The organism is Gilliamella sp. B3801, from assembly GCF_026536645.1.
Lineage (GTDB): Bacteria > Pseudomonadota > Gammaproteobacteria > Enterobacterales > Orbaceae > Gilliamella > Gilliamella apicola_I.
In genome coordinates, this window is the sequence record NZ_JAFNNR010000013.1 from 1 (window position 1) to 57671 (window position 57671).

The 57671-nt window shown below is 36.3% G+C and carries 51 protein-coding genes and 2 pseudogenes (1 of these 53 running past the window's edge); 21 read left to right on the forward strand and 32 right to left on the reverse strand.

From position 1 onward, the window contains the following. The 10 genes and pseudogenes from J3U14_RS11750 to J3U14_RS10565 form a co-directional block, all read left to right on the forward strand. Positions 1-125, forward strand: a pseudogene (locus J3U14_RS11750) (phage baseplate assembly protein V); the annotation flags it as partial. Positions 126-137: 12 nt separating this feature from the next. After that, positions 138-1220: a DUF2345 domain-containing protein gene (locus tag J3U14_RS10530; RefSeq protein ID WP_267369672.1), complete on the forward strand. Its 1083-nt coding sequence runs from the start codon at positions 138-140 to the stop codon at positions 1218-1220. A gap of 7 nt (positions 1221-1227) precedes the next feature. Beyond that, positions 1228-2241, forward strand: coding sequence for a hypothetical protein (locus J3U14_RS10535; RefSeq protein WP_267351024.1), 1014 nt, complete (start codon positions 1228-1230; stop codon positions 2239-2241). Further along, positions 2241-3398 carry a hypothetical protein gene (locus tag J3U14_RS10540; protein ID WP_267369674.1) on the forward strand — a complete coding sequence of 386 codons (1158 nt, stop codon included), beginning with the start codon at positions 2241-2243 and terminating at the stop codon, positions 3396-3398. The genes J3U14_RS10535 and J3U14_RS10540 overlap by 1 nt, the downstream gene beginning before the upstream one ends. Before the next feature lie 90 nt (positions 3399-3488). Then, entirely contained in the window at positions 3489-4646 is a 1158-nt protein-coding gene (locus tag J3U14_RS10545) for a hypothetical protein (protein ID WP_267369676.1), read from the forward strand. A 148-nt stretch (positions 4647-4794) separates the two neighbouring features. Next, on the forward strand, positions 4795-4992 hold the full coding sequence (locus J3U14_RS11755) for a helix-turn-helix domain-containing protein (protein ID WP_416380146.1): 198 nt from the start codon (positions 4795-4797) through the stop codon (positions 4990-4992). 150 nt (positions 4993-5142) lie between these two features. Next, on the forward strand, positions 5143-5292 hold the full coding sequence (locus J3U14_RS10550) for a hypothetical protein (protein ID WP_267351027.1): 150 nt from the start codon (positions 5143-5145) through the stop codon (positions 5290-5292). A 101-nt stretch (positions 5293-5393) separates the two neighbouring features. After that, positions 5394-6257, forward strand: a complete 864-nt coding sequence (locus tag J3U14_RS10555) for a hypothetical protein (RefSeq protein ID WP_267351029.1) — start codon at positions 5394-5396, stop codon at positions 6255-6257. 11 nt (positions 6258-6268) lie between these two features. Continuing rightward, positions 6269-6754: a hypothetical protein gene (locus tag J3U14_RS10560; RefSeq protein ID WP_267351031.1), complete on the forward strand. Its 486-nt coding sequence runs from the start codon at positions 6269-6271 to the stop codon at positions 6752-6754. A gap of 853 nt (positions 6755-7607) precedes the next feature. Then, positions 7608-8528: an L-lactate dehydrogenase gene (locus J3U14_RS10565; RefSeq protein WP_267351032.1), complete on the forward strand. Its 921-nt coding sequence runs from the start codon at positions 7608-7610 to the stop codon at positions 8526-8528. 128 nt (positions 8529-8656) lie between these two features. On the opposite strand, the gene J3U14_RS10570 is transcribed toward J3U14_RS10565, so the two are convergent. The 6 genes from J3U14_RS10570 to ilvG form a co-directional block, all read right to left on the reverse strand. Beyond that, the gene (locus J3U14_RS10570) at positions 8657-9637 is read right to left on the reverse strand and encodes a Gfo/Idh/MocA family protein (protein ID WP_267351033.1); all 981 of its coding nucleotides are present in this window, start codon (positions 9635-9637) and stop codon (positions 8657-8659) included. Between the two features lie 101 nt (positions 9638-9738). Next, positions 9739-11277: a threonine ammonia-lyase, biosynthetic gene (ilvA, locus tag J3U14_RS10575; protein WP_267351034.1), complete on the reverse strand. Its 1539-nt coding sequence runs from the start codon at positions 11275-11277 to the stop codon at positions 9739-9741. A 2-nt stretch (positions 11278-11279) separates the two neighbouring features. After that, positions 11280-13130 (reverse strand): dihydroxy-acid dehydratase, encoded by a 1851-nt coding sequence (ilvD, locus tag J3U14_RS10580; protein WP_267351036.1) that lies wholly within the window; start codon positions 13128-13130, stop codon positions 11280-11282. Between the two features lie 137 nt (positions 13131-13267). Next, entirely contained in the window at positions 13268-14197 is a 930-nt protein-coding gene (locus tag J3U14_RS10585) for a branched-chain amino acid transaminase (RefSeq protein ID WP_267351037.1), read from the reverse strand. Between the two features lie 167 nt (positions 14198-14364). Next, entirely contained in the window at positions 14365-14598 is a 234-nt protein-coding gene (gene ilvM / locus J3U14_RS10590; RefSeq protein ID WP_267351038.1) for an acetolactate synthase 2 small subunit, read from the reverse strand. 3 nt (positions 14599-14601) lie between these two features. Beyond that, positions 14602-16278, reverse strand: coding sequence for an acetolactate synthase 2 catalytic subunit (ilvG, locus tag J3U14_RS10595; protein WP_267351040.1), 1677 nt, complete (start codon positions 16276-16278; stop codon positions 14602-14604). 470 nt (positions 16279-16748) lie between these two features. On the opposite strand from ilvG, the gene J3U14_RS10600 reads away from it, so the two are divergent. The 4 genes from J3U14_RS10600 (at position 16749) to J3U14_RS10615 (ending at position 19936) form a co-directional block, all read left to right on the forward strand. After that, positions 16749-17201: a hypothetical protein gene (locus J3U14_RS10600; RefSeq protein WP_267351042.1), complete on the forward strand. Its 453-nt coding sequence runs from the start codon at positions 16749-16751 to the stop codon at positions 17199-17201. Between the two features lie 405 nt (positions 17202-17606). Next, positions 17607-18494, forward strand: a complete 888-nt coding sequence (locus tag J3U14_RS10605; RefSeq protein WP_267351044.1) for an SDR family oxidoreductase — start codon at positions 17607-17609, stop codon at positions 18492-18494. A 139-nt stretch (positions 18495-18633) separates the two neighbouring features. Then, positions 18634-19164, forward strand: coding sequence for a hypothetical protein (locus J3U14_RS10610; RefSeq protein ID WP_267351045.1), 531 nt, complete (start codon positions 18634-18636; stop codon positions 19162-19164). Between the two features lie 373 nt (positions 19165-19537). Further along, positions 19538-19936 carry a hypothetical protein gene (locus tag J3U14_RS10615; protein ID WP_267351047.1) on the forward strand — a complete coding sequence of 133 codons (399 nt, stop codon included), beginning with the start codon at positions 19538-19540 and terminating at the stop codon, positions 19934-19936. Positions 19937-20033: 97 nt separating this feature from the next. On the opposite strand, the gene J3U14_RS10620 is transcribed toward J3U14_RS10615, so the two are convergent. The 6 genes from J3U14_RS10620 to J3U14_RS10645 form a co-directional block, all read right to left on the reverse strand. Beyond that, the gene (locus J3U14_RS10620; protein WP_267351048.1) at positions 20034-21275 is read right to left on the reverse strand and encodes an MFS transporter; all 1242 of its coding nucleotides are present in this window, start codon (positions 21273-21275) and stop codon (positions 20034-20036) included. 350 nt (positions 21276-21625) lie between these two features. Beyond that, positions 21626-22735 (reverse strand): cupin domain-containing protein, encoded by a 1110-nt coding sequence (locus tag J3U14_RS10625; RefSeq protein ID WP_267351050.1) that lies wholly within the window; start codon positions 22733-22735, stop codon positions 21626-21628. Continuing rightward, positions 22728-23510 (reverse strand): YchF/TatD family DNA exonuclease, encoded by a 783-nt coding sequence (locus J3U14_RS10630; protein WP_267351052.1) that lies wholly within the window; start codon positions 23508-23510, stop codon positions 22728-22730. Before J3U14_RS10630 ends, J3U14_RS10625 begins: the two co-directional genes overlap by 8 nt. A gap of 12 nt (positions 23511-23522) precedes the next feature. Further along, complete coding sequence (gene lapB, locus J3U14_RS10635; RefSeq protein ID WP_267351054.1) at positions 23523-24701, reverse strand: lipopolysaccharide assembly protein LapB; 1179 nt, start codon at positions 24699-24701, stop codon at positions 23523-23525. Between the two features lie 12 nt (positions 24702-24713). Beyond that, the gene (locus J3U14_RS10640; protein ID WP_267351055.1) at positions 24714-25019 is read right to left on the reverse strand and encodes a LapA family protein; all 306 of its coding nucleotides are present in this window, start codon (positions 25017-25019) and stop codon (positions 24714-24716) included. Between the two features lie 127 nt (positions 25020-25146). Then, a complete protein-coding gene (locus tag J3U14_RS10645; RefSeq protein WP_267351056.1) occupies positions 25147-25872 on the reverse strand; it encodes a phosphatase PAP2 family protein in 726 nt (241 codons plus the stop codon). 102 nt (positions 25873-25974) lie between these two features. Between J3U14_RS10645 and ribA the strand changes: the two genes are divergently transcribed. Continuing rightward, complete coding sequence (gene ribA / locus J3U14_RS10650) at positions 25975-26580, forward strand: GTP cyclohydrolase II (protein ID WP_267351058.1); 606 nt, start codon at positions 25975-25977, stop codon at positions 26578-26580. A gap of 208 nt (positions 26581-26788) precedes the next feature. Here ribA and J3U14_RS10655 read toward each other — a convergent pair whose 3' ends face one another. The 4 genes from J3U14_RS10655 to zipA form a co-directional block, all read right to left on the reverse strand. Further along, positions 26789-26977 (reverse strand): 2-hydroxymuconate tautomerase, encoded by a 189-nt coding sequence (locus J3U14_RS10655; RefSeq protein WP_267351059.1) that lies wholly within the window; start codon positions 26975-26977, stop codon positions 26789-26791. 9 nt (positions 26978-26986) lie between these two features. Further along, the gene (luxS, locus tag J3U14_RS10660; RefSeq protein ID WP_267351060.1) at positions 26987-27502 is read right to left on the reverse strand and encodes an S-ribosylhomocysteine lyase; all 516 of its coding nucleotides are present in this window, start codon (positions 27500-27502) and stop codon (positions 26987-26989) included. A gap of 63 nt (positions 27503-27565) precedes the next feature. After that, on the reverse strand, positions 27566-29638 hold the full coding sequence (ligA, locus tag J3U14_RS10665; RefSeq protein ID WP_267351062.1) for an NAD-dependent DNA ligase LigA: 2073 nt from the start codon (positions 29636-29638) through the stop codon (positions 27566-27568). A 192-nt stretch (positions 29639-29830) separates the two neighbouring features. Further along, entirely contained in the window at positions 29831-30790 is a 960-nt protein-coding gene (zipA, locus tag J3U14_RS10670) for a cell division protein ZipA (protein ID WP_267351064.1), read from the reverse strand. A 410-nt stretch (positions 30791-31200) separates the two neighbouring features. Here zipA and J3U14_RS10675 point away from each other — a divergent pair, with 410 nt between their 5' ends. Both J3U14_RS10675 and J3U14_RS10680 read left to right on the forward strand, forming a co-directional pair. Next, positions 31201-32397, forward strand: a complete 1197-nt coding sequence (locus J3U14_RS10675) for an efflux RND transporter periplasmic adaptor subunit (RefSeq protein ID WP_267351066.1) — start codon at positions 31201-31203, stop codon at positions 32395-32397. Between the two features lie 19 nt (positions 32398-32416). Continuing rightward, positions 32417-35629 (forward strand): efflux RND transporter permease subunit, encoded by a 3213-nt coding sequence (locus J3U14_RS10680; RefSeq protein WP_267351068.1) that lies wholly within the window; start codon positions 32417-32419, stop codon positions 35627-35629. Positions 35630-35917: 288 nt separating this feature from the next. On the opposite strand, the gene ruvC is transcribed toward J3U14_RS10680, so the two are convergent. From ruvC to J3U14_RS10715, 7 genes are all read right to left on the reverse strand, one after another. Continuing rightward, entirely contained in the window at positions 35918-36406 is a 489-nt protein-coding gene (gene ruvC, locus J3U14_RS10685) for a crossover junction endodeoxyribonuclease RuvC (protein ID WP_267351070.1), read from the reverse strand. Then, the gene (locus J3U14_RS10690; protein WP_065557873.1) at positions 36406-37149 is read right to left on the reverse strand and encodes a YebC/PmpR family DNA-binding transcriptional regulator; all 744 of its coding nucleotides are present in this window, start codon (positions 37147-37149) and stop codon (positions 36406-36408) included. The genes ruvC and J3U14_RS10690 overlap by 1 nt, the downstream gene beginning before the upstream one ends. Before the next feature lie 182 nt (positions 37150-37331). Continuing rightward, positions 37332-37628 (reverse strand): DNA-binding transcriptional regulator Fis, encoded by a 297-nt coding sequence (fis, locus tag J3U14_RS10695; RefSeq protein ID WP_025315996.1) that lies wholly within the window; start codon positions 37626-37628, stop codon positions 37332-37334. A gap of 7 nt (positions 37629-37635) precedes the next feature. After that, positions 37636-38643 (reverse strand): tRNA dihydrouridine synthase DusB, encoded by a 1008-nt coding sequence (dusB, locus tag J3U14_RS10700; protein WP_267351076.1) that lies wholly within the window; start codon positions 38641-38643, stop codon positions 37636-37638. A 36-nt stretch (positions 38644-38679) separates the two neighbouring features. Beyond that, positions 38680-39546 carry a 50S ribosomal protein L11 methyltransferase gene (prmA, locus tag J3U14_RS10705; RefSeq protein ID WP_267351078.1) on the reverse strand — a complete coding sequence of 289 codons (867 nt, stop codon included), beginning with the start codon at positions 39544-39546 and terminating at the stop codon, positions 38680-38682. Next, positions 39521-40972 carry a sodium/pantothenate symporter gene (panF, locus tag J3U14_RS10710; RefSeq protein WP_267351080.1) on the reverse strand — a complete coding sequence of 484 codons (1452 nt, stop codon included), beginning with the start codon at positions 40970-40972 and terminating at the stop codon, positions 39521-39523. Before panF ends, prmA begins: the two co-directional genes overlap by 26 nt. A gap of 7 nt (positions 40973-40979) precedes the next feature. Continuing rightward, positions 40980-41216, reverse strand: coding sequence for a YhdT family protein (locus tag J3U14_RS10715; protein WP_267351082.1), 237 nt, complete (start codon positions 41214-41216; stop codon positions 40980-40982). A 177-nt stretch (positions 41217-41393) separates the two neighbouring features. On the opposite strand from J3U14_RS10715, the gene ilvC reads away from it, so the two are divergent. Both ilvC and J3U14_RS10725 read left to right on the forward strand, forming a co-directional pair. Beyond that, on the forward strand, positions 41394-42872 hold the full coding sequence (ilvC, locus tag J3U14_RS10720; RefSeq protein WP_267351084.1) for a ketol-acid reductoisomerase: 1479 nt from the start codon (positions 41394-41396) through the stop codon (positions 42870-42872). Positions 42873-43182: 310 nt separating this feature from the next. Continuing rightward, positions 43183-43752, forward strand: a complete 570-nt coding sequence (locus J3U14_RS10725) for a cell division protein ZapC (protein WP_267351085.1) — start codon at positions 43183-43185, stop codon at positions 43750-43752. A 373-nt stretch (positions 43753-44125) separates the two neighbouring features. Here the strand turns inward: J3U14_RS10725 and J3U14_RS10730 are convergent, their stop codons facing one another. From J3U14_RS10730 to greB, 3 genes are all read right to left on the reverse strand, one after another. Further along, entirely contained in the window at positions 44126-45232 is a 1107-nt protein-coding gene (locus J3U14_RS10730) for a YcbX family protein (RefSeq protein WP_267351087.1), read from the reverse strand. Positions 45233-45328: 96 nt separating this feature from the next. Further along, the gene (locus J3U14_RS10735; RefSeq protein WP_267351089.1) at positions 45329-45901 is read right to left on the reverse strand and encodes a hypothetical protein; all 573 of its coding nucleotides are present in this window, start codon (positions 45899-45901) and stop codon (positions 45329-45331) included. A 40-nt stretch (positions 45902-45941) separates the two neighbouring features. Beyond that, positions 45942-46424 carry a transcription elongation factor GreB gene (gene greB / locus J3U14_RS10740; RefSeq protein ID WP_267351091.1) on the reverse strand — a complete coding sequence of 161 codons (483 nt, stop codon included), beginning with the start codon at positions 46422-46424 and terminating at the stop codon, positions 45942-45944. Positions 46425-46468: 44 nt separating this feature from the next. Here greB and J3U14_RS10745 point away from each other — a divergent pair. Beyond that, positions 46469-48637, forward strand: a pseudogene (locus J3U14_RS10745) (Tex family protein); the annotation flags it as partial. A 769-nt stretch (positions 48638-49406) separates the two neighbouring features. Beyond that, positions 49407-50858, forward strand: a complete 1452-nt coding sequence (locus tag J3U14_RS10750) for a hypothetical protein (protein ID WP_267351093.1) — start codon at positions 49407-49409, stop codon at positions 50856-50858. A gap of 231 nt (positions 50859-51089) precedes the next feature. On the opposite strand, the gene J3U14_RS10755 is transcribed toward J3U14_RS10750, so the two are convergent. The 6 genes from J3U14_RS10755 to J3U14_RS10780 form a co-directional block, all read right to left on the reverse strand. After that, complete coding sequence (locus tag J3U14_RS10755) at positions 51090-51959, reverse strand: YjjW family glycine radical enzyme activase (protein ID WP_267351095.1); 870 nt, start codon at positions 51957-51959, stop codon at positions 51090-51092. Then, the gene (locus J3U14_RS10760) at positions 51934-53481 is read right to left on the reverse strand and encodes a YjjI family glycine radical enzyme (RefSeq protein WP_416380147.1); all 1548 of its coding nucleotides are present in this window, start codon (positions 53479-53481) and stop codon (positions 51934-51936) included. Before J3U14_RS10760 ends, J3U14_RS10755 begins: the two co-directional genes overlap by 26 nt. Before the next feature lie 55 nt (positions 53482-53536). Continuing rightward, complete coding sequence (gene ushA, locus J3U14_RS10765) at positions 53537-55222, reverse strand: bifunctional UDP-sugar hydrolase/5'-nucleotidase UshA (protein WP_267351099.1); 1686 nt, start codon at positions 55220-55222, stop codon at positions 53537-53539. Between the two features lie 29 nt (positions 55223-55251). Beyond that, positions 55252-56553, reverse strand: a complete 1302-nt coding sequence (locus J3U14_RS10770) for a pyrimidine-nucleoside phosphorylase (RefSeq protein WP_267351101.1) — start codon at positions 56551-56553, stop codon at positions 55252-55254. 176 nt (positions 56554-56729) lie between these two features. Continuing rightward, entirely contained in the window at positions 56730-57125 is a 396-nt protein-coding gene (locus J3U14_RS10775; RefSeq protein ID WP_267351102.1) for a cytidine deaminase, read from the reverse strand. 29 nt (positions 57126-57154) lie between these two features. Next, on the reverse strand, positions 57155-57671 hold the 3' end of the coding sequence (locus J3U14_RS10780) for a bifunctional 2',3'-cyclic-nucleotide 2'-phosphodiesterase/3'-nucleotidase (RefSeq protein WP_267351104.1). 1460 nt of this gene lie beyond the right edge of the window; 517 of the gene's 1977 nt are visible here — the last part of the coding sequence; the start codon falls outside the window, past its right edge — the gene reads right to left on this strand; its stop codon occupies positions 57155-57157.

A 57671-nucleotide genomic window follows, 5' to 3' on the forward strand; every position in this document is an offset into this window, starting at 1 on the left:
ATGAAAGTTTATGGGTAAGACTGGCAAAACCGTATGCCGGAGGCACTTATGGCTTTCATTTTCCGCTAATAGACGGCACGGAAGTCGCCATGGCCTTTATGGACGGCAATCCTGACCGCCCGTATATCGCCCATGCCATGCACGACAGTGCCCACCCCGACCATGTCACCACCATAAACAAACACCGTAATGTGATTCGCACCCCCACCAATAACAAATTGCGCATGGATGACAAACGGGGACAAGAGCATATCAAGCTGGCAACCGAATACGGCAAAACGCAACTTAATCTGGGTCACTTAGTCAACCAAAAAAAAGAATTACGGGGCGAAGGGTTTGAACTGCGCACAGATGAATGGGGGGCGATAGCGGCTGAAAAAGGTTTATACCTGACCAGCCAGACCGAGCCGAAAGCGCAGGGTAAACAGTTGGATATGCAGGGCGCAATTAGCCAGATAGAAAACGCCTTATCGATTGCCAAATCACTACAAAATGCCGCCAATCAAGCCGAAGCCCACGGCGCTGACACCGACAGCCAAGACCAGCTCAAGGCAAACTTAACTGGTCTGGCGCAAAGTGGCATATTAGCTTACGCTCAGCAAGGCATTGCGTTAACCAGTCCCGAAAACATCCAGCTATCAACCGGTAACAGCGTGAGTGTCACCGCTGAAAACCAGACTGACATCACGGCATTAAAAAACATCACGCTGGCATCGGGCGATGCGATAGGGTTATTTGCTCACCAATCGGGGATGAAGGTCTTTGCCAACCAAGGGGATATTGACATACAAGCCCAAAATGCCAACCTCAATATGGCAGCGAAACAAAATGTCAACATTGACAGTGTAGACGGCAAAATGACATTAACCGCCAGCAAAAAAATCACCTTAATGTGTGGCGGTTCGTATATTGAAATTAGCGAAAAAGGCATTGTTCTGGGCACACCGAATAATGTGTACATGAAGTGTAATGTCCTACAAAAAATGGGGGCAACAACGATAAATAGCGCCTTGTTAGCGTTGCCCGATATGATAGGTGATTATGCCGTGAAATTTATTTGCAAAGATGAAACCGGAAAAATCTATGCCAACGAGCCTTACATTGCCACGCTGCCTGACGGTAGAAAAGTGCAAGGTAAAACAGATGAAAAAGGATATACAAAAGCCTTTCATACTATAAATGAAAACGAAACAATAACCATAGAAATGATAAGCAGGTAAGTTAATTATGGCTAATGACAAGGGAAAATCAGAAAGTGGATCTGTATTTACAGCCCAAACAACAAAACCTGAAGGTGGAAATATTGCTGTTCAAGAAGTCGTGCTAAAAAATGTACCAACGCCTTTATTTGTATTATTTTCTTATGGTGGTGGGGGAGCTGCAAGCTTTTTAAGAGCTGCCGAATTTAAAAAAGAACGATTAGAGTTTAAATATCCCGATGCTGAAGTTAGAATTATAAAAGGTTTCGAACATCCACCACAATTTAAAGCGGAATGGACAAAGTTATATAACGAACTTATCAACCCTGAAACAGCAAATAAATACGCATTATGGCAAGTCCATTATTTTGGTCATGGTGGCGAAGAATATTTGACTTTTAGGGAAGACAATAAAATTTACTTTGACGAAAATGATAACATGGAGCGTTTACCCTGGCACCCGAATGAGGGCATTTTTGTTTTACACTCCTGTCGGGGTGCCGCTTATGAAGATACGAAAAATAAAGAAAAAATAGAAAATCAAATTTGTTTAGCGAAAACCATTTCAGAATTACAAGAAACTCGTTGTTTAGGACAAGTGACTTATGCGAGTTTTACAAGGGTTGAACTGCCTTCTTATTGTGGCAGTGATATTTGTTATGACGTAGATCAGTTCGATGGTAGCTATACAGAAATTTCAAAAAAAGAAGTTTATAATTCAATTAATGAGCAAATAAAATATAAATCTAATTCTTTAAAAAATTGGGTTGATAATTTCAGACATAAACCGTCAGTTTTATGGGGGTATGCTGATCTAGGAATTTGGAGCGGACATAGAATAAAAGATTTAAAGGAAAAATATGAAAATTTTGTCAAAGAAAATAATTTAGATCTACCAAGGTTATATCCAATTTATGAAGAAATAGAGAAGCTTGGAAATAATAGTCAAATTCTTCCATGCCGAGTATTTAATCATGGCGAATTAGAAGATCGTATTGTCGAAGTGGACGTCTTTAATCAAAATGATTTGGAGTATAATTAATGAATGATTTAAATAGAATAACAAAATTGATACCGAAAAATGTTATAGCATTTGTAATTGGAATTTGTTTTGTTATTGGTTCAATTTGTTTTTATAAAAACAATATGCAAAATCTAAACAGTGAACATAATCAACCGGAAAATGTACCTATGGACTTTACAATTTACTCTTCAACCATTCCTGAAAATCAATTATTACGTATAGACGAAGCTAAAAAGCTGTATGAATCAGCATTTGACGATGGCGTATTTTATGGTGTGGTTAATCCTGACCAATTGATAAAATTTCTAAAACATGCCTGGCAATGGGATAAAAATGCCATGCCATATTATTACTCTCTCCTTACTTGGCAGAAACATTTTGATGAAGATAACAAAGAAGAAGGGATGATCTCATTTACAGAATTTATGCGCAAATATCGGGATAAGTTAGTAGATAGTGCTGGTAACCCGTTAGTAGAACCAGAGGTGTTTAAAAGTTCTAAAATACAATGGTATTTATGGGATAAGTTTGCCGATTTAAAATACCCGTATTTTGCATATCAAAAGGCTATTAATTACGCGCCTCGTTGGTTTGATGAACAAGGAATGATGCGACCAAGTACCGATGAACAATTAGAAAAAAGTATTGAATATTTAAACTATGCCATTGAAGGAGGCTATCATTGCTACGAAAATTTAATAGCCCGCATGTTATTTCAACAAGGTCGTCATTATAAAGATCAGAAATATAAACAACTGAATAAATTAACTGAATACCGCAGAGCATTAAAATCAGACGATTTAAAACAGGCGATAGATTATGCGCAGCTAATGGCCGAGCATAGCTCAATTATAGGCATATTGCGCATGACTGAAGCCTATTTATATGGTCTAGGACGGGAGCAAGATCCGGTTAAAGCCTATGCCTGGTCACGGTTAAGTGATTATGCAAAACAAAAAATTATCGAGATAGGCAAGAATTCAGCATGGCATGCTTATCAACTACCACCGGTTTGGGAATATAACAAAGAAATCCAAAATCGTTTAGAACAACAGCTTACCCCAGCCGAAAAACAAGCGGCATTAGATTATTTGGAAACGCTGAAAACCAAAGTGGTCACTTGGAATTATAATAAATGGCGCGATCAAATAGATGATTTTCACCCTAAACCGTAATTTATTTGACGATATTGTAGTCAGTAAAATTTAAGGTTGAATAATAATGATTAATCTGGATAGCGTGAATTTTAGTGCAGAGAATAGCGTATGAAGAATAGAAAATTGAAACGTTCAAAGTTCAAAATAGTCATGCTAGCAATGAGTGTGATAATGGTTATTAGCCTTTATCAATTATATTTTAATCAATCACTCGATAGCCAAGTCAATGTTGGTTTTGTTGAATCCGAAAACTTACCTATGGACTTTACAATTTACTCTTCAACCATTCCTGAAAATCAATTATTACGTATAGACGAAGCTAAAAAGCTGTATCAATCAGCATTTAACGATGGCGTATTTTATGGTGTGGTTAATCCTGACCAATTGATAAAATTTCTAAAACATGCCTGGCAATGGGATAAAAATGCCATGCCATATTATTACTCTCTCCTTACTTGGCAGAAACACTTTGATGAAGATAACAAAGAAGAAGGGATGATCTCATTTACAGAATTTATGCGCAAGTATCGGGATAAGTTAGTGGATAGTGCTGGTAACCCGTTAGTTGAACCAGAGGTGTTTAAAAGTTCTAAAATACAATGGTACTTATGGGATAAGTTTGCCGATTTAAAATATCCCTATTTTGCCTATGAAAAAGGTTGGCAAATGGGGTTTTGTTGGTATGATGAACAAGGCATGGCGCGACCCTGTCCAGATGAGCAATTAGAAAAAAGTATTGAGTATTTTAATTACGCCATTGAAGGTGGCTATCATTGTTACGAAGATTTAATAGCCCGTATGTTATTTCAACAAGGTGACCATTATAAAGATCAGAAATATGGACAGCTGAATAAATTAACCGAATACCGCAGAGCATTAAAATCAGACGATTTAAAACAGGCGATAGATTATGCCCAGCTAATGGCAGAGCATAGCTCAATTATAGGCATATTGCGCATGACTGAAGCCTATTTATATGGTTTAGGACGGGAGCAAGATCCGGTCAAAGCCTATGCCTGGTCACGGTTAAGTGATTATGCAAAACAAAAAATTATCGAGATAGACAACAATTTGGCGTGGGATGCAGAGCAACTACCACCGGTTTGGGAATATAACAAAGAAATCCAAAATCGTTTAGAGCAACAGCTTACCCCAACCGAAAAAAAAGCGGCATTCGATTATTTGGAAACGCTGAAAACCAAAGTGGTCACTTGGAATTATAATAAATGGCGAGATCAGATAGATGATTTTCACCCTAAACCTTAGTTTGATTAAATATGTTGTAGTGAATGTGTTCCCTGTATAAAGGGTTAATCGTCTCATTAATGATGAAACCAATACATAATTTATTGCTAATATATTTAGATAAACCGTTTATATCTGTGTTAACAATAAACAGTATATCGGAGTAAAAATGCTTGGAGAACGAATAAAAATAGCTAGATGTAAACGGGGATTGAGCCAGGCAGAGATCGGAAAAAAAATGGGTAACATTTCAAGGGCAGCGGTTTCTAAATGGGAAAACGGAACCAACAAGCCAAAAGACCTCGATTTATTGGCACATATCTTAAGGGTAAGTAATTTTCACTATACACATAGGAAAAACCGATGAGAGTTGTGTGGAGAGAATTAATATTATTAATAAAGATTAGAAATAAAATAAAAAACTATGTTTATTGTTGTGTATGTTGTTATGTTTAACTGGAAGTGCCACTAAAAATTATGGTCGACAAAGGAGTTAACTCAATATGAAAAGGACACTATGTCGTGTCGTGAAATTGCTCTCGAACAAGCGAAAGCTAATGGTTTTATGGACTTTATTGAAAAGGAAAGCGAATTTGATGGTCGTTCCGTTTTATCTTTTTTAGGTGGTTTTGGGGTTGGTAATGTTATTGATAAAACGCTGCTTTGAAGATGCAAATAGGCGATTAGAACAATTCAAAGAAGTTGAGAAGCAAAAAAATTGTAGCGAGTAAAAAGTATTTTTATGTAAGGAATTAGGGATAAAGAATAATGAGTTTTAGAGAAAAAAAAGAACTTCCATATACTAAACAAATTACAGTGCAAAAATTTATTGCGTCCTATAAAGGATCTGAGGCAATTTCATTTCAAACAGATGTTTTAAATGCTATTTTAAAGCTTAAAAATAAATCCTTGGATGTTCGAGATAGTGTTCATATAAAATGTCGAAAACATAAGACACAAGATGAAATATTGATAGTTTTTTTTAGTTGGTATGATGAAAAAATTGATATATCAACTACTAAGCAGGATGCTAATGACAGTATTACTTCTGAGGTAGTCAATGATGCTGATATTTGTCATCTTTTTGTTGCTATAAAAGGTAATAAGTTATGGGCATTCACTACCATATCGACGTTAAATATTCTGAAACGACTGGAGGTTACATTCTTCAAATTGCTTAAGAAAAGTGGACTAAGCATTGTAAATGAAATTAATTACGATGATATAAATATCATTAAAAATGAAAAAATAAAACACATTGAAGTCGAAGGTGTTTTTGACCTACTGTCATTAGGGTTTCAGCAAGAAAATGCTTTCACAAAGATGTTTAAAAAAGAAAAAGAAAAACAAGCGAAGCAAAATTATTGTGGTACATTAATATTAGGAAAAAAAGGAATGCCACAAATAATAAAAAACATGCAAGAAAACCCTTGCAATGCACTGAATTATTTAGAATTAGACTCTGTTGATTCTGAAAAGAATATATTTATTGTAACTAAAAAAAACCATAGAATAGATGGCAAAGGTTTAAAAAAAAGTTATATACTATATCTTACTCCAAATGGTAAAACCAACACGGTTCATTGGTCTGATGTTTGTAATGTTTTTTTATCTATAACTAAAGATGAATAAGAGAATTTAATGTGAATTTGGATAAAAAATTTAGTTGTTATCTATTATTAAATATTCTTGTATCAGCATTAATTAGTTATTTGTTTTCATCAACAGTAACAAAAAATAAAGATGCTATGAATTTAATTGTCAATACTTTTTCCATTTTGTCTGGTTTCTTATTTATTGTAATTGCGGCAATTGGCGAGTTGGCAATATTTAATAAAGAAGATTCATCAGCAGAAAAAATTAGAAAACATGATAACTTTAATATTCGTTTTATACGTTTTTCGAGCTTATTTGTTTTATACCTTTTTGTTCTATTAACCATTTTTATAGGTTTCTTGTTAGAAAATGCGCCAATGTCTGAAAGTATATTTTACAAAAGCGTCTTGGAAACAACTCAAAATGTGATTCCGTATATAATTACATTTTCGGCATGTTTTTGTTTTCTAGCATCAATTCAGTTACCGTGGTCATTAAAACGTTTTATTGAAGAAAAAAATGAAACCAATTAATCTGCCTCAGTTCAAATTACTTATCTAACTGCTAATATCATAATAACCTCATCTATTAATTAAATAAGTTAAGAGGTTTTTTTTTATGAAACATCCAGTTAAAAATTTATCGTAAATCCGCCTTTTAAAAAGGTATTTAATCGCCATTATTTTATTTTACAATTATTACGTTACTCTTATTTCAACTGTTGCTTATAAATTGGCTTAAAACTTGCCTTCAGCAGTAATAGGTTACGTACACATTTCCCTTATGTTTCATTTGGAGGTTATTTATATAACGATTAAAACTGTCTACTGCTAAATTTTATACTCAAAAATATGTGTTTGCTAAATATACATAGGAATAAACTTAGGCTTTAGATTAGAGCTGGATTAGAACCATGGTGTTCCCTGTACACACTGGGATAAACCAAAAACGGCAACGATTTATTCAAAAATGCAATCGTGTTCCCTGTATACATAGGGATAAACCGTAAATTCAGAATGGCGTGAAAATGTACGTAAATGTGTTCCCTGTATACACAGGGATAAACCGCCGTCCAGTGCGGTTAGTCGTAATTGACTGTAGTGTGTTCCCTATATACACAGGGATAAACCGCAAGAAAAATTATCAGATTTATATAAAAATTTATATTCCCTATATATACTGAAATAAACCGAACCGGCAGATAATAACACCAAACTAGATTTAGTGTTCTAATACAATAAACTGCTTCAACATGAACACTATTAACATAAGAAAACGATTCCCCGTTTACACAAGAATATGCAATACTAACGCTGTGATAACAAACCCTTTCGTATCTGTATTTCTATTGATTTTATTTCATTTTTCAAATAATTGGAGTTTATTATGAAACTACGTAAAGTCATGATTATTGGAGTAGGGAATGTGGGATCCACGACGGCTTATACCTTGGTTAATCGTGGTATTTGTGAAGAAATTGTACTGGTTGATGTAAATAAAGATCGGGTTTATGGACATGCTCAGGATTTATTAGATGCGGCTGCTTATCGGCAAAACATGATTAAAGTCAGTTTACGTGATGCCAATGATTGTGCTGATATTGATATTGCGATTATTACGGTTACTTCGGGATTAGCGCAAAAAAGCCGAGCGGAGGAGCTAGCTGGCACGTCAAAAATTGTTGCAACGATTGTGCCAGATATGATGAAAAATGGTTTTAAAGGGATTTTTTTAGTGGCGACTAACCCTTGTGATGCGATTACTTACCAAGTTTGGCAATTATCAGGTTTACCCCGTCATCGGATTATTGGTACCGGGGTTTGGCTTGATACAGTAAGATTACGTCGTTTATTGGGGGAACAAATGGATATTGGTCCACAAAGTATCGATGCGTTTATTGTTGGCGAGCATGGCGATTCACAATTTCCTGTTTGGTCGCATTCATCGGTTTATGGCATTAACCTTAATCATCTAGAAAAAAATAGAATCGATTTTAATGATATTGGCAGCAAAGCGAAGAATAAAGGTTTTGAAATTGCTAAATTTAAGCATTGTACCGAATATGGTATCGCCAGTACGATTACTGAAATTTGTCAGCATATTTTTACTAACAGCCATCGTGCGTTAGCATTAAGTTGTATTTTACATGGGGAGTATGGTTATCAAGATGTGGCAATAGGTGTACCTGCGATTTTAGATCAGCATGGTATCAAAAAAATTATTGAGTTAGATTTTTCAGATAATGAAAAGCAGTTATTTAAAAATAGTGTCGAGATTATTAAAGGTTATATTGCACATATTAAATAAGCGTGTTTGGTCTGATAGTTGTTTTATACTCAGTCAACGGATATATCACCCGGAACGCTAATGTTAGTTAGCGTTCTGCTATAAAGGTTTGGCAACTTATTATTTCCTTTTGTATATTTTTTAAATGGTTAAGGTTGATCGGCAGGAAACACCACACTTGTTTGCTTTCTGATTTCAGTCAAGATTGTTGATGATAGTATCGAATAGGCTAAACCGTTATGATCTACGTTGCGTTGTCGATATAGCTTAGCGAATTCTTCTGCTTCGTAATACATATCATTATTGTGTTGTGTAAGGGTGATTTCTTTTTTTTCACCGATTCTTGGTTGATAAATAACGCGCTCACAAGTGGCAAGATTTTCAATAATAAGCGATCCATTTTCGCCTTGAATTTCACTAGGAAGATAAGAGTTACTGACTTTTGAATGCCAAATGATGACCTCAAAGTCGTCATAATTAAGTAAGACACTGCCATGCGCATCGACACCTGACGCAAGTTTTGTCGCACTGGCATTTATTTTATTTGGATATCCCCATAATCCTAGTCCAAAATTGAGTGGGTAAACTCCAATATCCATTATGGAACCATTTGAAAAGGTGGGATTAAACGTGTTGGGATTATTGCCATTTAAATAACTTTCGTAACGGCTAGAATATTGACAGTAGTTGAGTAGTGCTTTGCGAATTCTTCCTAACTTTGGAAGATAATCCCGAATTAATTGATAATTGGGCAAATAAACGGTTTTAAGTGCCTCAAAAATGAGTTTTTTATGTTGTTTGGCAATGTTAATTAATGTTTGGGTTTGCGTCAAATTCGAGGTTAATGGTTTTTCACATATTACATCTTTATTATTTTCCAACATCAATTTGGCTTGTTCAAAATGGAGTGAGTTTGGGCTGGCAATGTAAACAACGTCGACATTGGCATATTGAGCGAGCTCAGTGAGCTTATCAAATACCGTATTAACTTGGTATTTTTTTGCCAGTTCATTGGCTTTGTTGATATCACGGGAATAGATAGCGGTTAATTGATATTGTTTAGTTTGTAATGCCGCATCAATGAATTTTTCAGTGATCCAATTGGTGCCTATTGTTGCTAATTTAATCATGGTTAATCTATCTATTTTTTTAAAAGTTTAAACTATTTGGTTAGGATTTAGAGACTATCCACTTTAATTATCGCCCGTAAAAGTGAATAGTCTTCTTTTATTTAATGCGAATTGGTTAAAAAGAGTTTTAACGATGGATTTTCGGTTTCGTTATGGAAACCATAACCTAATTCGGTTAAGTGTTTACCAAAATCATGGCTATTGGTTTGGTCAATTTCAAATGCAGCAAGAACTCGACCATAATCAGTCCCATGGCTTCGGTAATGGAACATTGAGATATTCCAGTTAGTACCAAGTGTTTGTAAGAATTTGAGTAATGCCCCTTGCGATTCTGGGAATTCAAAGCTGTAAACTTGTTCTTGAATTGGCTGACAAGGCTTGCCACCAATCATATAGCGAACATGCAGTTTAGCCATTTCATCATCAGTCAGGTCAACCACGGGATAACCCGCTGAAGTGAGTTGTTGCATGATGTCATCTTTTTCACTATTTTTAGTGATTTTAACACCCACAAAAATGCATGCCGATTCTTCATCATGATAGCGGTAATTAAATTCGGTGACTGAACGCCCACCCAAGATCTGACAAAATTTTAGGAAACTGCCTTTTTTCTCTGGAATCGTCACGGCGATTAAGACTTCTCGTTTTTCACCTAATTCACAGCGTTCTGACACATAACGTAAATTATGGAAGTTTAAATTAGCTCCCGATAAGATATGAGCAAGGTTTTCACCTTGAATATTGTGTTTTTCAACGTATTTTTTCAGTCCCGCCAGTGCGACCGCACCCGATGGTTCAGCAATGGCACGAACATCATCAAATAAATCTTTGACAGCCGCACAAATTTCATCGCTATCAACAGTAATAATATCATCGATATATTGTTGACAAAGTCTGAATGTTTCATCGCCGATTCGTTTAACGGCAACCCCTTCAGCAAATAATCCTACTCGATTCAATTCAACTGGGTGACCTGCATCTAAGGCGGCTTTTAAACAGGCAGCATCTTCAGGTTCAACTGCAATGACTTTAATCGATGGCATAATTTGTTTAATTAGGACTGCAATACCTGCTGCAAGCCCACCACCGCCAACGGGGACAAATATGCGATCGAGTTTGGCATTTTGTTGCAACAGTTCCATGGCAATACTGCCTTGTCCGGCAATTACCAGTGGGTGATCAAAAGGGGGAATAAAAATGCGTCGTTGTTCTTTGGCTAATTCTAAGGCTTTGGCTTTGGCTTCGTCAAAATTCGCACCATAAAGTAAAACTTCACCACCGAATCCTTTTACTGCTTCTACTTTAATGTCCGCTGTCGTTAACGGCATAACAATGAGCGATTTTATACCTAATTTGCTAGCTGAAAATGCCACACCTTGTGCGTGGTTTCCAGCTGAAGCAGCAATAACGCCACATTGTCGCTCTTCTGGGGAAAGATTGGCGATCATCGCTTGTGCACCTCGAATTTTAAAACTGTGCACTAGCTGACGATCTTCACGTTTGACAAATATCTGATTGTTTAGTCTGGCAGATAGTTTATCCATTTTTTCCAGCGGTGTGACTTGCGCCACATCATATACGGCACTGCAAAGCGTTGCTTTTAAATAATCAGCACCAGTCAGTATTGTTTGTTGTTTCACTTTTAGCCACCTAGTTTACTTTTATCGCGGACAGCACCTTTATCAGCACTGGTCGCTAAACTTGCGTAAGCTTTTAGGGCAAACGACACATAGCGGTCACGATTATGAGGGGTAAATGCTTTGTCGCCACGAGTAAGCTCTGCCACCCGACGACGTTCTAGTTCATCTTCAGGCACATCTAAAACTAATTTTCGATTAGGAATGTCAATATCAATAATATCGCCATCACGTACCAAACCAATTACGCCACCGTTAGCCGCTTCTGGTGAAATATGTCCAATGGATAAGCCTGATGATCCGCCTGAAAATCTACCGTCAGTAATAAGTGCACAAGCTTTACCAAGTCCCATTGATTTTAAATAGCTGGTAGGGTAGAGCATTTCTTGCATTCCCGGCCCACCTTTTGGACCTTCATAGATGATCACAACGACATCACCTTCAACTATTTTTCCACCTAAAATGGCATCAACTGCATCTTCTTGGCTTTCAAATACTTTTGCAGGCCCTCTAAACACAAGGTTTTCAGCGGCAACACTGGCTGTTTTTACGATAGCACCATCTTGGGCAACATTACCATAGAGTGTGGCAAGTCCGCCGTCTTGGCTATAAGCATGCGCTTTGTCACGAATACAACCATTTTCCCGATCGTCATCCAGTGTGTCCCAATAACAATCTTGTGAAAATGCTTTCGTTGTACGAATCCCAGCCGGCCCACTGCGATACATTTTTTTTACTTCTTCATCTTGTGTTTGCGTAATGTCATATTGTGCAAAGGTTTCTTGTAATGACAGTCCAAGCACATTGTGAACATTGCGATTTAGTAGTCCTGCTTTGTCAAGTTCTGACATGATGGATACCACACCGCCCGCTCTGTGTACATCTTCCATGTGGTATTTTGCTGTACTTGGCGCAACTTTACACAGATGCGGTACTTGACGAGATAGTCGATCGATATCTGACATCGTAAAATCAATTTCGCCTTCTTGCGCTGTCGCAAGCAAGTGTAAAACGGTATTGGTCGAGCCTCCCATCGCAATATCGAGTGACATGGCATTTTCATAGGCTGCTTTGGTGGCGATGGCTCTTGGTAGATAAGATTCATCATCATGTTCGTAATAATGTTTGGTAATTTCAACTATGCGTTTGGCCGCTTTTAAAAAGAGTTGTTCACGTTGCTTGTGAGTGGCAATGAGTGATCCATTACCGGGTAACGAAAGCCCTAAAGCTTCGGTTAAGCAGTTCATTGAATTCGCTGTAAACATGCCTGAACATGAGCCACACGTCGGACAGGCTGATTCTTCAATCGCTTTACTGTCTGCGTCACTGACATTGGGGTTGGCGCTTTGAATCATGGCATCAACAAGATCAAGTTTGATGATTTGATCTGAAAGCTTGGTTTTTCCAGCTTCCATAGGGCCACCAGACACAAAAACCGTTGGGATATTTAAACGGAGTGATGCCATTAACATACCGGGGGTGATTTTGTCACAGTTGGAGATGCAGATCATCGCATCAGCACAGTGCGCATTGACCATGTATTCTACAGAATCGGCAATAAGTTCACGTGAAGGTAACGAATAAAGCATACCACCATGCCCCATTGCAATACCGTCATCTACTGCAATGGTATTAAACTCTTTAGCAATACCACCTGATGCTTCAATCTGTTTAGCCACTAGTTGTCCTATGTCTTTAAGGTGGACATGTCCCGGTACAAACTGAGTAAATGAGTTTACGACGGCGATAATAGGTTTACCAAAATCTTCATTTTTTACGCCAGTAGCACGCCATAAAGCGCGCGCTCCTGCCATATTTCTGCCTTCAACGGAGGTAGCTGATCGATATCTAGGCATTTGTTGCTCCCAAGTTCTTATTATACTTGCGACCGATTTAATCGGTTTATCATTTTGATGAGTCCATCATGTTTTGATGTGCATCACATTACAAAAAGTATTTATCCGCCGTATTAGTTAGCGGATTTTTTGAGATATTATTTAATAATATCTAACCAACCATATTTATCTTCTGTTTTACCGTTAAATAACCCGAAGAATGTTTGTTGGATCTGTTTAGTGATTGGGCCACAACGTCCAATACCTACTTGAATGCGGTCAACGCTTCGTACAGGTGTAATTTCGGCAGCGGTACCGGTCATAAAGACTTCGTCAGCTAAATAGAGTGATTCGCGCGATAAAATTTGTTCACGGACTTCGATACCCAAATCACGAGCAAGCGTTAATACGGCATCACGAGTGATACCAGGAAGTGCAGAGCAAGATAATACTGGGGTGAATAGTACACCGTCTTTAATGATAAATAGATTTTCACCCGCACCTTCTGAAAGATGACCATGTACATCTAAGGCAATCCCTTCTTGGAAACCATTAGCACGAGCTTCTGAGCCAATTAATAATGATGATAAGTAGTTGCCCCCAGCTTTTGCTGCTGCCGGAATGGTATTGGATGCGACACGATTCCATGAAGAAACCATCGCATCAATTCCTTGATCTAATGCATCTTCACCTAAATAGGCACCCCAAGGGAAAGCGGCAATCATGACATCAGTTTGATAACCAGCAGGGGGATTAACGCCCATACCGACATCACCAATAAATACAAGAGGACGAATATAGGCACTTTCTAAGTTATTTTTCTTGATAGTTTGACGCGTTGCTTCCATGATTTCTTCAATCGTGTAAGGAACAGGAAAACGGTATATTTTGGCTGAATTTAGCAATCGTTGTGCATGTTCTTTATGACGGAAAATAGCAGGGCCTTGATGAGTTTTATAACAACGAACTCCTTCAAAAACTGAAGTACCATAATGTAAAGCATGAGACATGACATGAATTTTAGCATCTGCCCATGGAACCATTTCACCATTGAACCAAATATAATCCGATTTTGCTGTAGAACTCATTTTTATTTCCTCTTAAATTTTACTTTTGTTTAGCATAGATATAGCTCGGTGCTTTCAACAATAAACGGTCAAGCATTATACTATACTATCGATTTTGTTTAACTGCTAAAGTGTATACTTTTATAAATTTAACTTATTATTTCATCATGATTTATTATTGAAAATAACTATATTTCAATCGATATCACGTCTACCAATTTGTCGATCTGATTAAGTAGTGCTGAAATAGGGCGTTTTGTTGTTAATGCTAAAGATAATGATAGTATCTGATCATCTTTAGTCTGCATTTGCATCTGTTTTATGTGACCACCACGGTGGCGTATAACCCGTAAGATACGCTCAAGTGTTCCTAATTTATCATAAGCGGTGATAGTAAATTGATGCTGTTCTTTATTACTCATCCTTTACTCCTTACTGTTGTTATCTAACATATTTTCATTGGCAGCGCCAGGTGGAACAAGAGGCCACACGTTTTCAAGCTCATCGATACACACATGTAATAAATAGGCTCCTGTTGAATTTAATAGCGTATCGATGGCGCGTTGAATTTCTGATTTTTGGGTAATTCTTTGTCCGTCGATATCGAAGGCTTTAGCTAGCATTAAAAAATCAGGATTGTCAGATAAATTAGTTTCGCTGTATCTTTGATTGAAAAAGAGTTCTTGCCATTGTCTAACCATGCCTAAACGTTGATTATCAATTAATACAATCTTAATCGGTAATTTTTTGCGTTTAATTGTGGTTAGTTCTTGAACATTCATCATAAAAGAGCCATCGCCAGAAATGCAAATCACACAATCATTTGGTCTTGCTAGTTGTGCTCCAATGGCTGCTGGTAAACCAAACCCCATTGTGCCAAGTCCACTAGAAGTAATAAAGTTTTGTGGGTGGTTAAATTGCATGTGCTGAGCTGTCCACATTTGATGTTGACCAACATCGGTAGTGACAATTGTGGTAGCTGTTTTTTGTTCTGAAAGGCTTTTTAGTAACGCTGGGGCATAGATAGGTTCACCCGGATGATCATAACGAGTTGGATACGCTTTTCGTAATTGGTCTATTCTTTTGTGCCAATCTTCTATCGATACGGTTTGGTGAATTAAAGGTAAGACTTGTTTGATATCGCCTTGTAACCCTAAATGCGTTTGCTTTAATTTATTAATTTCAGCCTGATCGATATCAATATGAATGACTTTAGCATGGCGAGCAAATTCATTCAGGTTTCCGGTAACACGGTCATCAAATCGTACCCCTAACGCAATTAATAGATCACACTCTTGCACGGCTAAGTTCGCTGCTTTAGAACCATGCATACCAATTAATCCTAAATAATAGGGATTATTGATATCAGCAGCCCCTAATCCTTTTAAGGTTGAAACGCTCGGAATTTGAGTCATTTCCATAAATTCTCTTAATTCTGATATCGCGCCAGAAAGCCCAACCCCACCACCAATATAAAGCATGGGTTTTTTGGCATCTTGAATCATCGCTTTAGTTAATTTTATATCATCAGAAGAGATAACAAAGGATTTTGATTTGTTGAGATAACTTTGAGAAATATGATTTGTTAAATATTGTTGGTAATCTAAGTCGGCAAGCTGGATATCTTTCGGAACGTCAATCAATATTGGTCCCGGTCTGCCTGAGTTGGCTAAGGTAAATGCCTCCTCGAATATATTGGGTAAGTCATGCGCATCATCAATTAAATAACTGTGTTTAGTACACGCCAATGACAAACCTAATACATCAACTTCTTGAAAGGCATCGGTACCGATTAAGTTATTAGGTACTTGCCCCGTTATTGCAACGATTGGAACTGAATCAATCAACGCATCTGCAAGTCCCGTGATAATATTGGTTGCTCCCGGCCCCGATGTGGCAATACATACCCCTGTTTTGCCTGTTGCCCTTGCGTAACCTATAGCAGCCATTGCTGCACCTTGTTCGTGACGACATAACACATGTTCAATACCGCCATCATAAAGGGCATCATACAGAGGCATAATTTGTCCACCAGGATACCCAAATACGGTGGTAACGCCTTTTTCTTTTAAGGTTTTTACTATCCACTGTGTTCCTAACATTTATTCCTCGCTCTTTTTTCAGGTATTTGCATTGCTCATAAAAAAACCCCCGCTTTTTGGGGCGGGGGTTTTGGGTTAACTATGAAGCTTTTTTAACTCAAAGAACGCCCCCGCGCTGGAATAATGACCACGCTGACAAGAATGTTGATGAGGACGATAATAAGTGAAAAATTCATAAGTTTTATTTAAATTTTTTTGCTTCTTTGAGTAAGTATTCTTAACAAAATACTCGTTTTAGAAAAAAATTCAACTGTTTTTTTTGGTTTTTTTAGAGTCTTGCTTTTGCGATTGCAAGAAGTTTTAAAATAATAAAGATTGATGTCTAAAAAGATTTGATTATGACACGAGTTTTTAATTGGCATTTTTCAAAGATTAGTGTATAAATGTTAATCATTAATCGTTTTTATCTGCTTATTTATCCTGTTTAATATCAAAAATACACGTTTAAAATAAAAAAAGGCGAAATATGTATGAACATATTAAAGATAATAGTGTTAATAAGTTTTGGTTTTGTGTTACTTAATTGTGATAATGCTAAGCCCGCGTCAAATCATTCCTCTGCTCACAGTTCAACAAAACCCAATAATGATTTACTCGCCTCTCAAAATTTAGAAATTAATGCGGTTAAAAACGAGTTACCGATTGAAATTGATGAATTGACAACGCTATTTGATGTTTTTGCTGACAATAATATTATCCATTATAAATACCGCGTAAAAAATACACCAAAACAGGCACTATTATTGACGTCGACGCTTGATACTTTACGCAGTAATTTACTTGATGATTATTGCCAAAATGTGCCACAAATGAAAGAACTGAAAAATGTGTTTCCAAATGGCGCCCACTATCATTACTTCATCGATAATGAAGAGATCATTATTGTTGAACTTAATCCGGATGATTGTCAGACAGATAAATGATCGTTTATTGATAATTTATCCTTTTAATCAAACAATCATAGGTCATTAAGTTTTGCAATATTGAGATTAATTTGTTGTGTGCTGGCTTAATAAACGTTTATTTGTTAAACTGAGATCGTTTATCAAATTTTATGAATTTTCTTCTTGTTGATTGATAAATTGTATTCTCGCCCCGTTACTTATGGACAGCCACAGTTAATATTATGTTTGAATTCAGTTCGTCACAGATTAATGATTTTTAAAAATAATATTTAAGTTTTTTATCTCTATTCATCTTATTTATCAATATTGTTAATTGATTCGTTTCTACTTTTTTTAAGTTATACGGTTTTGTCATTGTTAATTGATTTTGTTTAAGTTATTTATCGTTTATGAACATGTATGTGTTTAACTTAGGAGAAAATTATGAGTAAACAAACCTGTAATCCAACGACCAAATATTATCATGAAAAATTTCCAAAACAAAAACAGAAAGCGCCCGGTTTGCAATGTGAGATGAATCCGATTCCTGACTGTGGTGAAAAAAGCTATAAAGGTCATCAACGTTTAGAAGGTCTTAAAATGTTGGTCACAGGTGGCGATTCGGGTATTGGTCGTGCAGCGGCAATCGCGTATGCCAAAGAAGGGGCAGATGTAGCGATCAATTATCATCCTGATGAGCAAAAAGATGCTGAAGATGTGGCAAAAGTTATTGAAGCTGCCGGACGTAAAGCCGTATTGATACCCGGCGATTTAAGTGATGAAGCGTTTTGTAAAAAAATGGTCGATGAAGCTCATCATAAACTTGGTGGGTTAGATAATCTAACATTGGTTGCAGGTAAACAAACTGCGGTTGCTGATATTATGGATCTGACTACAGAGCAAATTCGCAAAACGTTCGAAATTAATGTCTTTTCGCTATTTTGGGTAACTAAAGCGGCATTAGGTTATTTAAAACCAGGATCGACAATTATTACTACTTCATCTGTTCAAGCCTTCCAACCAGGCCCAACATTATTAGATTATGCTTCAACTAAATCGGCAATTATCGCTTTTACAAAAGCATTAGCTAAGCAATTAGCAAGTAAAGGTATTCGTGCTAATAGTGTTGCACCCGGTCCGGTTTGGACGCCGTTACAAGTTTGTGGCGGACAACTCAGCGATGCAATTCCTGAATTTGGTAAAGAAACACCACTTAAAAGAGCAGGTCAACCGGTTGAACTTGCAGGGGTTTATGTACATTTAGCTTCAGAAGAGTCAAGTTACACCACTGCAGAAACTTATGGTGTAACGGGTGGTGAGCATACTAATTAATCTTATGTTTATATCGTGATAAAAGAGCTGCTCAGGCTCTTTTATTACAAAAAATTTTTAAGCTAGACATCTTAAATCACGTTCTATTATGCATTGTTCATAATAGTGTTAAAACTTAACTTAGAATAAAGGCAAAAAAATGAAATTTTTTAAAGTAATCACGCTTGCATTATTAGGTGTTTTTTTAGTTAACTGTGATAATTCTAAATCGACTGTTGATGATATTAAACAGAAAGTACAGCAAACAGGTGCAGATATCAGCGATAAAACACAAGATTATTTTGAACAAGCAAAAGCAGAAAGTAACGATATATTGAATAAGTTAAAAGAGGGTAACTATAATCTTGCACAAGATGCGGTGATTAAAAATATTAAACAAACATTACCAATGAATATTGATCAGAATACTTCGCTGGTGGATGTATCCAAAGAAAACAACACGATTAATTATAAATATGATGTCAAAGGTGTGACGCCAGATGATTTAAAAGTTGAGAATACTCAAAAGACATTATTAAATAATTTACTCACCGATTATTGTAGTACAGATTTAATGAAGAAAGCATTAAGACTTGCTTTCCCTGAAGGTGCTACACATAATTACTATATCAATAATAGTAACGCATTAACACTTAATCTCAAACCAAGTGATTGTGATGGTAAATTGTAGAGTATCGATTAAGGTGAAAAGGGCTATTAATAGCCCTTTTTTTATTTTGTTTATTGAGAAAGATGTGAATCTAAATATCATTTTAAAAAATGAAGATTATCAACTCAAAATGATGTATTTATGTTAGTTAATTAAATGATGATTTTCTAATGATAGAAGATAACGATCAGGTTATTACCTAAAGTTTAATTAACACAGTGTATTGATATTGACGCTTACTATTAAAATAAGAATATATTTTATGTTGTAAAATTTTAACCATATAAATTAAAATCCTCATTCAAATTATATAGGGACTTTTTATTTTTTTATTAATTGTTTTATTTAAAATGGAAAAAACAAAATAATATTAATTTTACTTATGGGTAATAGCATGAAATATAAAAAAATATCTGCATTATTGGTATGGAGTTTGGCGCTATTTGGTTGTGATAGTGGGAGCTATAAAGAAAAAAATCAACGTATCGTTATTGATTCAATGAAAAAACAACTTCCTATTGTTTATGATGAGAATTTTACGTTAGTGGATGTTTTAAAGGACAACGATCAGTTTATATATAAATACGAAATAAAAAATATTGAAGAAGTAGAATTAACCTCACCAGAGTTTGAACAATCATCTCGCACAGAGATTCTTGAGCTTTATTGTTCTGATAACAAAGGTATTGCTCATTTTAAAGAAATATTCATGGATGGTATTCGATATGATTATTACTTGAATAATAAAAAAATGTTATCCATTAACGTCAAATCAACAGATTGTACAAAATAATTGTCATTGCATTGAACTATTCACTTTTGTGTACCACATGATTTTTTTGCTATCTTGGGCGGTATTATTACAGGGTTAAGCCCTGTAATAATAAAAATTATTCTAACGTTTTTCCTTTTGTTTCTGGAATTAAAAACATAAATGCAGCAGCGGATAATAGATAAGCCACAGATAATAGCGCTAGTGCGTAGCTTATTGAATAAACTGTCGCTAAATAAGCAATTAAGACTTGTGATACGCCAGCAATTCCTCGTCCAACATTAAAGATAATGTTTTCAGCACTTGAACGAGCGTCTGTCGGATAATGTTCGGCCAGTAATGCCCCATAACCCCCCATCATGCCGTTGACGAAAAAGCCAATGACTGAACCAAATAAAATCAAAACGATCATATCGGTTTGTTGAAAGTAAAACCAGATAGATAACGCTGAAACTAATAGAAAGACAATATAAGAAGGACGGCGTCCAAATTTGTCACATAGCCAACCAAAAATTAAGATACCTAATGACATACCAATTGTGGTGGATATCGTCCAAAATAGCGTATTTTTGAATGATAAACCACGTTCGGTTGCGATCATGGTTGGCATCCAAGTCATGATGCCATAAAAACCAAAGTTTTGTACGGCACAAGCAATGGTTAAACCAACCGTGGTTGCTGATGTTTTGACATTTTTAAATAGTTTACCTAATGCAATTTTATTTTTGTTTTGATCTTTTAATGATTGCCAAATTTCAGGCTCTTTCAATCCTTTACGTGTCCAGGCAACAAACAAAGCAGGAAGTACTCCGACAGCAAAAGCCCAACGCCAACCGTGTGCTTCTCCTACAAAATTTACCGTTAAGGTTGCCAGTATAATGCCTAACTGAAATCCTAACGCAACAATCGATGTCGCTCTTGAACGTTTATGCTTTGGCCATGTTTCTGACACCAACGTCATGCCAATGCCAAATTCTCCACCTAGTCCAAGACCACTTAAAAAACGGAAAACTAAAAAGCTTTCATAATTTGGTGAAATAGCACACAGCCCGGTAAATACAGAAAATATGATAATTGTCCATGAAAAGACTTTAACACGACCATATTTGTCTGCTAAGGTTCCAAAAAGAATTCCGCCCAGTACAGCACCTAATAATGTTACTGAAGTTAATGTTCCTAAATCGGTTTTGGTTAGATTAAAAGTTGCTTGAATTAGGGTAAAACAGACCCCTAAAATCATCATATCCAAACCATCTAATGCATAGCCGACTGTAGAGGCAAAAAGCGTTCTTTTTTGATAAGCTGTGGTGGATCCAGTTTCACTTTCAGCTTGTTTAATTGGGTCTATCGCAGTTTTCATATTTACCTCTAATGATTGTGAATAGTGAGTTACTTATTTAAACTTTACCTTTTAAAATAGGTTGTAGGCTAATTCAATAAGGTCGTTTAAAAGCGGTGCAAAGTATATACTTAAAAACTTTAAAAATCCAAGCTAAAAGCCTTTACAATTGGTTATTTGCTAGAAAATAATCATTTCTTGTAAGTAACTTTATATATAAAAATATTAAAGGATGCATCAACTAGTGATAATTTTATTTTGTGTAAAGAATCGTGACAGGGTATAGATGATTTATTAAGTGAATCTTAGTTTCTAAATTTAATTGATTGATAGCTAATTTCCGCTGAGTGTTCCTCAGCGGATAATCTTGATTAGTCTTCGATAAAATACCAATAGCCTTTATTGACTAAATCCAAAATGACCTTTAAAGTCGATTCATCTTCTAGCTGTTCATAATAAAGCTCTTCTTCTTGGCATAAAAGATCAATAACCGGCATCGGCAAATGGATTTTTTCACCATGAATATAGCCATAATCACCTACTTTTAGAATTCGTATGCTCGGAACTCGGCACAGATTATTAGTTTTTAAAAGCGATACAAATTCATCAAATTGATATGGTGGCTCGACAGGAACAATATTTAATTCATGCATTGGAATAGTAATGTGTTTACCAAACCAATCGTTAAAGAGTTTAGGTGTTCTAACCAGTTCAATTATCTGGTTTTGTAATTTTTCTAATTCATAGGATTGTATTCGATAGGAATCTTTAGGTAATGTTAAGTTGGGATCTTGATAAAATATGCCATTGGGTAGGTTATCGATAACATAATCGGCAAAGCCACTTAATAGTTCTTGAGACGTTTGGGTTCTAAAACCGACTGAATAACTAAGCGATTCACCGATTGAGACACCATTATGTGGAAAGCCTATCGGTATATACAGAATATCGCCTGCTGTAATTTCTTCGTCAATGATGGGTTGATAACTTTCAACATGTAGCAATGCTTTGTGAGCACTAAATTGTTTGTAGTGTTCGTTTCGGTCGCCAACTTGCCAACGTCGGCATCCCTTGCCTTGTATGATAAATACATCATAATTGTCAATGTGAGGCCCCACGCCTGCTTTATCTGTTGCGTAAGAAATCATCAGATCTTCAAATTGCCATTGAGGCAAGCATTTAAAAGGGGCAACTAAGGTGGCTGCTTGTTCATGCCAGTGGTCAACTGCTTGTACCAGCAAACTCCAATGGTTTTCACCTAAATGGCTAAAGTCGATAAAAGGACCAAATTGGGCATCCCATTTCCCATTTTTGTTGGTAACTATTCGGCTATCAATCTCTTCTTCCATCGCTAAACCTGCAAGTTCTTCAGGCGTGATAGGATCAACAAAGTGTTTAAAAGCATCACGTAAAATAACTGGCTTTTTTTGCCAATAATTCGTTAAAAAATCATCCCAATCTATGGTTAACTTATTACTCATGTAACGCCCCTTGTAAATTAAATAATTGACAAAAGTTATTCGTTGTTTGTCGTGCTATTTCGTCTATAGAAACACCTTTCAATACTGCCAAATAGTCAGCAACTTCACGAACATAAGCTGGCTGGTTTTCCTTGCCTCGATAGGGAACAGGTGCTAAATAAGGTGAATCGGTTTCAACTAAAATACGATCCATGGGGACATATTTGGCAACTTCACGTAATGATTCAGCATTTTTGAAGGTGATAATGCCCGAAAAAGAGATATAAAAACCGATATCTAGCAATTGTTTGGCCGTATCGATATCTTCGGTAAAACAGTGTAAGACCCCAGAATAAACATGCTCTTCTTTTAAGATTCTTAAGGTGTCTTGGCGTGCATTGCGTGTATGAACAATGATAGGTTTATTGAGTTTACGACCTAACCGAATATGTTCTTTAAAGTTTGCTTGTTGTTGTTCAAGATTATCTTGTTGATAGTAATAATCAAGCCCAGTTTCGCCCAGCGCAATTACATTATCTTGGCTTGCCAATGTTTCAAAGCGATCGGCATCATAGCTTTCTTCTTCTAAATTAAGAGGATGAATACCGCATGAAAATGAGCACTGTTTAGTATAGGGTTTTAAAAAATCTCTCATCGATTCATAGCCTGAAAGTGTGGTTGCTACACTTAAGCAGTGTTTAACATCGTGACGTATTGCGTCTTGCAATACTTCATCAATCGATTTGTTGCTAAAATCTAAGCTATCTAAATGGCAGTGAGAATCAATTAAATACATATAAAGCTCTTATTAATTATCTGAATGTTGTTCAAAATCACGAACAGGTTTTATGGTTGACCAAGAACGACAAGCAGGACATAGCCAGTAAATGGAATTGACCGTAAACCCGCATTTAATACAGCGATAATTAGGGACGGTTTTAATCTGTTCGCCAACCATTTTACGTAAAAGTGAAAGACTTTCTTTTGCTCGACCTTCTTCGGCATCGGCTACGTGGTAATTCATCAATCGATAAAACCCTTTTAAATTAGGGTGTTTGAGTAATTCCCGATACATGTAGTTTTGGGCAGCATCAAGTCCGCTTTGTTTTTCGACTATATCGGCAAGCATTAATTCAGCAACATTGCCACTATCTTGATCAACGCATAATTGTAGAAATTGTTTAAACTGTTCGGGTTGATTTAATTCTAAATAACATGTTTTTAATAAAGGTAATGCCTCACCGATAAAGGCTTTATCTTGCGTTAAAATTTGTTTGAATGATTCAATGGCTTGTTCTTTCTTGTTTTGTATCATTAATACCCGACCCAGCATGAGCGAGGTACGCGCACATTTAGCATCAGCGGCAGCTGATTTTTGTAACAGGTTATAAGCTTTTTCCATATCATCAGCAGACATAGCAATAGCGGCTAACTCGCAATAAAATTGTGCAATATCTGTCTTGTATTTAATGTTACCTAATCTGACTAATTTGGTGGCAGCATTAATCGCATTGATCCATTCACTGGTTGATTGATAAATGATAATCAATTGTTGTAATGCATATTGTTGAAAATCATCTTCATCAATTAACTGTAAGAACATTTCTTCGGCACGATCATAAAAACCGGCAACCATATAATCTCGCCCTAGTTGCTGTATTGCCAATAGGCGTTGTTCGAACGTCAATGCTGAACTTTCCATTAAAGATTGATGAATGCGTATGGCTCTATCAACTTCACCACGTGAACGGAATAAGTTTCCTAAAGTTAAATGAGCCTCAAGGGTGCTGTCATCTTCTTTTAACATATCTAAAAACAAATCAACAGCTTTATCTTTTTGATTTGATAAAAGAAAGTTTAAGCCATCAACATATTCGCGCGATAGCCGGTTGGATTGGTTTAAGTATTTTTGTTTTGCATTTCTGTCACCCATATACCAACCGTAAGCGGCTGCGATAGGAAGTAACAGAAATAACAGTTCAAACATAATCGTCTATTCTTAATTAATTTTTGTTAATGTTGCTTTTTGATTTATTGCGATATCTTCATCATACTTTTTTTGTAATTTGTTTAGTTTGCGTTTAGTTGATGAGTGTTGTAATTTCGATTTTAAAAAGAAGTAACCCGTGACAAACCAACCTACCAGAAAACCACTGCCAAATAAAATTGCCAGCAGAACAGATAAGCGTAATTCTGATTTAGCAACTAAATAATTAAATGTCACCACTTGATCATTGGCTGCACCTAAAGCAATAGACAATGCAAAAATAGCAATAATCAATATAATCGATAAAATTAATTTCATAATGTTGACCTTTCTTCTTTTTAATACTTTTTATTCTTTATTGTTATCCATTTATCGGTTAAACAACCTGTTACCGATTTATCTAAAGGCATTAAATCGTTTAGTAACGCAAAAACTGGGTAAATGATTACGTTACTATATGCCATTTTTTAGCATAAAAATAGCAGATTAATGCAATACCCCAACCAATGATGACAGATAATATTAAATCTATAGGAGTATGCATACCTAGTAATAATCGACTTATTTCTATTAATACCGTCCATATCACAATCAACGATATAAAGATATAATTACGCCTGAAGTTAAGTAGCACAATGGCTAAAAAAGCAAATGTTGCTGCAAATAGTGTATGACCAGAGGGAAAAGAATACCCTGTTTCATTTTGCCAGTGTTTGGATAACCAATTCGGTATTGTAAATGAATTGATTAATGATTCTTTGATAAAAGCGGCTCTTTCTGGCTTGGTTAATGAATAAAAATATTGGTCAGTTGTATTATGTTCTTTTGTTATCCATAAGACGAAAGGTCTTGATTCTGCTGTTTGTGATTTTATGATAGATTTTATCACTTGTCCGCTGAGGACAGCACTCACGAGAACCAACCATACTAATACAATCTTTTTTAACATTTTATCTGTTTTGCTGACTAGCAAAGCACAAAATAAAATGAAATAAAATATTGATGTTATTATTGCCCATGGGTAACTTGCTGTTTCAGTAACCCAAAAAAAATATTCTGATTTATCGTTCAATGTGTCTGGTAGCCAATGCCAATTTATGACTATAATAAACAATGGTACGACTAAAAAAATAGCCAATGCAGCTATTGTTTTTTTTATAACTAACCCCATTTAAAAACTCAACTAAGCATATTGTGCTGTCTATTTTATCATAAATGTGGTTTATTTTTAATAGATTCTCGTTTATGTTATTCATTTAATACGGAGATAATAATGCAATTAAAACATGTCGCAGAAGCGAAACTACCAACACCATGGGGTTGTTTCACTATGGTAGGTTTTGAAGAAATTGCAACTGGCAAGGATCACGTCGCATTAGTTTTTGGTGACATTTCAAAGGCAACATCTGTTTTAACCAGAGTGCATTCGGAGTGTTTAACGGGTGATGCGTTATTTAGTTTACGGTGTGATTGTGGTTTTCAATTAGAAGCAGCTTTAAAACAAATTGCAAAAGAAGGTCAAGGCATTTTAATCTATCATCGGCAAGAAGGGCGTAATATCGGTTTATTAAATAAAATTAGAGCTTATGCCCTGCAAGACCAAGGGCTTGATACGGTGGAAGCGAATGAGCAGTTAGGATTTGCTGCTGATGAGCGTGATTTTAAACTTTGTGCTGATATGCTGACACTGCTTGGTGTATCACAAATTCGTTTACTAACTAATAATCCTGAAAAGATAAGAGTGTTAGAACAAGCTGGAATTCAAGTTACAGAAAGAGTTCCTTTGGAAGTAGGCGAGAATCCAAATAACGAACACTATTTAGAAACCAAAGCTAATAAAATGGGACATTTGCTTCATCTTCATCACTGCGATCATTAAACACATTTTTACATTATTGATAATTGGTAGGATGTGGCATGAAAAATGGTCAACACTAGTTAAAGCAAAAATAATTGATATATTTAAACCTCAAAAAATTAGTGATGATTTTTTGAGGTTTTTTTAGATTTGCGTACTATTTTGTTATGCAATAGATGTCGAGTATAGAGCTGGATTAATCATTATTAATAACAGAATTAAAAAAGTATTATTCCTTATCAATTCTTAGCTCACCGCCATTTGCTAGCTGATCTTTGGATAATTCGTGCATAATAATTTGTACTGCTTCAGGCTTACAATTAAGCGTTTGAACAATCGCTTCCGTTACACGTTTCGCCATTTCTCGTTTTTGTTCAATAGTACGACCTTCTAAAAAATCGATGACAACATTTGGCATAAAAAACTCCTAGTGACCCATTTTGGCAAGTTGAGCGTCGGTTAATGCGATATCTTGATTATGACAAATACCGATACCTGAGTGAATTATTTTTTCAGCAATAGCCTTGGCTTCATCCAATGAATGCATCTTGTATGTGCCACATTGGTATTCGTTTAATTCGGGTATTTGGTTTTGTGATGTTACACTGAGGACATCATGCATGGATTTGAGCCAAGCATCAACAACGAGCGATTCATCAGGTTGACCGATTAAGCTCATGTAAAATCCTGTGCGGCATCCCATAGGCGAGATATCAATAATTTCAATAGTATCACTGTTTAGATGATCGCGCATAAACCCTGCAAATAGATGTTCTAAAGTATGGATCCCTTTTTCGGGTAGTAGTGCTTTATTTGGAATAGTAAAACGAAGATCAAACACAGTGATATTATCACCTTTAGGGGTTACCATCGTTTTTGCAACGCGGACAAAAGGGGCTTTCATTTTAGTATGATCTACTTTAAAACTATCTAATAATGGCATAAATTTCTCCTTGGTGTTGAGTTGCCAGTTATAGTCTTTATAACTGGACAAGTCCAAACAATCTTATTCATTTAGCAAACTTAACATCTCTTGTTCATCAATGACTTTAATGCCAAGTTGTTGCGCTTTTTCTAATTTTGAACCGGCAGATTCACCGGCAATCACCAGATCAGTATTTTTTGATACGCTTCCCGTCACTTTGGCACCAAGTTGTTTTAATTTATCTTTGGCTTCATCACGTGTTAAAACAGATAAAGTCCCGGTTAAAACAATCGTTTTACCCGAAAAAGGTGAATCGGTTGCCATTGTTTGTGCTTGGGGATTGGTGTCTTGCCAATGAATACCAATGTCATCACTGGTTAACTGTTCTATTACGTCGCGGTTATGGGGTTCTTGGAAAAAATCAATGATGCTTTCAGCAATAACCACACCAATATCATTAACTAATTGTAGTTGTTCAAGTGATGCATTTTCAATTGCCGTTAAATTACCAAATTGGTTAGCTAAATTTTCAGCCGTCACTTCACCGACATTTGGTATACCAAGCGCAAAAATAAAGCGGCTTAAAGTTGTGTTTTTCGATGTATCAAGTGCTGCTAATAAATTTTTAGCCGATTTATCGCCTACTTTATCTAACGAACATAGTAATGGTACCGTGAGTCTATAAAGATCTGCGGGTGTTTTAACATAATCTTTATCCACTAACTGTTCAATTAGTCTATCACCCATTCCTTCCACATTCATGGCTCGACGGGATACAAAATGTTTAAGCGCTTCTTTTCGTTGTGCTGGACAAATAAGTCCACCTGCACAGCGAGATACCGCTTGCCCTTCATCGCGAACAATTAGCGAACCACAAATCGGGCAGTGGGTTGGAAAGATAATCGCTTTGGTGTCGGCTGGTCTTCGATCTAATATGACCGATACAATTTTAGGAATCACATCACCTGCACGGCGTATAGAAACATAGTCACCTTCACGGACACCTAATCGGGCGATTTCATCACTGTTATGCAAAGTTGCATTACTGACAATCACACCTGCAACAGATACCGGTTCTAGTCTTGCAACAGGTGTAATTGCGCCTGTTCTACCGACTTGAAAGTCAACTTTATTTAATTGGGTGATTTCTTCTTGCGCGGGAAACTTAAACGCCGTTGCCCAACGAGGAGCACGGGCAACAAAGCCGAGTTCTTCTTGTAAAGCGATACTGTTTACTTTGATGACCACACCGTCTATGTCAAAATCCAATGACATGCGCTCTTCACCAATTTGTTTAAAGTAATCTAAAGCAGCTTGCGCACCTTTTCGCACTTGAACTTTATCACTAACAGGTAATCCCCAAGTTTTAAGTTGCATTAAACGGTCATAATGCGTATTAGGCAGATTGGCACCTTCAATAACACCTAAACCATAACAGAAAAACGATAAAGGTCTTTTAGCTGTAATTTTAGGGTCTAATTGTCTCAGAGAGCCAGCGGCTGCATTACGAGGATTTGCAAAGACTTTTTCGTTTCGTTTTTCTGCTTCAGCATTGAGTTTGGCAAAGCCCTTGTGAGACATGAACACTTCACCTCGAACTTCTAAGCGTCTTGGTATCTGCTCTCCTCTTAAAACCAGTGGAATGGTTTTTATGGTTTTGACATTGGCGGTAATGTCTTCTCCTGTTGTGCCGTCTCCTCGGGTTGCAGCTTGTACAAATTGACCATCTTCATAAAGTAAACTTACCGCTAATCCATCTAATTTTAATTCACAACAATATTCTACCGGTTCATTTTCTTTTAAGTGTAAGCGATCTTTTACTCTTTTATTGAAGGCAATAAAACTTGTCTCATCAAAAACATTATCTAAAGATAACATTGGTATTTCATGTTTTATCGAGGCAAATTGAGATAGGGGAGCACCGCCAACCCTTTGAGTAGGGGAGTCAGGAGTAATCAATTCGGGATGCTGCTGTTCAATAGTTTGAAGCTGTTTTATCAATTTGTCATATTCCGCATCCGGAATTTCAGGCGCATCTAAGACATAATAACAATATTCATGATGTCTTATCTTATCACGTAAAGATTGAACTTCAGTGATGACTTTTTGTTGTGAATCATGGGTAAGGTTTTCGGGTAAATTAGATAGTGACATGTTAGTATGCTCTTAATTTAAAGTAAGATTTTTAAATGTTATTAGACACCAATCAAGTATGAATGACTTGATTAAATCAATATGTTCATCATGGTGAATATCGTTAACAATCGGATCAGAATCTTTTTATTTCCCGTCCATTTACCACCAACTAATGTTGGTGGTGTTGATAAAATTATTATTATATTTGGGTTATATTTCGTTGCACGCTTTTTTGATGCGTTCTTTGTAGCTATCGATTTTTTGTGGTGTTAGCATGTGTTGGGAATCATCTAAGACAACACCATTAACATCATCGGCTATACGTTGTGCTGTTTGTAACATGAGTTTAAAATTTTGCTGATTGTTTCCTTGTGTCGGTGCAATCATAAAAATTGAAACGCCAGGTGTGGTAAATTCGTGCATGGTCTCAGGATCCAAATAGCCTGGATTAACCATATTTGCTAAACTAAATAAAACAGGACCGTTGCCCGCAGGATCGACATGGCGATGAAAAATTCGCATATCACCGAATTGAAAACCTGATTGCATAATACTGGCAAGTAATACATCACCTTGTAATAATCGACCATTAATGCCAGTTACATTTAACACAATGATTTCTGTTTTATCTTCTTCATGGTCGATGTTTGCTTTTTCAGATTCATGATGGTCAGCTGATGATTCAGTGTTCAAAACTTCGTTTTGCTTAACAGGTTCTACTTCATGAATTTCTTCACTTATTGTGATTGTTTCTGTTTTTTCAAGTTGACTTTCTGTTTCGACTTTTTCTTCTAATGGTTCATTTTCAAAGAGATCCTGATTAAGATTAATCACTGGTTCAGGGATAGTATCTTCTTCTGGTTCGTCTATCGGTTGATGACTAAATAAATCCTCTTGTTGAGGAGGTGCTTCTTTTTCAATGATCTCAACAATTTCAACATGCGGTGTTGTTGTTTTTTTATTTTTGGGGTTAATCAGTATTACATCATCTTCTTCTATTTCATCCATATAAATGTCTGTTTGCTGTTGAGCAATAGGGTTAATATTCCTTTTTTTATCTGAATTAAACAGAGAAGAACGTTCCTTTTTATTAATCCATAATCCATGAATCAATAATGCAATAATGACCAAGGATGCAATAACAATCAGAACAATACGTAAATTATCCATAATAACCATCTCAGAATTAAATTAAATAAAGACTCAAATCACTCAATAAAAGAATCGAATGAAGTGATTACGGAGTACCACAATGTAAAATAATTACTTTTTCTTTGCAAATTAAAAAAATTCAATTGATTGTCAGTACATAAATGCCTTTGATTGTGTCATCTTATCAAGCCTAATTTTTTCGCACTAAAAATCAATAAGCATATATTACTTTATTTCTGCCAATAATCATAATTATCGGTATATATTTTTTTATTAATAATGTTAGATTTTAATTTTTAGAACTCTGTGCTATTAACCTGTAAAGATACTTACAATTTATGCATATTTTTTGTAAAATCATCGGTTACTTTTAAATAAGATTTATAATTATTAAAAATAACAATTTTGTTGATTGAGGTCAATTTTATATGAGATTTAACAAGCTATTACTCACCATTCCGGTAGCGCTCACCAGCTTATTTTTACTGTCAAGCTGCGATGATAACAAATCACAAGGCGGTAATAATCAGATACCAAAAGTTACGGTGTTTAAAGTAGAGCCATTGAATTACACTTTAAAGATTGGTTTACCCGGTCGAGTTGTCGCTTCGCAAATTGCTGAAATTAGACCTCAAGTAAGTGGCATCGTTTTAAAACGAGAATTTGAAGAAAGCTCAAATGTAAAAGCAGGGCAATCACTTTATCAAATCGATCCTGCTATTTATCAAGCTAACTATGACAGTGCTGTTGCAAGTGTAGCAAGTGCTAAAGCCAATGCTAGTATTGCCCAGCTGACTTTAAAACGTTATGCCGGTTTATTAAAAACCAAATCCATTAGTCAGCAAGATTATGATAAAGCGGCGGCAGATGCTCAGCAGGCAGAAGCTAGTGTACTTGTTGCTCAAGCAGCTGAACATACCGCTAAAGTTAATTTAGATTATACTAAAGTCTATTCCCCTATTGATGGCTATATTGGTAAATCAAGTGTCACTGAAGGTGCATTAGTTTCAGCAGGTCAAGCAACAGCGTTAGCTTTAGTTCAAAAACTTGATCCTATTTATGTTGATATGACAGAAGCAGCAACGCGTTACAATAAATATAATCAAGATCAAAACGTGATTTTTGAACCAGCGAAAGGAAATAATGTTGAACTTTATTTTAATGACGGTTCGAAATATGACGTAGCAGGGAGTATCAAATTTTCTGATATGACGGTGAATGAAACGACAGGTACCGTTACCCTCAGATCTGAATTTCCAAATCAAGATGGCAAAATTTTGCCCGGTATGTTTGTCAAACCTCAATTGACTTTAGGCTATATTAAAAATGCAAAACTCGTTCCTCAACAAGGTATTACGAGTAATGGTAAAGGCCAATATACAGCAAAAATCCTTAAACCAGATAATACGATTGAATATCGTCAAGATATTCAAGTTTATACTGGTATCAATGGTTATTGGGTAGTGACGAAAGGTATTGATATTGGTGAACAAGTTATCACGACGGGTTTACTTAATTTAACGGCAGTTGAAATGGGTAAACCAATGACAGGCCAAATTGTTGGTGAGCCAGCTACTCTTACTCAAGAACAGTTAGATAATATTATCAAAAACAGCGTGAAATAAAACAGGGGTAGATTTAATTATGGCTAAGTTTTTTATTGATAGACCCGTTTTTGCATGGGTAATAGCTATCATGATGATGCTAGGCGGGGCACTATGTATAAAACTGCTAGCAGTTGAACAATACCCCGATATTGCTCCTCCTGCTGTTACTGTTTCAGCGGCTTATCCTGGTGCAGATGCACAAACTATTGAAAACACCGTTACACAGTTAATCGAACAAAATCTGACTGGGATAGATAATTTAATCTATATGAAATCAACCAGTAGTGCGCAAGGTGTTGTTCAAACTACGTTGACGTTTGCGCCGGGAACGAATCCTGATTTTGCGCAAGTGCAGGTGTTAAATAAAGTTGAAAGTATTAAGTCTCGTTTACCTGAAAGTGTTCAAAAAAATGGTGTTTCAGTTGCTAAAAACAATACTAACTTCCTAAAAGTTATTGGTTTTTACTCAACGAATCCCCAAAAGACTCAAGCAGATATTGCTGACTTTATTTATTCGACTGTGCAAGATCCGATCCGTCGTGTTCAAGGTGTTGGTGATACCACTTTATTTGGCTCTGAATATGCAATGCGTATTTGGCTTGACCCAAATAAACTCAATTATTTCAACATGTCAATTGAAGAAATTATTGCGGCAATTCAAGCACAAAACGCTCAAGTAACTGCAGGGCAATTGGGTGCATTACCTTCAACTGAAGGTCAGGAACTTAATGCAACGATAACGGCTCAATCTCGTTTAAAAACACCGGAACAATTTCAAAATATTTTAGTTCGGGTCAATACCGACGGTTCTAATATTTTACTAAAAGATGTTGCTAACGTTGAAATTGGTGCATCTGATTATAATTTTATCTCTCGCTATGACGGTAAAGCATCGGCTGGTTTAGCTATTTATCTGGCAACAGGCGCAAACCAATTAGATACCTCTGAATTGGTTGATAAGAAAATCGAAGAATTATCGGCAATCTTCCCAGAAGATATTAAATTTGCCTATCCATACGATACAACACCATTTGTTAAATTATCTATCAGTAATGTTGTGCATACTCTGATTGAAGCAATTGTGTTAGTTGTTATCGTCATGTATATATTTTTGCAAAATCTTCGCTCAACTCTCATACCAACCATTACCGTTCCGGTTGTATTGTTAGGAACGTTTGCAATCTTATATATTTGTGGATTTACCATAAATACGTTGTCGATGTTTGCTATGGTGTTAGCTATCGGGTTACTGGTCGATGATGCTATCGTCGTTATCGAAAACGTTGAGCGTATCATGCATGATGAAGGATTGTCTCCGTATGATGCAACGGTTAAATCAATGGAACAGATAACCTCTGCTTTAATTGGTATTGCCGTTGTATTATCTGCTGTATTTGTACCTATGGCATTTTATGGTGGTGCAGCAGGGGGAATTTATCGTCAATTCTCAATTACCATTGTTACCTCGATGTCATTGTCTGTGATTATGGCAATCGTTTTAACGCCTGCACTTTGTGCTCAGATTTTAAAAGCACCATCAAAAAGTAAAAACAAAAAATCAACGTTTGGGGAAAAATTACTCGTGATTCCACCATTTAGCTGGTGTGATAAAGGAACCAAACTATTCTTTGGCGCGTTTAATAAATTTTATAACAAAGGACTGCATACTTATGAGAAAGGCGTAATTAAAGTAATACGTTATCCATTAATTGCCTTTGTTTGTTATATCGTTATCATTGTTGGATTAATATTTGGATTTAACCGCTTACCAACAGGGTTTTTACCTAATGAAGATCAGGGTGTATTGATTGTCATGGTCGAATTACCACCCGGATCAACATTAGAACAAACCATGTCAGTATTGAATAAAACAACTCAGTTTTATATGGAAAAGAAAGCTGATTCTGTTAAAGAAGTCTTTACTGTTGCAGGGTTTAGTATGGTAGGTCGTGGACAAAATATGGGACTTGGATTTGTTCGGTTAAAAGATTGGGATGAGCGTAAACGCCCTGATCAAAAAGTGGATGCTTTAGTTGGCAGTGGTTGGGGCTTTGCATCTACCATTACTGAAGGTCGAGTAATTATAGCTAACTTACCGGCGGTTCCGTCGTTAGGGATGGCTAATGGTTTCTCCTATATGTTAAAAGACACTTCAGGACAAGGGCATGAAGCCTTAATGGGTGCTTTTTATCAAATCTTAGGACAAGCATCGAAAAGACCAGAACTTCAACAAGTGCGTCCGGGCAGTATGTTAGATGTTCCTCAGTATAAAATTAATGTGGATTTCGAAACAGCTCAAGCGCTTGGTGTTTCTGTCAGTAGCGTCAATACAGTATTATCTACCGCATTAGGTTCTGCTTATATCGATGACTTTGTCTATAATAACCGAGTCAAAAAAGTGTACCTTCAATCTGAAGCGGCTTATCGAATGTTGCCTGATGATTTTAGTTATTGGCATGTAAAAAATCAAAAAGGTCAAATGGTTCCTTATGATGCATTTGCGACTACTTCAAAAAGCTATGGTTCACCATCACTTGTTCGTTATGATGGTGTTGCTGCAATGGGAATTAGTGGATCTGCTGCGCCGGGCTTAAGTTCTGGTCAAGCTATGGCAATAATGGAACAGCTATCAAAAGACTTACCAAAAGGCTTTACGTTTGACTGGACAGATATTTCTTATCAAGAACGTCAAACAGGATCGCAAACAACAACACTTTATATAATCTCTATTATTGTCGTGTTCTTGGCATTAGCTGCATTGTACGAAAGTTGGAGTGTACCAATTTCAATACTATTTGTGATTCCACTTGGTATTTTAGGAACGGTGGTTGCAACAATGTTTAGAGGACTTGATAATGATATTTACTTTATTGTCGGTCTATTAACCACAATGGGACTGTCTGCGAAAAATGCGATATTAATTGTTGAATTTGCAAAAGATGCTTTAGAAAAAGAAGGTAAATCGCTGATTGATGCAACACTTGAAGCTTGTCGATTACGTTTACGCCCAATTTTAATGACATCGTTCGCCTTTATTTTAGGGGTGTTACCTTTAGCATTAAATAGTGGTGCAGGTTCAGCAAGCCAAAACGCGGTAGGTACAGGGGTAATTGGTGGTATGTTAACAGCAACATTCTTAGCGATATTCTATGTACCATTATTCTTCTTATTTATTACTAAAATGTTTACTAAACATAAAAATAAGGTCGTTTTACCACGTAATTTTTCGCACAACACTGACCAAAAATAGTGACTTGGAAAATTGAAAAGCATATCTTAGCACCAGCTAGGATGTGTTAAAAAAATCGAAATCTTATTAATAAGATAACCAACAAAAAGCACGATAAAATCGTGCTTTTTTATTGAGTTTTTAATCTTATCATTATCAAAATATGATCTCATAGTAAATAACAAGGTAAAAAAATTGATTCAATGATTAAATAACATTGTCGGTTTACTATTGATATTTAGGTGCATCAATTACTATTTAGGTTAGCTGATCGCGTTATTTTGCAAGGGCAATATCGTCTAATTAAGATTATTTAATAGATTTGACTAGATGTCGACTCATATGGGCATGAGTAATTGCGATAGCTAATGCGTCAGCGGCATCGGCTTGTGGACTGGCAGATAATTTTAACAAGAGTTTAACCATGTGTTGAACTTGCTTTTTATCGGCTGCCCCTGTGCCTACTACACTTTGTTTTACTAAACGAGCCGCATATTCAAAAACAGGTAAATCGTTGTTGACCGCAGCAACAATAGCTGAGCCTCTAGCTTGCCCTAACTTTAATGCTGAATCGGCATTACGTGCCATAAAGACTTGTTCGATAGCGAACATATCCGGTTGGAATTGTAAGATGATTTCGCTAACGCCTGCATAAATGCGTTTTAATCGAGTTGGTAAATCATCGACGGCTGTACGAATACAACCACTACCAAGATAGGTTAATTGTCGTCCTGTTTGACGAATTACACCGTAACCCGTCAAACGAGAACCAGGATCTATGCCAAGAATGATAGACATTAAAGAGCGGCAGCAACTTCGTCCGAAACTTCACCATTATGGTATACTTCTTGAACATCATCACAATCTTCAAGCATGTCGATCAAACGTAATAATTTTGGTGCAGAATCAATATCAAGATCAACTTTGGTCGCTGGAATCATTGATACTTCAGCTGATTCAGCAACTAAACCTGCTGCATCAAGTGCATCTTTTACTTCGCCAAATGATTCTGGTGTGGTAAAGACATCAATTGCACCATCATCATAAGTGACAACATCATCAGCTCCAGCTTCTAAAGCTGCATCCATTACTTTGTCTTCATCTGTACCTGTAGGATAAGAAATAACGCCTTTTTTGGTAAACAAATAGGATACAGAACCGTCAGTACCTAAATTACCACCAGTTTTGGTGAAAGCATGACGTACTTCTGATACTGTACGATTACGGTTATCACTTAGGCATTCAACCATGACGGCAGTACCTGCAGGGCCATAACCTTCATAGATGATGGTTTCCATATCACTATCATCTTCACCACCTACACCACGCGCAATAGCACGATTCATGGTATCGCGTGTCATATTATTTGATAGTGCTTTATCCATTGCTGCACGTAAACGAGGATTTGACGCTGGATCGCCACCACCTAGTTTGGCTGCCGTTACAAGTTCTCGAATAATTTTAGTAAAAATTTTACCGCGTTTAGCATCTTGCGCCGCTTTACGATGTTTGGTATTGGCCCACTTACTATGACCTGCCATAGAATTCTCCAGATTAGATAATTTAAAAATCAGCGTATTTTAACAAACATTTGTTTAAAATTCATTATCAATATGTGTATTGATTTTTAATCCGTATGATTTTTTATTGTTATAAAAACAAAAAAGCACCTAATAAACAGGTGCTTTTTTTGTATGAAATAAGCTTATCAATATCAGTTCGATTAGCTCATTCCATATTGTTTTAATTTTTTACGTAGTGTACCACGGTTAATACCGAGCATATTAGCCGCTCGAGTTTGATTACCACGTGTATATTGCATAACCATATCAAGGAATGGGTGTTCAACTTCAGCTAACACTAATTCATATAGATCATTAGGATCTTCACCATTAAGTTGTGATAAATAGTTTTTTAAAGCTTGCTTGACAGAATCTCGCAAAGGTTTTTGTGTTATTTGGTCTTGAGAGTTTACAGTTGTAAATTTTAGTGCTGCAGCTGTAACGCGTTGTTCTGACATAGTATTCTTAACTCTTTTTGTTGTTTCTAATTTGACTAAAAAATGCTTTTAGTGTTCTAGCTTGCTCACTGGTGGTGCTAAGTACACTAAATAAGCGCCTAAAATGATCGCTATCAGCATAATTCTTGGTATACCAATTTACATGCTTTCTGGCAATCCGTAATCCTTTGTATTCTCCGTAAAATTGATAAAGTTCTTCAAGGTGCGTAAAAACGATTTGTTCAACTTCATCAACTGTCTTTTCTTTTTGTAACTTTCCATGTGTTAAATAGAATGCAATTTCTTCAAATATCCAAGGTCGCCCTTGTGCCGCTCGGCCGATCATTATAGCATCAGCTTGCGTATATTGAAAAACATCTTTTGCCTGTTCAGGGGTGCAAATATCACCATTAGCAATGACTGGAATGGATACCTTTTTTTTCACTGCTTTAATCGATTCATATTCAGCTACACCCTTAAATAGACATTCACGGGTGCGCCCGTGAATAGTAATCGCCTTTACGCCACAATCCTGCGCAATTTGTGCGATTTCAATGCAATTTCTATGATTTTTATCCCATCCAGTCCGCATTTTTAATGTTACTGGCACATCAACGGCACCAACAACTTTTTGCAAAATCTGTTCAATTAATTGCGGGTACTGCATTAAAGCAGAACCTGCCAATTTTTTATTAACCTTTTTTGCAGGGCATCCCATGTTAATGTCAATTAACTCAGCCCCATGTTTGGCATTAAATTCTGCCGCTTTAGCCATTTCGTCAGGATCGGCACCCACTATTTGTACTGCGCGAATGCCCAAATCTTGCGTTGAGACCATTCTTAAAGCAGATTTATCTGTTTGCCAAACATCTGAATTAGCTAAAAACATCTCTGAAATAGTCAGACCAGCACCAAACTGGTAGCATAAATTTCGAAATGGTCTGTCACTAATTCCTGCCATTGGTGCGGCGATTAAATTATTTCTTAATGTAACCTTACCAATGCTTAGTAATTTAAGGTCGGCTATATTACGCATTTTTTCTCGAACTTAAAAGGGGGTAATGTCATTTTTTTACTTTTTTTTGCCAGTAATTCGACACCATTCTTCTTGCTCAGCGACGGGATCAAGATCAAAATGGGGTTGGTAAGCGGTACAGACGCTTTGAGATTGAGAAGTCAAAATACCCGATAATCCAAGTAATCCCGCTGGTTTAATCAGACTATTGATATTAGGTTCAAGTTCTTTTAATGGTCCAGCCAAAATGTTGGCGACTAAAACATCAGCTTGTAAATTATCAGGAATATCTTCAGTTAAATAAAGTTCAATGTCATGACTTACATTGTTACGTTCTGCATTATCTCGACTGGCTTGAATAGCTTGAGGATCAATGTCAATGCCGATGACACGTTTTGCTCCTAGTTTTAGTGCAGCAATGGCGAGAATTCCCGAACCACATCCGTAATCAATCACTAATTTATCTTTTAAGTCTAAGCTATCAAGCCATTTAAGACATAACGCAGTGGTAGGGTGGGTACCTGTTCCAAAAGCTAAACCTGGATCTAACATAACATTGATCGCATTAGGATCAGGGACTGGGCGCCAACTTGGACAAATCCATAAGCGTTGACCAAATTGCATAGGATGAAAATTGTCCATCCACTCGCGTTCCCAATCTTTATCCTCTAATTGTTCGAATTTATAAGAATATTGATCAAGATTTAATATTGCTTTCAATTCATCTAAATCAGTTTGAGCATCGTAAAGCCCAATTACATCTGTATTACCCCAAAGTTTTGTTTCACCGGGTAAGGGTTCATACACAGGCGTATCATAGGTATCTTGAAATGTGACAGATAACGCCCCTGATTCTTCCAAAAGCTCACTTATTGGTTCAGCAAGATCACTTGTTGTGTTAATTTTGAGTTGAATCCAAGGCATAATTTTTCCTTAAGTTACCAAATATATTGGCGATGATAAAAACAACCAATCCAATAATTAATGAAGGAACAATTGGATGGAAAGAACAAATTTTAATGTTATAAGCGGCTAAAAAGGTATAACTAATGGCTCCAGCAAACATTGAACATAATGCGCCAGTTGCATTAGCTTTCTTCCAATATAAGCCAAGTACCAAAGGCCATAAAAATACCGCTTCCAGCCCACCAAAAGCAAGTAAATTTAACCAAATTATCATATCCGGTGGATTCCAAGCTGCTAAAATGAGCAGTGCGCCAAAAATAAAGGTAATGATAACTGATATTCGCGTTAAGGTTTTGTCACTGCATTTTGTTTCAGGTTTTATGCTTAAAAACAGATCTTTTATAATCACTGAAGAGACTTGTAACAGTTGCGCGTTAATGGTTGACATAATCGCAGCCAGAGGAGCAGCCAAAAAGATGCCTGCTGCGAGTGGCGACATCACTTTAATAATTAAAGTTGGGACAATTTGATCGGGAATGGTTAAATCATCAATAATTGCTCGCCCAAGTGCACCAGAAAGGTGCATGGTTAACATAATAACTGTAACAACAATCGTACCGATAATGATGCCCCGATGTACCGCTTTACTGTCTTTATACGCCATACAACGTACTGCTGTATGCGGTAAACCAACCACACCAAAACAGACTAAAATCCAGAATGATGCCATAAATGGAAAGTCCATAAAATTGCCAGGGCCTTGTGGGGTTAATAATGCAGGATCAATTTCTTTCAAACGCTCAACAATAGCGGTTAATCCACCACCAGCATAAATAATGGCGGTTAAAAGTAATATTGAGCCAATGATCATCACTAAACCTTGGAAAGCATCGTTTAAGATACTAGCTCGAAATCCGCCAAATGCAGTATATATCACCGTACCAATACCGAAAATAAGTAGACCGAGTTTATAAGGTATGCCTACTGAAGATTCTAATAATCGAGCACCACCGACAAACTGGACAGTCATTGCACCGACAAAGGCGACGACTAAAGCAATACTGGCAAACCAGACAATGGTTTTACTTTTATAATGAGCATAGAGCATATCACTTAGCGTGATAGCATTATACTTGCGCGCTAGAATGGCAAATTTTTTGCCCAAAATACCCAAAGATAGCAAGACAGTAGGGACTTGAATCATAGACAGCAGAACCCAACCCAGTCCGAATTTGTAAGCCGCACCGGGACCACCAATAAACGAGCTGGCACTGATGTAAGTTGCCGCCAGTGTCATGGCGAGCAAAAATCCTCCCATTGTTCGATTACCAATAAAGTAATCAGTAAATTGATTGACTTTTTTGCGTTTAACATAAGCATAGATAGATAAGGCAAACACAAAAATAAGATAGATGACTAGCGGTAATATAATATCTAAATGCATTGTTTGATCACTTAGTTTGTTCTAATGAGATGTTTTTGAAATGAAATTTTACAACGATCCAGCATAATAAAATAAACCCGACAGGTACCATAATGCAGGATAATTCAAACCATAATGGAAGCCCCAAAAAGCCAGTCCTATCGCCAGCGCCGTAAGCACAAACAATCCAGCCAAGAAGATAAATAATTGTTAATAACAGTGAAAGCTTAGCTTCTTTTTTTGCTTGCTTATATCGTGTATCCATATTGAAAAATTTATCAATAATTAAATAGTGGCTTAGAGTAAAAGAAAGCATTACATTTAGCAAGTATATTGCATTTTATGCAATATGATTTTTTAAATATATCAATTTTCGCAATAATTAAATTCAGTTATAGTGTTGGACAATTCGATTATGACAAATAAATTAATGGAGATCCTAATGTCAAACTATTTTAATACTCTGAATTTACGTGAAAAATTACACCAACTTGGTCAATGCCGTTTTATGGCTCGTGATGAATTTGCATCAGAAGCCGATTTTTTAAAAGGCAAAAAAATTGTAATAGTAGGATGTGGTGCGCAAGGTCTGAATCAAGGTTTAAATATGCGGGATTCAGGACTTGATATTGCCTATGCTTTACGTAAAGAAGCGATTGCAGAAAAGCGTCCTTCATGGAAAAAAGCAACTGAAAATGGATTTAAAGTAGGCAGTTATGAAGAGTTAATTCCTACAGCTGATTTAGTGATTAATTTAACACCCGACAAACAACACTCAGCGGTAGTAAAAGCAGTACAACCATTGATGAAACAGGGAGCCGCTTTAGGTTATTCTCATGGTTTTAATATTGTTGAAGTTGGCGAAAAAATTCGTCCTGATATCACGGTTGTCATGGTTGCGCCGAAGTGTCCAGGAACAGAGGTACGTGAAGAGTATAAACGAGGTTTTGGTGTTCCGACTCTGATCGCCGTTCACCCTGAAAACGATCCTAAAGGTGAAGGTTTAGCTATCGCCAAAGCATGGGCGGCGGCTACCGGTGGACATCGTGCTGGTGTTTTACAGTCTTCATTTGTTGCTGAAGTTAAATCTGATCTTATGGGAGAACAAACGATCCTTTGCGGTATGTTGCAAACAGGGTCATTACTTTGTTTTGATAAACTTGTGGCAGACGGTGTGGATCCGGCTTATGCATGTAAATTATTACAATTTGGTTGGGAAACCATTACCGAAGCATTGAAACAAGGTGGTATTACCTTAATGATGGATCGCTTGTCGAATCCGGCTAAGTTACGCGCTAATGCATTAGCTAAAGAATTAAAAGTGATCATGACTGATCTTTATCGTAAACATATGGATGATATTATTTCGGGTGAATTTTCAGCAACCATGATGAAAGACTGGGCAAATGATGATGCTAACTTATTAAAATGGCGTAAAGAAACCGGTGAAACAGCCTTTGAAAAAGCCGCTGAATACCAAGGTAAAATTGATGAACAAGCCTACTTTGATCAGGGTGTAGTCATGGTCGCTATGGTAAAAGCCGGGGTTGAACTTGCTTTTGAAACCATGCTTGAGTCAGGTATTTTACCAGAATCAGCTTATTATGAATCCTTACATGAACTTCCTTTAATTGCCAATACGATTGCCCGTAAGCGTTTATACGAAATGAATGTGGTGATATCTGATACTGCTGAATATGGTAATTATCTTTTCGCTAATGCAGCGATACCATTATTAAAAGAAAAATTTATGCCAATGTTACAATCGGGCGATCTTGGTAAAGCGATCCCTGAAGGTAGCGTTGATAATGCGCAATTACGTGATGTAAATGATAAAATTCGTCATCACCCAATTGAAATTATTGGCCGTAAATTAAGAAGCTATATGACTGATATGAAACGTATCAATGTTGCTAGTTAATCAATCAATTAGCCAAATTGGCTTGGTCGCAAAAAGGTGCTTAATTGCACCTTTTTTTATGGATAAATGTTAGAAAAAATAGCGGGTTTGTTTAAGTTAAATTTTAGTATTAAATTTGATGTGATCTTAAAGGATCGCAAATGGGATAAAAAGGATCTAACTTAGATCGTTTTGATCTTGATAATGGATCACTAAAATTTTTAAAAATTATATAATTAAATAAATTTTATTTTACTTTTTTATTTATTTTTTACCTATATTATGTTATCTTTTATGTAATTTTTTTATTTTATGGAGGGATAACATATCAATGAAAATTGCTTTTCGACCAACTGATTGTTGGCGTTGGTATTTTGATAATCAATATGATAGTTTGATGCTTGAAGTATCAAACGATATGTTATTTCGTTCATGTTATTCCAGTAAAATGTTAATTCCTGATGTTTTTAGGGAATTTCCATTTTCAGTGAGTGATGCAACATCCTATTATCAATTTTATGATAGTTGTCAAATATTGGCATTAACTGACTCGCAAAAGATTGAATTATCCATTAATGCCATTGTTGCGGCTAATTTTATTAAACCTCAAATGCCAAAAAGTTGGTATTTTTGCCAACAACCTAAGCTATATCGTCCTAAATTAGCGGACATTGTTGAAGTCAGCATGCAAGAAGGTGATCAACGGGTTTTTTTATTAGTCGTTGAAGCGGGTGAAAATGCTTCACTGTGTATTATTGCTCAACCTACATTTGTGGCAATGAATAAAACATTTTATTTTTCCGAAGCAATTAAAGTGATGAATGATCGACTGGCGCCAATCCAAAAAAATGTCATGGATGAGAGTTCGTTGATAGACCTTAAGTTAGAAGCTATTTCGTAAACAATACCATTCTAATCCGACTATTGTCTTGTCAGTAAGACTTAATTTCGATTTAAACCTGCTATATTTTGATTTTGTTATTCACAACAGGTTGTGAAGCAGGCAATGTATTGACCTGTTTAATCGATGACTTAAACGGCATTTCGTTACGGTATCGCAGTTGAACGCTTTAAAACTGAATACAAATGACTTTAAAGGATAGCATTTAGCATCAACGGTTTTAAAATGAAGCCACATAACATTATTAACGTATTGATTGGCAGGCTAACTTGTCATCATAGCGGGGTAATAATTTATTAAGTATCAATCAACCATTTTAATCAATAATTAACGATTTATTATTGATAAATCAGGATTCTATAACCAATGATCATTAAGGTTTTTTTATTAATTCAATTTTGATATCACCCTCAGGTATACAACTACAAGCTAAAATACGGTGATCGCGTTTTATTGCAGATTGAGTAAGAGGATTCACTTTTCCTTGTTTTAATACCACTGCACATTTACCACAAATTCCAACTCTGCATGAATAAGGGAGAGTAATATTATGTTGTTCCAGTTGTTCCAGAATAGTTTGTTGCTGATTTCCTTTGATTGTATTGTTCTCTAAAGTAATATTACACTGTTCGTGGTTAAACTGATTATTTTCGGGAAAAGATTTTAAATACTTTTTGGTCGGTTGCCTTTCAAGTATCTCAACAGGATCGTCAATTGATATTGATCCGACATTGCGAGCTATCATATTCATTCCAAAATCTATTTCCCCTTGCTCATCAGTCCGAAAATAGCGGAGCGTATTGAGTGGTTCATTATTTGCTAAAGGCTTTGCTGTATTAATATTAAAAGTGGTAAGTACGCAGCGACTACACGGTTTAACGATATCAAAAATGACATCGCCAATTTTGATGGTTTTCCAGCCATCTTCGGCAAAAGGAAGCGCACCTTGAATGATGATATTGCTTCGAAACTGCTGAATATCGAGCTTTTCCAAGCATCTTTGTTGTAAATAATTGAATGATGCTTCATTCAATAGTAGATAAGGATAGCCATCTGCAAAGCTTACCGCTGTTTGAGGATATCGTTTAGTCCTTCTTGTTAAATTGGTGCCAATCCAACGCAATTGCACATTTTTTTGAAGGATGTGACTAAAAAATTGGTTTAGTCTGATTGGTGCAATGTGAGAGGTAAAATGATTACCCCAAACCTCGGTTGGTTCATTAGTTTCAATAAATTCATCAAATTGAATTGCTATTGATTCGTTATTTGACGTTGAAACAACAATACTGTTGTTAACTATAGCTGTTTTTAGTTTTAAAAGCTCAGGAAATTGTCTTGCAGTAATAAATGTTCCGTCAGGTTCACTAATCATCAATACACGATCATATTTGAATCCCCCTTCAACAACATTCGACGTATTTAGGGGAATACCTGCAAGCGATTTAATCGGATAGATAAATAATTGGCTGACGGTGATCATAATAAATTCAATGATGAGTAAATGTGATCTTAATTGTAAACTGAATTCATCCTAATTTATAGGCAGTAGATAATACGTCTATAAATAATCGATTGGCTACATAGGCAGATCTTGTAGAATTTTAGCATATTTTACTACATAGTCTAGGAAAATATTAGCAGAAGAAATGTAATAAACGAAATGTCCTTTAGTTATGATAGCATGAGGACCTTTATTTACTCCGCAGTGGTAACCAGGATTTAATTGAAGCTCTGATTTTTCAATTATTTTCTTATATTTTTCAGCTTCAATCGTAGAATCAAATGTTAATATCAAAACAGAAAAAGAAGGATAATATTTATTGTAAATACGGGTATTACTTTTAAAACCGTACCATTTTATACCAGATCCATTAAATTGATAATATTGATTCGAATTACAATCAGAGAAGCGAACCGAGCCGGATCGTTCAAAATAGAGTCGTTCATCTTGATTGAATCCATCTTGATTAAGTCTCTTAAAGAAAGCATCTAATTTGCCAAATTCGACTTGATCAAATTTTAAGGTTAATTCAGTATATGGTACTGAGGATGTTCTATTATTGAGTTGAAAAAAATAATAAAAAATTATTATTAGTAATATTATTAAAAAAAATATGCATTGAAAAAACAAAATTTTTCTTCTTTTCATACCAATCCCCTAACTCCTTAATGATTAATTAGTTAAAATGTTATGTAATTGGAGTATAGCTAATTTCAAGGATAAAAAAATAAGTTTTACCACTAGGTGTCATTACTGATATTTCATCGTCAACTTTATGACCAATTAACGCTCTGGCAACAGGACTATTAATAGAAATCCAATTTTTTTTAGGATCAAATTCATCGGCTCCTACAATGCGGTAAATTTGTACGTGACCGGATTCATCTTCTAGTTTAATCCAAGCACCAAAAAATACTTTGCCTTCTTGCCTTGGATCAGGATCGATAATGGTTAATATTTCTAGGCGTTTTGTTAAAAATCGTACTCGTCTGTCAATTTCACGCAATCGTCGTTTTCCATAAATATATTCTGCATTTTCACTCCGATCGCCAAGGGCTGCCGCATCAGATACAGCTTGAGTAACACGGGGTCTTTCTTCTTTCCATAAATATTTCAATTCACGATCGAGTGCCAAGTAGCCCTCTCTTGTTATATAATTAGCTTTTTGCATAATAAGTTTACATTCCGTTAATCGACGAGATATACAGAGATATCATGATAAATAATCAAATAAGCCATATTATAGCGGGTGAATTGACAGTTAAACCAGAACAAGTTTTAGCTGCTATTCAATTATTAGATGAAGGAAGCACTGTTCCTTTTATTGCGCGTTATCGTAAAGAAGTGACCGGTGGGTTAGATGATACCCAACTACGTACTTTAGATAGTCGGTTAGGTTATCTGCGAGAACTTGGAGATCGTAAACAAACGATATTAAAGTCAATTGAGGAACAAGGAAAACTCACCCCAGAACTGAGTCAAAAAATTACCCAAACACTTAGTAAAACTGAACTTGAAGATCTCTATCTACCCTATAAACCTAAACGCCGTACACGGGGACAAATTGCTATTGAAGCAGGACTTGAACCATTGGCCGATGCGTTATGGATCAATCCATCACTTGATCCTGATAGCGAAGCGGAAAAATTCTTCAATTCTGAAAAAGGAATCGTCGATACCAAATCTGCATTGGATGGGGCACGATACATCTTAATGGAACGATTTGCCGAAGATGCGGCATTACTGGCTAAGGTGCGCCATTATCTATGGAATAATGCGCATTTAGTTTCGCAAGTGGTTGCAGGTAAAGAAGAAGAAGGAGCAAAATTTCGTGATTATTTTGCGCAAAGCGAACTGATTTCAAAAGTGCCTTCTCATCGTGCTTTAGCGATGTTCAGAGGACGAAATGAAGGCTTTTTACAACTTTCACTTAACGCCGATCCGCAATTTGAAGAAACGCCAAAAGAGAGCTATTGCGAGCAAATTATTACTGAGCATTTAGGGATTCATTTTAATGATCAACCTGCAGATAAATGGCGTAAAGCAGTTATTAATTGGACATGGCGAATTAAGATTTTAATGCACATGGAAACCGAACTCATGACCACTTTACGTGAGCAGGCGGAGGAAGAAGCGATCAATGTGTTTGCCGCTAATTTGCATGATATGTTAATGGCTGCGCCGGCAGGGATGAAGGTTACCATGGGAATGGATCCAGGATTACGAACAGGTGTAAAAATTGCTGTTGTTGACGCAACCGGTAAATTAGTCGCAACTGAAACAATTTATCCGCATACCGGGCAAGCGGATAAAGCGGCTATGATTGTTGCGGCGCTATGCATTAAATACCAAGTTGAATTAGTGGCGATTGGTAATGGCACGGCATCGCGTGAAACCGAACGTTTTTATCTCGATGTACAAAAAAAATATCCTGAAGTCAAAGGTCAAAAAGTCATTGTGAGTGAAGCGGGCGCATCGGTCTATTCCGCATCTGAGCTAGCCGCTCAAGAATTTCCTGATTTGGATGTATCAATACGTGGTGCGGTATCGATAGCTCGCCGACTACAAGATCCATTAGCCGAACTGGTAAAAATTGATCCAAAATCAATTGGTGTTGGTCAGTATCAACATGATGTTAGCCAAACTCAGCTCGCTAAAAAACTGGATGCTGTTGTGGAAGATGGCGTAAATGCCGTTGGCGTAAATTTAAATACGGCTTCGATGATGCTGTTAGCTCGCATAGCGGGACTGAATAAAGTTATTGCACAAAATATTGTTAATTGGCGTAATGAAAATGGACAATTTTCTAATCGTAAACAGTTATTAAAAGTTTCACGCCTTGGGCCTAAAGCCTATGAACAATGCGCTGGATTTTTGCGTATTATGGATGGAGACAATCCACTTGATGCATCTGCTGTTCACCCCGAAGCTTATCCGGTTGTGGAACGCATTTTAGATAAAAATCATAAATCATTAAAAGAGATTTTAGGTGACTCGAAATATTTAAACTCACTCAAAGCAGTTGATTATGTTGATGACCATTTTGGTGTGCCAACCGTGACCGATATTATCAAAGAACTTGATAAACCCGGACGCGATCCACGGCCTGAATTTAAAACAGCTCAATTTGCCGATAATATCGAAACCATGGACGATTTGAAAGTGGGCATGGTCATGGAAGGTGCGGTAACAAATGTGACTAACTTTGGTGCATTTGTTGACATTGGTGTACATCAAGATGGGTTAGTGCATATATCAGCCTTATCTGATAAGTTTGTTGAAGATCCTCGAAGCGTGGTTAAAGCCGGTGATATTGTCAAAGTTAAAGTGATGGAAGTCGATATTGCGCGCAAACGTATTGCTTTATCGATGCGACTTGATGATCCAACAACGTCAAACTCTGAAGGTGCTAAATCAAGAATTAACAAATCAACCAGCACGGCTAAAAATACACAGCCAACGCCTATTATCAATAGTGCAATGGGTAATGCTTTTGCCGCAGCTTTTAAAAAGGGAAAATAGCGGCGCTAATATGTAATTGGTAAAACGAAAAGGAGGCTAACGCCTTCTTTTTGTTTAATGTTTATTTCATAACATTCTAATAAAATTACTAATAATAAATACAATGGTTAAAAATAAAATCAGTTAGGTTAACTTATTTAGCTTGTGTATTTTTCCATCCAATATTCATCTGAAAGGCATTAAATAATGATAAATCAATATTTAGTTATTCCATATTACTCATATTATTATATACTATACACAATTGATTCAGTTATTTGTAGTCTTGCACAATTAGTTATCTGTAATTAATCAATTGGTTAGTGTAATTAAACTGTTTTAACCTGATCTATTATATAGCACTCCTTAATTTAATATTCTTAAAAAGAATAGTTAACAATACTAGAATATTGCACTGTTTTTTAGAACGATATAGTCCATTGTTACCAATTTATTCAATAAAATAGACCTTTACATGGATGCAATTAACAACTTTCGAATAGTTTTTAGCGTGTATGCTGTTTTTTTTATAAATTTAAAATGTAATCGGTAACAATTTTATCAACGTTTTGATAAATTTGTCGTTCACTAAAACTTCAAATCAATAACTTTGTTTCAACTTATAGACAAGCTTATGGGTAGAGGAATTAGCATGAATAGTGATATGTTTGTTTTCAAAAAACTTTATTTGATGCAATTTATATTGAATATTGCCGTTATTGCTATTTTTGGGCTTTTTTGTCGCATTGCTTTAGCAGGATTATCTGTTTCTACGACCACTGTGGAATATATTCACGGTAATCCACCAGATATTCTTGAAACCGCTGACACCAAAGTCTTAAACGGAATTCAATTCAAATTAAACATTGATGGTCTTGATCCGGCAATTGTTTCGCCGGGGCCTGCCAATAAGATTTCTGTTGCCTACAATACTTCACCTAGTCTGTATTCATTTGCTGTTGATACTTCAAGTTTAAATGAAAGTGATATCAATGATGTGGATGGTGATAAATTAGCTACCAGCGATAGTTTTATCATTCAATCGATTAATGCTGAGTGGCGCGACCAGAACAATAATGTTATTCCTTCTGATTCTACAGCATTTTTGGGTAGTGATGTGTGTAATTCATCTACGGCTAATGCAAAATCATCGGTAAAAGTGACGATTCAATTTATTGCTAAAACTCAGTACGGTGAGCCTGATACTTCAGAACCAAGAGAAGTATCAAAAACATTTGAAGTAAGTGCTGATGACGGTATCTGTTTTATCAGACCCGGTGTACTGGCTTTGATTACTCACAATGGTTGGGATGAAGGTGGGAACTATGCGCCTTATGGTGCTGATACAATAGATGTTAATCCTTCTTATAACAGCGATCAATTTACTATTCATCAAGGCTTTAAGGCCACTGCAAAAGATCAAAATGGTAATTATTTCCCAACTTATGCTTTTCCGGAAGCTCGTTTCAGAATTGTACCTGTCAATCCAATATCTGATTATAGTTATACCTTGGTAAAAAATCCAAATAATTCATTAGTTAATACTGCACGTGATTCAAATGCTGATTCTAAAAGTGAATTTAAATTTACTGACAATGTACCTGGTCAAGGTGATAAATTTGTCATATTAGTGACCAATAATAGAACGCTAGCACAGTTTTATTATACTTTTTCTATAAAACATTGGTTATATTTCTTAAATAACCTTCCGGGTAATTGGCAAAATTCAAATAGATTATGTCAAAACAATAATGATAGATTGCCAACACGAGCTGAGATTACAAACTCGTCTTTAGCTTACACGCCAACCACTAATGATAACTATTATGTAAAAGATAATGGGTACAAAAGAGCAATTGGTGAAGGATTAACGCCAGAATGGGGTAAAGTTTACTTCTATGCACCTTTAGATATTATTGGTCGAGATATGTTAAATGGTTTGTCAAATTTGAAAAATTTCATCTATTATGATTTCTATTTCACCAATGAACAATCATCAGTAAAAGATATATATGGAAATAATCGATACTACAGTGTAGGGATTGTAGAAGGTAACGTTATTGTTGAACCAGATATTGCATATACCTTATGTGTTAAATATTAGAGAATATATAAAATTATCTGCTTTTTCAAAAAGCGCAGTTAAAGTAATAAGATAATATCTTTAAATTTAATTTTGGGTTTCCACTAAATGAGCAGATCTAAAAACCTGCTCATTTTTATTGTAAAAATTTTACAATAATAAAGATGTAGGTCGATATCTCAATCTTTTTAATTAGCTCGTCATCGTCCTGATATTTTGGCTATTTTCACATTAATCAAAACTATTTAATTATCATGATAAGTAAACAGTGGGCAAAATAATATTTTTCAGCCCAAATTGTTTTAACTCAGTAGCAAAATTTTCGACATGTTGTTTTGATGCTGGTTCCCATGTTTTGGCTATTCCTTGGACACCATGGTGGTGAAAAGCATTGATTCTCACTCTCATACTCGGATCCAACGCCAATAAAAAGTGCGCAATTTGTTCTGCCTTATTTTGAAGATCCGTATGAGTTGGGATGATCAAGAATCTGACTTCGTGTAATTTATGGATCTTGGAAAGATATTCTATTGTTTTTATGACTCGATGATTATCTCTGCCGGTTAACTTTTTGTGAACTTGGGTATCCCAAGCTTTAAGATCAATCATCGCACCATCCATGACATTCACTACTTTTTGCCAACCCGTTTGAGATAAATAACCATTGCTATCAATAAAACAGGTTAAATGTTTTAAGTCATCGGCATGTTTAATGGCATGAAACAGTTTTTCAATAAAAGGTAATTGAATGGTCGCTTCCCCGCCACTGAGCGTAATACCATTTAAAAAGGGAAGGTATTTGCGAATGATGTTTAATATATCCTCAACACTATATCGGTAAGTCATTGGTGATGAGTGATATTGGCAAGTCTGAAGGCAAGTATCACATTGCTGGCAAGTTGATGTCTGCCAAATAACTTGATGATGACTAAATGTTAACGCCTGATGTGGACATGTGGCGACACAGTCACCACAATCCTGACATAGTGAAATGGTATAAGGATTGTGGCAATTTAAGCATTTAAAATTACAGCCTTGTAAAAATATAACTAATCGATTTCCAGGCCCATCAACGCAAGAAAAGGGTAAAAGTTTATTAACGATTGCCCATGACTTGTTCATGACTGATCACCCGTGGTGTACGGCATAAATAGCTATTATTAACGGTATCTTGTGCGGCTTCATTACCTAAAAATGTGGTATTAATCCGTGAACCTTCTTCTTTATATTTTTTGATATCTGATAATCTCACCATGTAGCCCGTTACTCGTACTAGATCATTACCACTAATATTGGCGGTAAACTCTCGGAAGCCAAATTGAAATGCCGCTTTACAAATTTGCAGTAAAGCGGAAGGATTATTTTTAATGGTTTCATCAATCGTTAAAATATCACTAATGCCTGATGTATAATAGTGGTGATGTTTAAACAGTGCCATAATATGGGTAACAGGATCCGGCTCGTGACCATAAGGAATTCGTAAGCCCGGTGTAGTGCCTCTATCCGTACTGATACCTGATTGAGCATGTAACATAGCTTTACCTTGCCAAGCATGGTTAATTTTATGATGATTAATAAAGTCGGCTAATTGTTTAGAAATGGTGGTAGCCAGTTCATTAGCATCTTCATCGACACCATAGCGACCCGCTAAGTTCGATTTTTCTTGTAGTATATTAATCGCTTCAGCCATAGCATAAATACCAAACATGGGTGCAAATCGGTTGGCATCAATTAACCCTTCTTTTACTAAAAAACTATTTTGAAAAAAGTTTGATTTTTCGTACAAAAAGGCTGAACGGGCTTTGATTAAATTTAATTGTAGTTGGCAGTAATAGGGTAACGTATTTTGCAGAAAATCATCAATATGTTGGCTGCGCTTTGCCACTTCTTTTAAGTTGATTCTTGATAGGGTACTGCCACCACCAGCGATAGGTAAGGAGTTATAACAGCTGACAACGCCATAGCCTTTTTCATCAAAATCTTTTTGAATCATCTGATTATTGGCGATGTGAGGTTTAGCCGTTTCGCAAATATTGCCTATTGCAACGGATAGTAAGGTTTCTGGTGTGATGTTTTCATCATAGATAAAGGTTAAATTTGGTGCAACTTGTTTGAGTTCTTTGTCCACACGTAAAATCAGACGACAAATAATATTATCAGTTGGTCCAATGTTGGCATGCATAAAAGCATCAGGTAAATTACGATCTAACATTATCCAAAAATGTCTTAATCGTTGATAAAGTTCATCTTCAGTGAGATCCCCAACATAGGGTAATAATATTTGATCTAAACAACCCAGATAAACAGGCATGCCGGTAACGGATGGTACATGATGATAAGCAATAGTCAGCATATTTAAGGCATCATCAAACGTTTTGGCGGGGTCAAGTTCTAACCACTCAGAGCCTTGTTTAAGAAATTTAGCATAATCAGGTAATACATATCGAGGCTTATAAGGCGCATGACCCTCAAACATATCACAAATAACATTTTCGTCTAACGCTTTTCGGGTTTCATTATCAAGCTCAACATAAGGCAGATTATTTTCTGCCGCTAATGCCAATAAGTTGGCTTTCTGTTTGGGTGATAAATTAGGATCGGTGACGATTTGATAACAACTGCTTTGGAACTCTGTCATGTGCATATTAACCTCGATACTAAAAAGCAAATTTATTTAATTTAAATGGTGAACCTAATGATTATTTTTCGATAATCATGCGTATTGGTTCATAATCAGCAGCATTAATTGGCGAATGTGTTTCAAAATACTGTTTTACAACATCCGCATCACGATAACCAGTATCCACATAAGTAGGTAATGTGTTGATTATCGGATAGCCGTCTCCGCCCATCGCTAAAAAATCCAATGTCACCAGACGATACTTCTTTTGTAAGTCAATGGGTTGTTGATTGATTTTGACATTCTCAATATTTTCACCTGAGCGCGTTAAGGTAATATTTCTTAGATGAGTAAAGCCACCCGATCCTTGCTTTTTGCTCAATGCAACGTTAAGGTAGTCAATCAATTCACGTCCGGTTAACTCGACATAAACCACACTATTGCCAAAAGGTTCAACTTTAAGAATATCTCGATAAGCAATATCGCCTTCAATCAATGAATCTCGAATCATCCCACCCGATAAGATACCCAAGTCTGCACCTGTCTTTTCAATAAAAGCACTGAGTAATAATTGTCCTAAATTACTTTGCTGATATCGGACAATATGGCGATCGCCTTCAAGTCGACCGACCAATTCGCCGCTTTTAATTGACAGTTTTTTTCTGCCTTGTTCTTGATAAGGTTGCAATATCTGCAATAGTTGTGGATCTTGAGGGATCTCAGTGGTGTAAAACTCAAGGCGTTTAGTGTCGTTGCCATTATCCACTTCTTTTTTAAGGTTAATAGGAATTAATTGATAATTTTTAAGTGTCAATTTTCCATTTAGAAATTCAAAATCTGCTCTACCTACGTATTTTCCCCATTCGTGAGCCTGTACTATCCAAGTCCCATTTTGTTGATCAGGTGCGCAGGGTGTACCAGGAACATATTCAGTGACTCGTTTATTTGCACTTGCCATACAAACCGGATTTTGAGAATGTCCGCCTACAATCATATTTAATTCGCCCGATTTTAAGCCTCGGGCTAATTCTACATCACCCGGCGCCATTGAACCGTGTTCACCATTTTCGTAGTGTCCCATATGAGTCACGACGATAATCATATCTGGGTGTTCGTTTTGTTGAATTTGAGCAATCACTTTTTGTGCTTCAGGTAATGTTTGGCGAAACTCAACACCTTGCGTATTCATGGGTGAAGCGAGATAAATGGTATCATCAGTGGTAAGACCAAAAACGGCAACTCGGATACCATTTAAGTCAAACATTTTATAGGCATCAAAGACACGATTATCCGTGCCTTTGAAGTAAGTATTAGCAGACAAAAAAGGAAAATGTGCCAATTGTTGCTGTTCACGAATGATAGATAACGGATGATCAAATTCATGATTACCAACAGCCATAGCATCATAGCCTATTTCGTTCATGCCAATAAAATCCGGTTTAGCTTGAAGTACATCAGATTCGGGCACACCTGTATTAATATCACCACCTGACAAAAGTAATAATGTTCCACCTTTGGCGGTAACTTCTCTTCTGATGTCATCTACCACCGTTTTTTGAGCGGCAAGCCCATATTCACCAATTTCATTTTGCCAAAAACGACCATGATGATCGTTTGTATGTAAAATGGTGAATTGATAGGGTTGATTCTCTTTCCAAGAATGGGCTATTGGCTGTTGCGTGATAGCATCTGCTATTGCATTGACCGAAAATAGTCCCAAAGCAAGGGCTAGTGATAGTTTTTTAGTTATATTTAAATAATACATGGTGTCTCCTAATTCCTTATAGACAATCACTACTCCGTAATGACCTTATAAATTAATGTTGGCACGTGCGCATTATCACTAATAGTGATATTGTCATACAGTTTTTGTTTGATCGCATCTAGTTTGTCAGTGCTAGCGTGGATGGTAAGTAAAGCTTCGCCTTGTTCCACTTTATCGCCGACTTTTTTATGTAACACAATACCTACCGCAGGATCGATGATATCGTCCTTCGTTGCACGTCCTGCACCTAATTGCATCGCTGCGATTCCGATTTGATCGGCAACAATACGAGAAACATAACCCGATTTAAGTGCTGGTAAGGCGATTTGGTAAGGGGCACTTGCTAATTTTTCAGGGTGATCAACCACTGAGCTATCACCACCTTGCGCTTCAATTAAGGTTTTGAATTTTTCAATCGCTTTGCCATTGTTTATTGCCTCTTGAAGTTTTACTCGTGCTTCATCAAGCGTTTTCGCTTTATTCGCTAACACTACCATTTGGCTGCCCAATGTCAGTACTAATTCTGTTAAATCTGAAGGACCTTGACCTTTTAAGGTATCAATGGCTTCCTTTACTTCTAGCGCATTACCAATTGCAAATCCAAGCGGTTGTGACATATCCGAAATTATCGCCATGGTTCTTCGTCCAATTTGATTGCCGATCTTGACCATTTCATAAGCTAATTTTTCTGAATCTGCCATCTCTCGCATCAGTGCGCCATCACCGGTTTTCACATCTAAAACAATTGCATCGGCACCTGCAGCTAACTTTTTGCTCATAATCGAACTAGCAATAAGTGGAATTGAATTGACCGTACCGGTAACATCACGAAGTGAATAAAGTTTTTTATCAGCAGGCGTTAAATTACCCGATTGTCCAATAACTGACACACCTTTTTGATTGACTTGATCAATAAATTCTTGCTTATCTAATTCCATTTTAAATCCAGGGATTGACTCAAATTTGTCATTGGTACCCCCTGTGTAACCAAGTCCTCGCCCGGACATTTTAGCAACCGGTACACCAACGGCTGCCACTAATGGGGCAAGCACAAGGGTAGTGGTATCGCCAACGCCACCTGTTGAATGTTTATCAACTTTGATACCTTGAATTGAAGAGAGATCGACAGTATCACCCGAATGCATCATCGCTGTGGTTAAATCAGCACACTCTTTTGACGTCATGCCTTGATAGTAGATAGCCATTAATAGAGCACTCACTTGATAATCAGGGATTGTGCCATTGGTATAATTGGTAATAAAAAATTGGATTTCTTCAGTTGTTAGTGGATGACCATCACGTTTTTTTTCAATAATATCTACAAATCTCATTAATCTTCTCTCTTAATGTCAATATATTAGGTTAATATTACCTTGGTCTGTTTATTTGATGTTAAACGACGTTTAAATCAGTCAACATTTTTGCGCATAAATTGTATAATTTAATACGACATGACATTGTCATTTTTACTCATTTTTAGTGATAATTTTTTATTATAAGAATGTTTCTAGTCTAAATCACTGGGTGAAAATGACCAAGGTAATAGCTCACCAACGGTTGTTTCTTGTATTTTTCCTTGCATATTTGTCAAAATTACGGGCATATCTTTAGCGCAAAATTCACTTATTACTTGGCGACAGGCTCCACAGGGTGAAATAGGTTCGTGGGTATCGCCAATGACAACTAATTTTTTAAATTTGCGTTTGCCTTCTGAAACGGCTTTGAAAATAGCGGTTCGTTCGGCACAGTTAGCCAATCCGTACGATGCATTTTCAACATTGCAACCTAAAATGACCTCGTCATCTTCAGTAATGAGTACTGCACCAACTTGAAATTTAGAATAAGGTACGTAAGCGTTAGAACGTGCGGTTTTAGCCAGTTCGATTAGTTTTTCAATTTTCATCATGATAATCCTGTTAGTTATACCTTGTTCTATTGATGTTTAGATTGCACATTCATCGGTGATTGTAAATCCAGACGATAAACCCCAAATCCTAGATTATCTTTTTCAATATAGCTTGCTGGATATAACGAATGTTTTTCGATAACTGTTTTGGCTGCTTCAGTTGGCGATGATTCAAAACGAATATCTAATTTGGTATTACTGGTTATCGGGGCAATTTGCCAGTTATTATCGACTGCCACCTTTACCTCCCCATTTTTATGGGTGGTGTTAGTGATATAAGCCGATAAAATCACTCTTAAATCATCGGGTGAATTAAATTTAACATTTTTGCTTCCCGTACCCGGAAACGCACCGGTATAAGCACGATAATTATTTGTTGCTATCAAGAAGGTTTGATTAGGATCAATTGGTTTTTGTTGATAGGTTAAATTTTTAATTCGTTCAGACTGCGCATTGATTAGTTGGCAATTGCCATCGTAGCGAGCAGGCTGAGTAATATCAATTTGGTAATTTACGCCATCAATCGTATCGAAATTATACGTT

Bases quoted from the DNA above. Each gene is read 5' to 3' on its own strand.
- J3U14_RS10530 (WP_267369672.1), top strand. From the start codon at position 138: ATGCACGACAGTGCCCACCCCGACCATGTCACCACCATAAACAAACAC.
- J3U14_RS10535 (WP_267351024.1), top strand. From the start codon at position 1,228: ATGGCTAATGACAAGGGAAAATCAGAAAGTGGATCTGTATTTACAGCC.
- J3U14_RS10540 (WP_267369674.1), top strand. From the start codon at position 2,241: ATGAATGATTTAAATAGAATAACAAAATTGATACCGAAAAATGTTATA.
- J3U14_RS10545 (WP_267369676.1), top strand. From the start codon at position 3,489: ATGAAGAATAGAAAATTGAAACGTTCAAAGTTCAAAATAGTCATGCTA.
- J3U14_RS11755 (WP_416380146.1), top strand. From the start codon at position 4,795: ATGCTTGGAGAACGAATAAAAATAGCTAGATGTAAACGGGGATTGAGC.
- J3U14_RS10550 (WP_267351027.1), top strand. From the start codon at position 5,143: ATGTCGTGTCGTGAAATTGCTCTCGAACAAGCGAAAGCTAATGGTTTT.
- J3U14_RS10555 (WP_267351029.1), top strand. From the start codon at position 5,394: ATGAGTTTTAGAGAAAAAAAAGAACTTCCATATACTAAACAAATTACA.
- J3U14_RS10565 (WP_267351032.1), top strand. From the start codon at position 7,608: ATGAAACTACGTAAAGTCATGATTATTGGAGTAGGGAATGTGGGATCC.
- J3U14_RS10570 (WP_267351033.1), bottom strand. From the start codon at position 9,637: ATGATTAAATTAGCAACAATAGGCACCAATTGGATCACTGAAAAATTC.
- ilvD (WP_267351036.1), bottom strand. From the start codon at position 13,130: ATGCCTAGATATCGATCAGCTACCTCCGTTGAAGGCAGAAATATGGCA.
- J3U14_RS10585 (WP_267351037.1), bottom strand. From the start codon at position 14,197: ATGAGTTCTACAGCAAAATCGGATTATATTTGGTTCAATGGTGAAATG.
- ilvM (WP_267351038.1), bottom strand. From the start codon at position 14,598: ATGAGTAATAAAGAACAGCATCAATTTACTATCACCGCTTATGATAAA.
- ilvG (WP_267351040.1), bottom strand. From the start codon at position 16,278: ATGTTAGGAACACAGTGGATAGTAAAAACCTTAAAAGAAAAAGGCGTT.
- J3U14_RS10600 (WP_267351042.1), top strand. From the start codon at position 16,749: ATGAACATATTAAAGATAATAGTGTTAATAAGTTTTGGTTTTGTGTTA.
- J3U14_RS10605 (WP_267351044.1), top strand. From the start codon at position 17,607: ATGAGTAAACAAACCTGTAATCCAACGACCAAATATTATCATGAAAAA.
- J3U14_RS10610 (WP_267351045.1), top strand. From the start codon at position 18,634: ATGAAATTTTTTAAAGTAATCACGCTTGCATTATTAGGTGTTTTTTTA.
- J3U14_RS10615 (WP_267351047.1), top strand. From the start codon at position 19,538: ATGAAATATAAAAAAATATCTGCATTATTGGTATGGAGTTTGGCGCTA.
- J3U14_RS10620 (WP_267351048.1), bottom strand. From the start codon at position 21,275: ATGAAAACTGCGATAGACCCAATTAAACAAGCTGAAAGTGAAACTGGA.
- J3U14_RS10625 (WP_267351050.1), bottom strand. From the start codon at position 22,735: ATGAGTAATAAGTTAACCATAGATTGGGATGATTTTTTAACGAATTAT.
- J3U14_RS10630 (WP_267351052.1), bottom strand. From the start codon at position 23,510: ATGTATTTAATTGATTCTCACTGCCATTTAGATAGCTTAGATTTTAGC.
- lapB (WP_267351054.1), bottom strand. From the start codon at position 24,701: ATGTTTGAACTGTTATTTCTGTTACTTCCTATCGCAGCCGCTTACGGT.
- J3U14_RS10640 (WP_267351055.1), bottom strand. From the start codon at position 25,019: ATGAAATTAATTTTATCGATTATATTGATTATTGCTATTTTTGCATTG.
- J3U14_RS10645 (WP_267351056.1), bottom strand. From the start codon at position 25,872: ATGGGGTTAGTTATAAAAAAAACAATAGCTGCATTGGCTATTTTTTTA.
- ribA (WP_267351058.1), top strand. From the start codon at position 25,975: ATGCAATTAAAACATGTCGCAGAAGCGAAACTACCAACACCATGGGGT.
- J3U14_RS10655 (WP_267351059.1), bottom strand. From the start codon at position 26,977: ATGCCAAATGTTGTCATCGATTTTTTAGAAGGTCGTACTATTGAACAA.
- luxS (WP_267351060.1), bottom strand. From the start codon at position 27,502: ATGCCATTATTAGATAGTTTTAAAGTAGATCATACTAAAATGAAAGCC.
- ligA (WP_267351062.1), bottom strand. From the start codon at position 29,638: ATGTCACTATCTAATTTACCCGAAAACCTTACCCATGATTCACAACAA.
- zipA (WP_267351064.1), bottom strand. From the start codon at position 30,790: ATGGATAATTTACGTATTGTTCTGATTGTTATTGCATCCTTGGTCATT.
- J3U14_RS10675 (WP_267351066.1), top strand. From the start codon at position 31,201: ATGAGATTTAACAAGCTATTACTCACCATTCCGGTAGCGCTCACCAGC.
- J3U14_RS10680 (WP_267351068.1), top strand. From the start codon at position 32,417: ATGGCTAAGTTTTTTATTGATAGACCCGTTTTTGCATGGGTAATAGCT.
- ruvC (WP_267351070.1), bottom strand. From the start codon at position 36,406: ATGTCTATCATTCTTGGCATAGATCCTGGTTCTCGTTTGACGGGTTAC.
- J3U14_RS10690 (WP_065557873.1), bottom strand. From the start codon at position 37,149: ATGGCAGGTCATAGTAAGTGGGCCAATACCAAACATCGTAAAGCGGCG.
- fis (WP_025315996.1), bottom strand. From the start codon at position 37,628: ATGTCAGAACAACGCGTTACAGCTGCAGCACTAAAATTTACAACTGTA.
- dusB (WP_267351076.1), bottom strand. From the start codon at position 38,643: ATGCGTAATATAGCCGACCTTAAATTACTAAGCATTGGTAAGGTTACA.
- prmA (WP_267351078.1), bottom strand. From the start codon at position 39,546: ATGCCTTGGATTCAACTCAAAATTAACACAACAAGTGATCTTGCTGAA.
- panF (WP_267351080.1), bottom strand. From the start codon at position 40,972: ATGCATTTAGATATTATATTACCGCTAGTCATCTATCTTATTTTTGTG.
- J3U14_RS10715 (WP_267351082.1), bottom strand. From the start codon at position 41,216: ATGGATACACGATATAAGCAAGCAAAAAAAGAAGCTAAGCTTTCACTG.
- ilvC (WP_267351084.1), top strand. From the start codon at position 41,394: ATGTCAAACTATTTTAATACTCTGAATTTACGTGAAAAATTACACCAA.
- J3U14_RS10725 (WP_267351085.1), top strand. From the start codon at position 43,183: ATGAAAATTGCTTTTCGACCAACTGATTGTTGGCGTTGGTATTTTGAT.
- J3U14_RS10730 (WP_267351087.1), bottom strand. From the start codon at position 45,232: ATGATCACCGTCAGCCAATTATTTATCTATCCGATTAAATCGCTTGCA.
- J3U14_RS10735 (WP_267351089.1), bottom strand. From the start codon at position 45,901: ATGAAAAGAAGAAAAATTTTGTTTTTTCAATGCATATTTTTTTTAATA.
- greB (WP_267351091.1), bottom strand. From the start codon at position 46,424: ATGCAAAAAGCTAATTATATAACAAGAGAGGGCTACTTGGCACTCGAT.
- J3U14_RS10750 (WP_267351093.1), top strand. From the start codon at position 49,407: ATGAATAGTGATATGTTTGTTTTCAAAAAACTTTATTTGATGCAATTT.
- J3U14_RS10755 (WP_267351095.1), bottom strand. From the start codon at position 51,959: ATGAACAAGTCATGGGCAATCGTTAATAAACTTTTACCCTTTTCTTGC.
- J3U14_RS10760 (WP_416380147.1), bottom strand. From the start codon at position 53,481: ATGCACATGACAGAGTTCCAAAGCAGTTGTTATCAAATCGTCACCGAT.
- ushA (WP_267351099.1), bottom strand. From the start codon at position 55,222: ATGTATTATTTAAATATAACTAAAAAACTATCACTAGCCCTTGCTTTG.
- J3U14_RS10770 (WP_267351101.1), bottom strand. From the start codon at position 56,553: ATGAGATTTGTAGATATTATTGAAAAAAAACGTGATGGTCATCCACTA.
- J3U14_RS10775 (WP_267351102.1), bottom strand. From the start codon at position 57,125: ATGAAAATTGAAAAACTAATCGAACTGGCTAAAACCGCACGTTCTAAC.